The sequence below is a fragment of the Enterococcus sp. GC34 genome, assembly GCF_040886645.1.
Classification (GTDB): domain Bacteria; phylum Bacillota; class Bacilli; order Lactobacillales; family Enterococcaceae; genus Enterococcus; species Enterococcus faecalis.
The window spans coordinates 57,672-115,342 of sequence record NZ_JBFOEF010000008.1 but is presented as its reverse complement, the minus strand read 5'-3'; the positions used below and the strand labels follow the sequence as shown (position 1 = coordinate 115,342).

Genomic DNA, 57,671 nt, shown 5'->3' with positions numbered 1-57,671 from the left:
TGATAGTCAATAATTTGTTTGACAATACTTAACCCCAAGCCGCTTCCTTTGACCGTTGGGGTTCGAGATTTGTCCACACGATAGAAGCGTTCGAATAAATAAGGTAATTCTTTTTCATCGATACCAATACCATTATCTGTAATGGTTAAAATTAAGTCTGTTTGATTATGCGTTAAAGAAATCGTAAAGGCTAGTTGTTCTTTAGTGGGATCCGCAAATTTAATACTATTTTGAATTAGATTGGTAATTACGCGATTCATCTGCGTTGGATCCATTTGAACATATAAAGCTTCGGTGGGAAGGACAGAAGTGATCACGAGTTCTTGTTCCAAACGGTATTCTTCAAGAATATGTGCAATAAAACGAGTGAAATTGGTCTTTTCCATTGTAAAGACAGCACGGTCTAGGTCTAATTTAGAATACAAAAATAATTCTTCAATTAAATCATTGAGGCCTAAACTTTTTTCATGAATGACCGTTAAATAGCGCTGTTTTTTTTCTTCAGTATTGGCAACGCCATCCATCAAGCCTTCAACGTAACCAATGATAGAAGTAATTGGTGTTTTTAAGTCATGAGAAATATTGGCAATTAATTCTTTCCGATTATCTTCATATTTTTCGCGTTCCGCATTGGCTTCTTCTAAATCTTGCCACATTTGTTCAAAACTAAGTTGAAGCTGTTTGACTTCCGTTGAGACGGTTTGGTGGCTAGTTGGTGTAAATGGATTTTCTTTTTGGGCCTCCTTACCCAATGTTTTAGTCGCTTTTTCTAATGCTTCTAATGGCTCGATAGTGGTTTTGGTTAAGCGCTTATTAATGAGCCAAGCTGCCGCAATTGCTACAAGGACAATTAACAAAATCATCCAGATAATCCAGCGTGTGAAGAATTCAAAAAGGCTGCTTTCGCGTTTCAAGATAATAAAGCTCCCATTAGAACCATCTAAATAATGAAAATCGGATTTGACATAATGATACAGACGCCCTGCGTTATCCAGTGTGCCAGTGGGCGTAATATTATTCATTTCGTAGTTTGGAATATGTACAGACAAAGATTTTTCTACTAAATTATCCGAATAATAAGGAAACCGTGCATTCTTTCGAATAATCACACTTAATCCTTTTGCTTCAATTGTTTGAATCGTTTCCTTTAATTCTTTACTCAAAGGCGTATCTAGTAATTTCGGTGATTTTTTAGCAGTTGATCTAAGGCCAAATAACTTTCTTCTTCGTTAGCGGTCAATGGTCGTTGCTTATTCATCATTCGGTAAGCTTGGGGCAAACTGGGGACAGTTCCTAATGTGATGTAAGAAGCTAAGGATAAAACAGCTAAAACAGAGGCTAAAGTAATAATGATGGCACTAATATAAGAAATAAAAAAGCGGCGTTTAATGGTCAAAAGCGTCCCTCCTAGTGGTTTTAATCTATTTCTTACTTATAGTGTATTACAAGTGAACAAAAAAAAGCTAGTATTGTTATTAACTTTTTTTCATTTGTTTATAATTTGTTCATTTTTCGGCAAGTAGGAGTTTATAAGGCTTTGCTATTCTAGATATATCAAAAAGAAAAAGGGGATTACCAACCATGAAAAAGAAAAAAGTTTTTAGTGCGCTTACCTTATTAACCTTTAGTACGTTGTTGATTGCAGGCTGTGCTGGCGGAGCCAACTCTGCAACAGATAAATCAAGTGCAGCTAGCTCAAGCACTGCAGTCTCTAGTTCAGCAGAAGCAGCTAAAGAGCAATCAAAAGGACAAGAATTAACAGAAATTTTATCCAGTACTGATTGGCAAGGTACAAAAGTTTATGACAAAAACAATAATGATTTAACAGCAGAAAATGCTAATTTTATTGGTTTAGCAAAATATGATGGTGAAACAGGTTTTTATGAATTTTTCGACAAAGAAACAGGTGAAACCCGTGGCGATGAAGGCACATTCTTCGTGACAGACGATGGCGAAAAGCGTATCTTAATTTCGGATACACAAAACTATCAAGCAGTGGTTGATTTAACGGAAGTGACGAAAGATAAATTTACCTATAAGCGAATGGGGAAAGATAAAGATGGGAAAGATGTAGAAGTCTTTGTAGAACATGTCCCTTATTCTGACAAAAAGTTAACCTTTACGAACGGACGTAAAGATTTAGAAACAGAAACTGGCAAGATTGTTACCAATGAACCTGGCGATGACATTTTAGGGGCCACATTATGGAATGGCACGAAAGTTTTAGATGAAGACGGTAACGATGTTACTGAAGCAAATAAAATGTTTATTAGTTTAGCAAAATTTGATAATAAAACAAGTAAATATGAATTCTTTGATTTAGAAACGGGTAAAACCCGTGGAGATTTTGGTTACTTCCAAGTAATTGATAATAACAAAATCCGTGCTCACGTTTCAATTGGTGACAATAAATATGGAGCTGCATTAGAATTAACAGAATTAAATCATAAACGTTTTACGTATACACGAATGGGTAAAGACAACAATGGCAAAGAAATTAAAGTTTTTGTGGAACATGAACCGTATGAAGGCGACTTTACGCCAGACTTCACGTTCTAATTAGTCAATCACGAGTGGATGAAGCGGTCAAAAGGAAGTAAAGGATTCTTTTGACCACTTTATTTTTAATAAAAAAATAGTTTATAGTTGTTTTTAATCGTTTATAAATTGTTCATTTTTCTGACAGTGGTAGTTTAGAATCGTTTGTTAAGATAGGTTTATCAAAGAAAAGGAGCGATGCTTTATGAAAAAGAAAGTATTAAGTTCGATTACTTTAGTAACATTAAGTACGTTACTGATAGCAGGTTATGCAAGTCCAGCATTTGCAGATCATGCAGCCAATCCAAACAGTGCTACAGCAAATTTAGGTAAACATCAAAACAATGGCCAAACAAAAGGCGACAAGGCGACTAAGATTTTATCTGGTACGGACTGGCAAGGAACCCGAGTTTATGATGCTGCAGGTAATGATTTAACGGCAGAAAATGCTAATTTTATTGGGTTAGCAAAATATGATGGTGAAACCGGTTTTTACGAGTTTTTCGACAAAAATACTGGGGAAACCCGTGGTGACGAAGGAACATTTTTTGTAACAGGTGATGGCACAAAACGAATTTTAATTTCGCGGACACAAAATTATCAAGCCGTAGTGGATTTAACCGAAGTGAGTAAAGACAAATTTACTTACAAGCGTTTAGGGAAAGATAAACTGGGGAATGATGTTGAAGTTTACGTGGAACACATCCCTTATCATGGGAAAAAATTAGCTTTTACAAATGGACGTGAAGCATTAACCAATCAAACTGGCAAAATTGTGACAAATAAATCAGGGGATAAAATTTTAGGAACAACCTTGTGGAATGGCACAAAAGTCGTAGATAAAAACGGTAATGATGTGACAGCGGCCAATCAAAATTTCATTAGTTTAGCGAAATTTGATCCAAACACAAGTAAATATGAATTTTTCAATTTACAAACGGGTGAAACCCGCGGCGACTTTGGGTACTTCCAAGTGGTGGACAATAACAAGATTCGGGCCCATGTATCTATTGGTACGAATCGTTACGGTGCGGCGCTAGAATTAACGGAACTAAACAATGATCGATTTACGTATACTCGAATGGGTAAAGATAACGCTGGTAATGATATTCAAGTGTTCGTGGAACATGAACCTTACCAAGGCACATATCAGCCAGCCTTTACTTTCTAGTCTCCTCTTGTCTTCTCTCTCATTTAACAAAAGAACGTCCCCCAACGTTCTTTTGTTTTCTCTTCTTTTATAAATAAATTGTTATTAGTTACATTTAAATATTGTTATTAATATAATTATAATGATTATTATTTAATAATTTGTTCATGTTGTGGACAGGTGGAGTTAATAACTACATGTTATCCTTAAATTATCAAAAGGGAAAGGGAGTAGTAGCTTATGAAGAAAAAAATGGTGGGGACAATTACATTATTGGCCCTAAGTGCAATGTTAGTTGGTGGAGTAGGGAGTTCTGTCACAGCGCAGGCATATGCGCCTGTAGCAATGACTAATCCCAATAATTTAGGGGATTTACCTGAGTATTTACGCTCGGTTGGTATTCGGCAAGATGAAATGTTATCGGAAAAAGATTGGGCAGGTCAACGTGTCTATGATAAAAATGGGACCGACTTAACCGCTGAAAATCAGGATTTATTACATGCAATCAAGTTTGATGCAACCACTAGTTTCTATGAGTTCTTTGACAAAGAAACCGGGGAATCCACAGGAGATGAAGGGACCTTCTTTATGACTGCTGGTATTACGGATGTTTCTCGTCTAGTACTTATCTCAGAAACAAAAAATTATCAAGGTGTTTATCGTCTGAAAACCTTGTACCAAGACACCTTTACGTATAGCCAAACAGGGAAAGATAAAGCAGGAAATGACGTGGAAGTTTTTGTAGAAAATAAAGCAACCTCAGGACCAGTCTATGGCCGTCCACAACCTTTCCCAAATAATCGTCCGAGAACATTGGAATTTACGAATGGTCGCCGTGCCATGACAGAACAAACAGGTCAGATTGATGTAAATCGACAAGGGGATGAAATTATTGGTAAAACTTCCTTTGATGGAACACCTCAACTTCTTTGGAATGGCACAAAAGTAGTGGATAAAGATGGCAATGACGTAACTTCGGCCAACCAAAACTTTATCAGCTTAGCGAAATTTGACCAAGACAGTAGCAAGTATGAATTTTTCAATTTACAAACGGGTGAAACTCGTGGCGACTATGGCTACTTTAAAGTAGGTAACCAAAATAAATTCCGTGCCCATGTTTCGATTGGAACCAATCGCTATGGCGCTGTCTTAGAATTAACAGAATTGAATGATAATCGTTTTACGTATACACGAATGGGTAAAGATAACGAAGGAAATGACATCCAAGTTTATGTGGAACATGAACCATACCAAGGAACTTTTAATCCTGAATTTACCTTTTAAGAACAAAACATACGAATGGAAACCAAAAAAAGTTTCGACTTCTTTTGGTTTCTCTCTTTTTAAAATAGAAAAACAGAGAAAGCGTTTTAATCGACAAATAAAAAAAGATTCGTTAGATTAGAACCACTGGAGAAAAATCTCATATTTCTCTCGAGGAAAGGAAGTTGAGCACAATGAACAAAAAAATTTTAATGGGGCTATTAAGTGTCGTGACCATTCCATTACTTGCTGCGTGTCAAGGAGGAGAAACACCTTCCGCAGCGTCAAAAAATAGTCAAACGGTGACTACTCAAAGTAGTGCAAAAACTGAAAGCACCAGTACAACCCGTTCGGTGGCTCAAACAACATCAAAAGAGGAAGTGAAAGAACCGATGAAGACCTATGAAGTGGGTGCGCTTTTAGAAGCAGCCAATCAACGAGATACGAAGAAGGTCAAGGAAATTTTACAAGATACTACTTATCAAGTGGATGAAGTCGACACAGAAGGCAACACACCGCTCAATATCGCTGTTCACAATAATGACATTGAGATTGCAAAAGCGTTGATTGATCGGGGTGCCGATATTAATCTGCAAAATAGCATTAGTGATAGTCCCTATCTTTATGCGGGAGCACAAGGACGTACGGAGATTTTAGCGTATATGTTAAAAAATGCGACACCAGATTTAACTAAGCATAACCGTTACGGTGGCAATGCGTTAATTCCGGCAGCTGAAAAAGGACATATTGACAATGTGAAGCTCTTGTTAGAAGATGGACGAGAAGACATAGATTTCCAAAATGACTTTGGCTATACAGCGTTGATTGAGGCAGTGGGGTTACGTGAAGGGAACCAACTTTACCAAGATATTGTAAAATTGTTAATGGAAAATGGTGCGGATCAATCCATTAAAGACAATTCTGGTCGAACAGCAATGGACTATGCCAATCAAAAAGGTTATACGGAAATTAGTAAAATTTTAGCACAGTACAACTAAGTATTGTGTCCTTTCGGGAAGGAATAAATACAGGTAGGAGTGAAGGAAAGCATGAATTATTGGTTAAAAAATGTTCGAATTGAAACAGGGTATCAAAAAGAAGGTGACTGGTTATCTGGGACAGTAACCAAAGAAGTGGCAATTGAAGTAACAGATGGAGTATTTACAAAAATCATCCCCAATGAAGAATTGGTAGAAGAACCTGGGTTGACAATTATTGATGGTCACCATCAATTGATTTTACCAGGTTTGATTGAAAAACATTGTCACTTTGATAAAAGTAAACTAGGTGTTCCGTGGTATCCGGTGACGCCAGCGAAGTCAATTGTGGAACGTGTCGAAGCAGAAATCCCTTATTTAGATAGTTTAGAACTTTCTTTAACTGAACGCGCCAATCATTTAATTGACTTAGAATTACCACATGGCGCGACAGCCTTCAGAACACATGTTGACGTGGAACCGATGACAGACTTACGTTATTTTGATGAAGTCCAAGCATTGGCCCAAGCGAAACCATTTGCGGTAGAAATTGTCGTCTTTCCACAGCACGGCTTACTACGTTCAGATTCCGTTGAATTAGTTGATCAAGCATTGGCAAAAGGTGCCGATTTTATTGGTGGCGTGGATCCTTATTCATTGGATGGTGATTACAAAAAATCATTGGCTGAAACATTCCGCTTAGCAGATAAACATGGTGTCGGTGTGGATATTCATTTACATGACCGTCATGAAGCTGGGACAACAACGATTAAAGAAATTATTCGTTTAACGAAAGAATATGGTCTACAAGACAAAGTATTTATCAGTCATGCCTTCGGGTTAAATGATTTCATTGGTGAAGAACGTGACGAAGTTTATGACGCTTTAGCAGCAGAAAAAATTCATATTAATTCCAGCGTGCCAATCACACCTAACACGATTCCGCCAATTATGGAATTGTTACGTCATGGAGTCAATGTCCATCTTGGTTGTGACAATATCTACGATTGCTGGTCTCCTTATGGTGATGGCTCATTACAAGAAAAATTGGCTCGTTTAGGTGAACTTTTTAATGTGAAAGATCAAGATGCTTTAACACAATTATTAGGCTTAGTGACAGATGGTATCACGACTTTAGATGAACAAGGGCAAGCAAATTGGCCGCAAGTTGGTGCTGAAGCAACTTACTTACTCACTGAAGCAGAATGTGCGGCGGCTTTTGTCGCTCGTCAGACACCGGTGGAAATCAGTGTGGTAAAAGGAACCACACTTTATCAAAAATAACAAAAAGAAGCGAGATTTCTCGCTTCTTTTTTTGTTATGCTTATCGTTCCTTCAACCAGCTATCCAATTGCTCAAATAAAGCGATGACCGAAGGATCTTTGGTTTGTTTTAAAAAATCATGTTCTAAATAGTAACCCGCTTTAAAGGTACTCTCAGGAATGGTCCGTCCGATTTTTTTGCTATAGCGGAACGGCACTTCTTCGTCTGAGCTACTAGCTGTACTGAAACAAGGTGGAAACGTTTTTAATGTTTCGTCTGACAGTGCGTAAGCAGACCAGTCCTCATTTTCTGGTAATCCGTAAAAGTGCGGCAATAGCCCTTGCTGAATACTGTAATGATACAGCAGATAGCGAGAAAGAAAAGGATCATCCCAAACAGGCTTTGTTTGGTCAATGGTAGCTATTTCTTTAGCGGAAATGGCTTGCTTTAATAATTTTCGTGGCTCTTTAATAAATTCTAAATCTGTATAGCCGTAAAAATTGACTAAAAATTGTGGCGTCAAATTTAGTGTTTGTAATTGTTTGGTTAACTGTAACATTAAATAACCGCCAGCGGAACGTCCGCACAAACCAAATGGCTGATTTTGAATAATCTCTTCGTTTAGCAATTGGAAGGTTTCTGTTAGCGTCCCTAAGATGTGATCGATTTTTGTATTTGGAGCCAACAAATAGTCCAGCGCTAAAACGGTATAGCCATTGCTTGTAAACAGCTCCTTCAGTTCTTCTGGTAAATCACTTTTGGTTCCATAAATCATCCCGCCACCATGTAAATAGACGACATAGTTCGTTGATTCAGTCGTAGTGGGGTAGATAGTAACTGTTGCGCCATTAGCGAGTGTTTGATTGTTTTTCAAGTGCACGTCTCCTCATCTTTATAATGTATGTGGCAATTTCATAATTTAACAATTGCAAGGGATTGGCTAAGTCAATATCAAGAAGTTGTTCCACTTTGTTTAAACGATAACGAATCGTTTTTGAATGAAGGAACATCGCTTCAGAGGTCTGTTTATAGTTGCGATTATTTTTGAAAAAACTGTACAAGGTTTCAAACAAATCGTAGTTATTTTCGGCTAATTGATAAAGTGCGCGAGGAATTAATTCGTCTAAATTTTCCAATTGGTCTTCGCGGATAAAATTTTTAAATACCCCGATATCGGCTAAGGTGACAATTGGTCCGTTATAAAAAGTTTCATTAAAGCGCAGAATGTCCAGACATTCAATCAGTAGCTCTTTAATCCCTTCTCGTGATTTTAAACTGCTGACGGCAACGGTAAGCGTGTCGTTTTCTTCTAAAAGTTCAGCTAATAAACGACTTAATTGCAGCTTTGTAATTTTTCCATCACTTTCATTGAAGTTAAAAAGGACCGCCGAATAATTTAGCTGATCGAAGAAGATGGATTTCACACGCAGGGTACGAAGTAAGGCAATAATTCGTTCTTTCATGAGTTGTGTATTGGTGTCTTTGGTAGAAAAAGCAATCGCTTGGTAAGAATCTAGCTCTTGCATTTGCACTTCACGAAGCAAACTGTTTAGCTCGTCAGGATTTTGTGGTGTATTTTGTAAAATAGCATCCGCTAAGTTGTTCAAACGAGTATACCGTTCTTTTTTTAACAAATTTTCGGTATTGAATTTTTCTTGTAAGACATCAATCGCATTTTCGATAATCACTAAATCCGTTTCTTTAACCTTTTCATCTTGTAAATAAACCAGAAGTAAACAATTAGTGGAATAACTATTGAAAATAGAAACTTCTAGTGCCAACTGTTTTTTGGGGTTGGCATGAGAATAAAGTGTTAAAAGAGAGTAATCATTTTTAGTGAATTCACTGTTTTTTAGTTTTTCTCTTGAGAGCACAATCGCATCATGGGGTAAGTCACCATCGCTAATTTCCAGATGTTTATCCAACATTTTTAAAGCGAAGGGTAATTTAATGATGTCATAAAATTCTTGCATAATCGTCTCAACCGTTGGGTAGTGGCGCTCTAATTTGGTGAAACGTTGGCGCACATCGTAATACGTACGTAAGACATGCGACTGATAATTCAACAAAGGCTCGTAAATCGTAAATAGAATTTTTTCATAGCTAATGTCTTGTGTGATTTTAATTAAAGGAATTTCATAATTGAAACATAATTCGATAAACCACTCTGGAATCATTTTAATGAATCGATCTGTTTTCAAAATTAAGCCGCTGATGCCAATTCGGCGCATCTTTACGAAAAAATTTTCCAACTCTTTTTCGGGTAGATCATGCAATGCGTAGAAAGAAGTCAAAATTAACTGATTCTTTCTACTCCAGTTCTCGATATCAATCGCTTCTAAGACCATTGCCGAATCAACTTCATTGTCTAAACCAATCTCTTTCGTCAAAATTTTACCTTTTTTTAAGTCACCTATCGATAATAACTCTCTTAATTTCATCGTTTTCTCCTTTTTTCCTCTTATGGATAAAAATTATACCATTTTTTTAGAATTATGTCCGATGAAAACACTTTCTCGTTTCGATACAATAGCATTGTAAGGAATAGATAGGAGGATGAACAATGTTACACACAGTAATTTTGAAAAACAATTACCAAGACTCCATCAACTTAATGTTATTGACCAATAAAATCAATGCATTAGATGGTGTAACCATGAGTCAAATCATGATGGGAACAGATGCCAACAAAGACATCCTTAACAACACGAACTTGTTAACGGATGAGGCCAATAGTGCATCTGCAAACGACATGATGATTGTGGTTGACAGTGAAAAAGAAAACATCATGGAAGAAGTTATGCCAGCGATTGATGAATTCTTAGATGATTTATCAGCAAAGGGAACTAGTGAAGAAGCACAAGCAGCAACTTCTTGGTCAGAAGCGTTTGATCTTTTACCAGAGGCGAATGTAGCGCTATTCAGTATTCCTGGTGAATATGGTGCGCCAGAAATGGAACGTGCCTTAAAAAATGATTTACACGTGTTCTCTTTCACGGATAACGTGTCAATTGAAGATGAAGTACGTTTGAAAAAATTAGCGCATGAAAAAGGCTTACTAATGATGGGCCCTGACTGTGGAACTGGTATTATCTCAAGTATTCCAATCGCCTTTACAAATGTTATTTCTCCAGGAAACATTGGCGTTGTTGGTGCTTCAGGAACAGGGATTCAAGAAGTTACAACGATTATTGACCGCTTAGGTGGCGGAGTTGTTCACGCCATTGGTACTGGTGGTCGTGACTTAAGCGACAAAGTAGGCGCTATCACTGTGAAAGATGCTATTGTGGCCTTAGAAAATCACGAACCAACCGATGTGATTACAGTCATCTCTAAACCACCTGCAAAAGAAGTTCGTGATGAAGTGGTTGAATTATTACAAAGTATTTCAAAACCAGTCGTTGCGATTTTCTTAGGAGAAAAACCAACAAGTCACGAAGGCAAAGTTTATCTAGCTCATACATTAGAAGAAACAGCTAAAATTGCTGTTGATTTAGCAAATGATGTGGCCGTGAAGAAAAATTACTTTGAAGCATTAGCAAAACCAGCTGTACCAACATTACCAGAAGATAAAGTTGTAAAAGGCTTATATTCAGGTGGTACATTAGCTTCTGAAGCAGGTATGTTAATTTCTGAAGCTTTAGACCTTGGCGGTTTAGTGAAAGCAGAAGGTTATGTCTTGAAATCTCACGGTTATGAAGTCATTGACTTAGGCGATGATATGTATACACAAGGTCGTCCCCACCCAATGATTGACCCAGATGTTCGTATCGAAAAAATTCGTGAATACGCACAAGATGAAAAAACTGGGATTATCTTATTCGATGTGGTGTTAGGCTACGGTGCTCATGAAGACATGGTTGGTGCATTGTTACCAGCAATTGAAGAAGCGCGTGCCACAGCCAAAGAAGCCGGACGTGATCTTTACTTTGTTGCAACTGTTTGTGGGACGACGAAAGATCCGCAAAATTACCAATCGTCGGTTGATCGTTTGAAAGAAGGCGGCGTTTTAGTTGCAGAAAGCAATGCTAAAGCTGTTCAATTAGCTTTATTGTTAAAAGGAATCGAAATTTCAGAAGACGATAAAGAAGTGGTTGCTTACAACGGACCAACTGTCGATGTACCAAAACCAGGCGAAAAAGTAATGGAACTATTAACAACCAAACCAAGAATCATTAACGTTGGGTTACAAAGCTTTACAGAATCAATCGTTGATTACGGTGGCGAAACTGTTCAATTTAACTGGCGTCCGCGTGCCAACGGCAATAAAAAAATGATTAAAATTTTGGATGCTTTGGAAGATTACAGTGAACAAATCGAAGCTGAAAATCACAAAGTAACAGACAAAATTAAAAATGCACAACCATTCTTAGTAGATGTGGTACCTGCAAAATCAGTGATTCCAGAATTAAATGATGACGCACAAAAAACATTACTTCATGCTGGACCACCAATCCAATGGTCTGAAATGACTGGACCAATGAAAGGTGCTTGTATCGGTGCAGCATTATTCGAACGTTGGGCAGACAACGAAGAAGATGCTTTGAAGATTTTTGAAGCTGGCGAAGTACGTTTCATTCCTTGTCACCATGTAAAAGCAGTTGGACCAATGGGCGGTATTACTTCTGGTAATATGCCAGTCTTTGTTGTAGAAAATCGCTTAGAAGGTAACGAAGCATACTGTATCTTGAATGAAGGTATCGGTAAAGTATTGCGTTTTGGTGCTTATTCACAAGAAGTGGTTGATCGTTTAGATTGGATTAAAGATGTTTTAGGACCAACTATTGCGAAAGCTTTGAAACTTTCTGAAGAAGGCTTGAACTTAAACGTATTGATTGCGCGCTCTATTACAATGGGTGACGAGTTCCACCAAAGAAATATTGCCGCATCTTTGAACTTCTTAAAAGAATTGTCTCCATTAATTATCAAAACAGATATTCCAGAAGATCAAAAATACGAAGTAATCAAATTCTTAGCTGACACAGATCAATTCTTCTTAAATGTCATGATGGCAACTGGAAAAGCAATTGTTGATGGTGCCCGTAAAGATACCAACGGAACGATTGTCACAACGATGACTCGTAACGGCGTGAACTTTGGGGTCCGGATTGCAGAAACAGGCGATCAATGGCATACCGCACCAGTAAATACACCAAAAGGTCTTTACTTCACTGGTTTCAGCGAAGAAGACGGAAATCCTGATGTCGGGGATAGTGCAATTACTGAAACAGTAGGCGTTGGAGCAATGGCTATGGTAGCTGCACCTGGCGTAACACGGTTTGTTGGTGCAGGTGGCTTTGAAGATGCGTTAGCAACCTCAAATGAAATGGCAAAAATCTGTGAAGGACACAACCCAACATTTTCAATTCCAACTTGGGATTTCCAAGGAACTTGTTTAGGAATTGATATCCGTAAAGTGGTGGAATTAGGAATTACACCAATCATCAATACAGGGATTGCACATAAAAATGCCGGTGTTGGTCAAATTGGTGCAGGGACAGTTAGAGCACCTCTAGGCTGTTTTGAAAAAGCCCTAGAAGCGTATGCTGAGAAACTAGGCATTACGGTTGAATAACCAACTAGTCATTAGTGACTACATTTTTCCTATCCACCAATATGGCAAGATGGGAACCATTCACAGTGTTTTTGAACGTTCATTTAATCTGAAAGTCCAGGATCAATTAATCAATGTTGCGAACTTCCATAATTATTTATCAAGCTTTGGTATGTTTTTGCCAGATCAATTGTTTCAAGAAATCTTTCCGTATGTACAACAAGGTAATAAAGTCAAAATCACAGAAAATCAGTTGACCTTTTACAGTACAGTCGGCGTGAAAACGATCCAACTCACACCTGCTGAGGTCGTTTCTTTAAACATTACTCATTTCAAGTTAGAAAAAGACCAATTACGCTTGTTGCGAGACCGCTTATTAGCGAGAAACTTAGAACGTAGAATTGGCCTGCCTTTAGACGAACGAGCAAAGCATATTTTCAAAAAAATGAGCCAAAAACAAAAAGTTTGGACACTATCGGAATGGCAAGAAGTAACGAATTATCTGATTGGTCGGGGCAAAGGGTTAACCCCGAGTGGTGATGACATTTTAGTGGCGTATCAAACAATTCTGTTCATACTTGCTGATGAAAGAGCTGCGGCGTTAGCCGCTACTCTTTCGGCAGCAAATTTATCCACAACAGATGTTAGTAAAGGCTATATTGCAAGCTCGGCTAAAGGATATGTAAATTCATTGTTGTATCAGTTACTCTTGGATTTGGAGAACCATCGGGATAATAGAGTTGACGAAAATATTGACAGAATTATACAAATCGGACATTCCTCTGGTAAAGATATGTCATTTGGAATGTTACTAGCTTTACAATCTGTAGAGTTAGATGAGAAGTGAGGAGAAGACATGGAGAATAGTAAAAAAAATCAAGCAGTGCAAGTGAGCAATAGTTACTGGATTAAAGTCGTAGCCATTTTCTTCGTAGGCTGGATTTTAATGTACGCAACACGAACTATTTTTAATCCAGTGATGGGGGTCATTGGAGAACAATTTGGTCTAAGTAACACACAACTTGGTTTAGCCAATAGTATCTTCTTTCTAACCTATGCTGTTGCACAGATTCCTTTTGGGATGATTGGCGATAAAATTGGGCGGAAATTAGTCATTGCTGTTGGGTTTATCGTTCTTGCTATTTCTACTTATTTTAGTGGATTAGCGACAACCTTTGTTATGTTTTTAGTCATTCGTGCAATTGCTGGTATTGGTCAAGGCGCTTACTATGGCCCGCAATATGCGCTATCGACAGAAGCGATTCCAGCAAGTAAACGGACCATCGGTAATGCCATCATCAATAGTGGGATGGCCTTCGGTACATCAGGTGGGTACTTACTTTCAAGTAAGTTGGTTTTAGAAAATGGTGAACATTGGAGCAAACCATTCTTTATCATGGCGATTCCAACGTTTATCGTAGGAATTCTTTTCTATACAATTTTGAAAGAAAAAGTGATTCGTCCTGGTGAAGAAGCTGCACGAGCAGCTGCTGAAGAAGGACCACAAGAAAAGATCTCATTAAAAGAAATTTTTTCAAATCGTAATTTATTAGCCGCATTTATTTTATGTTTCACAAGTATTTATGCAAACTTTGTCATTATTACTTGGTTGCCACAATTTTTAATTGCTGAACGTGGCTTTACAGGAGCGAGCGTTGGTTTCATTTCATCACTTGTACCATGGGCCTCTATTCCAGGCGCCTTAATCTTCGCTCGTTTGAATGATAAAACAGGTGCGACGAAAAAATTAGTCTTTACATTAGTACCTTTAGCAATCCTATCTGTCTTTGCGATTGCTTTTGTAACAAATCGGACATTGTTAATTTCTGTTTTAATTCTTTATGGGTTAACAGGGAAATTAGCGTTAGATCCAATTATGGTGACTTTTGTTACCAAACATGCACCAAAAGCGGCCTTAGGAACAACGTTAAGTGCCTATAATTTTATCGGGATGTCAGGGTCAATCCTAGCACCGTATGTCACAGGATATTTAGCAGATACAGCAGGCTCAATGCAAGTTGGCTTCTATCTTTCTTGTGTACTATTAGTTATTGGTTTACTAGCTTTTGCTTTCTTAGCTAAAGATGAAAGTAAACCGAAATTAGGTTAATTATCCCTTCGATAATGACTGAAACAATCAAAATGAGCAAGACAAAATCTTTCATTTCGTAAACAAATTATTTCTTATCCGTCGATACTGAAAAGATTTTGTCTTTGCTTTACTAAAAAGGAGCGAATCAATCAATGAGTTTAAACGTAATTGCCCTAGGTGGGAATGCTATTTTAGATACGGATCCAACAGATGAAGGCCAAAAAGCCGTCGTTAATCACGCGGCCAAATATATTGCAGAATTTGTTGCCAAAGGGGAACAAGTCATTGTCTGTCACGGAAACGGACCACAAGTAGGGAATTTGCTTTTACAACAAAAAGCAGGCGAAAGTGAAAAAAATCCAGCGTTGAAATTGGATACTTGTGTTGCGATGACACAAGGAAGCATCGGTTACTGGTTACAAAATGCTTTAACTAATGAGTTTGAAAAACGTAACATTGCTAAACCAGTTATCTCTGTAGTTACGCAAGTGCGTGTGGACAAAGAAGATCCTTCGTTTAAAAAACCATCAAAACCAATTGGTCCATTCTATACAAAAGAAGAAGCTGACGCGGAAGCAGCCAAAGATGGCTCTACGTATGTGGAAGATGCTGGCCGTGGCTACCGAAAAGTTGTTCCATCACCAATGCCTAAAGAAATTGTTGAAAAAGAGGCGGTTCGTGCTTTAGTAGAGGCGGACGTTTTAACTATCTGTTCTGGTGGCGGGGGCATTCCTGTCGTAGCAGAAGACGGACAATACGTAGGTGTGGAAGCGGTTAACGACAAAGATTTCTCTGCACGTGTTTTAGCTGAAAACGTTGATGCAGACCGTTTGATTATTTTGACAGGCGTTGATAACATCTACATTAATTACAATCAACCAGATCAAAAAGCATTAGAACAAATCAGTGTAGCCGAAGCAGAAGAATACATTAAAGAAGGTCACTTTGCTGCTGGTAGTATGCTACCAAAAATCGAAGCTGCCTTAGACTTCGTAAAAGGTGATGACAAACGGAAAGCAATCATTACTTCTATCGAAAACTTAGAAAACATCGATAAAGAAGCAGGAACTGTGATCAGTCAAAAGGGGTAGTTTACCATGAAAAAACCGTCCATGATCACCCAAATTGCAATTGCTGTTGTCGTAGGAATCCTCGTAGGACTCTTGATTCCTGCTAGCGGCAATTACTTGAAAATAGTTGGAGATGTCTTTTTGCGACTGATGCAAATGGCTATTCCTATCTTGATCTTAGGGCAAATTGTCCAAGCAGTTGGCAGTATTAATCCAAAAGAACTAACGAGCCTTGGGGGTAGAACAATCGCTGTTTTCGGGATTTCCTCCTTAGCTGCCGCTTTATGGGGCGTCCTAATGGCAGTCATTTTTAATCCAGGATACGGTGTTAAAATGACTGGCTTCCAAGATGCTTCTATTAAAGCGCAAGAAATCTCAATCACTGATACGATTTTAAATTTCGTTCCGAAAAATATTTTTGATTCACTGACTCAAGGATCGATTATTCAAATTATTGTCTTTGCATTATTTTTTGGTTTAGCACTGAATAAATACTTACAAAGCCATCCAGAGACACAACTCTTCCAAATAATTGTGGACTTTAATGAAGTTATCATTACAGTCATTCGATACGTCATGTATCTAGCACCTCTGGGGATTTTTGCTTTAATTGCTTCAACAATTAGTCACTTAGGCCTTCAAATTATTTTACCGTTAGTGAAGTATCTATTGGTCTATGGATTAGGAACTATTTTATTTTTGGGCATCTGGATTTTGGTTATCACATTGTACTGTAAAGTAAGTCCACTACGTTTAATTACAAACATGAAAAATATGTCTGTGATGGCCTTGGCGACAACTTCTTCAGCAATTACTTTACCAGTAGCTTTGGAAGAAACAGAAACAAAATTAGGTTTAAGTAAGCGAATTACTAACTTAGTGTTGCCGTTAGGTATGTCGTTAAACAGTAACGGTTCAGCGATGCATATGGCTTTTACTGTAATGACTATCGCTCAGATGTATCAGCTAGAGTTTGATATTACGAAAATGATTTACTTAGCAATTACAGCAACGTTTGTCTCACTAGCAAACGCAGTTGTTCCCGGTGCGGGTTTAGTCTCACTGGCAGTGATTGTTCCGCAAATGGGTTTACCCATTGAGAGTATTGCAATTTTTGCAGGCGTCGAATGGTTTGTTGGCATGTTACGAACAATTTTAAATGTCAATTCAGATGTTTACTCTGCTATTCTAGTTGCAAAATCAGTGGATGAAATTGACTATACTGTCTTTAACAGTAGCAATAAGTAGTGAAAAAAGGGAAGGAAATGCAAGGACGAAGAAGAAAATCACTTGTTTTCTTTCCCTTTTTTAAGATTAATGATAAAGGAGCAAGCGCAATGGAAGAAATGGTTGTCGTTACACCGGAAAAATTAGAAAAGCTGATGAAACAAAAATTAGAAGCTGCTGGTTTACATTCTGAACATGCCGAAGAAGTTGCTCGACATTTAACTTTTGCAGATGCTAGCGGTATTCATTCACACGGGGCGGTTCGTATGGATTATTATGCGGAACGGATTGCAAAAGGCGGGATCACGATTGACCCCGAATTATCATTTGAAAAAACTGGACCGTCCACTGCCATTTTTCATGGCGATAATGGCGTGGGTCAATTTGTTTGTAACGAAGCATTAGCTGCTGCAGTTGACCTAGCCAAAGAATCAGGGTTAGCATATGTTGGTGTTTCTCAAACGAGTCATAGCGGGACGTTATCGTATTATGTTAAAAAAGCAGCGGAACAAGGCATGGTTGCTCTTTCAATGTGTCAATCTGATCCAATGGTGGTACCGTTTGGTGGTACAAGCAATTATTTTGGGACAAATCCAATCGCTTTTGCAGCACCTAGAGCAGGTCATGAACCAGTCGTGTTTGATATGGCTACGACAGTACAGGCTTGGGGGAAAATTTTAGATGCACGTTCAAGAGATGTTGAAATTCCCGACACGTGGGCAGTAGACGAAAAAGGCCAGCCAACGACTGATCCTTATGAAGTACGAGGTTTATTGCCGATTTCAGGACCAAAAGGATATGGACTAATGATGATGGTCGATGTCTTAGCTGGTTCGTTGTTAGGCTTACCTTTTGGCAAACATGTCAGCTCCATGTATGCGGATTTAACGGAGAAACGGAATCTGGGACAGATGTTTTTAGTCATTGATCCAAGCCGCTTTACAGATTCTGAACGATTTAAAGAAAATATTAATCAAATGGTGGAAGAACTTCATAGTGTGCCTACAGCAGAAGGGTTTCAACAAGTTTACTATCCAGGAGAAATTGGTCAGCTAAACTATCAAAAAGCCATGTCAGAAGGCATTGAAATTCCACAAAGTATTTATGATTATTTAGTTAGTGAGATTGTACATTACGATAAATATGGCGGGCAAGGTGCCTTTGCCAAATAATGAGGAGCGCAGAGAGTATTCGCTGCTGCGTTGCTCTCGCCTTCTTTCTATTGGAGGAAAGTAAAATGAAAAAATCGTCAAAAGTAGCACTTATTTTTGCATTTTTAGTTAGTATTTTTGTGCCAGTTGCGGCCTTTGCTGATGAGATTGGGGATGTAGTTGCCCCGACAGGAATCATGGCATTAGTTGTGATTATTCCATTGATTGTTGTTTTGGTTCTATTGTTTATGAAAGTCGATATGATTATCGCTGGTTTAATTGGTGGCGTCTTAGCGATGCTGATTGGTGGCATTGGACTAGAAGAAGCGAATAAACAGATGTTGGAAGCTATCCCAATGATGTTAGGAATTACCGTTCCCATCATTAATTCAGCTGTTGCGATGGCGGTCTTTAAAGCAGGTAGTTATTCAGCTGCATTAACTTTAGCCAAACGAGGCACAAAAGGAAAAGTCGAGTATGTTTCAGCTTTTATTGTTATCTTATTAGCCGCAGCCACATATATGTCAGGAATTGGTGGCGGAAGTGCGATGGTTATTGCGCCATTGGCCTTTGCTGCAGTTGGCGTTGTTCCTGAATTAATTGCAGCAATGTCTTTAGCTGCTGCGGTATCATTTACAACATCACCCGCTTCATTAGAATCAAGTATTGTTTCAAAATTAGGTGATATCAGTGTCGGTTCATATGTTTCAACCATGCGACCTTACTGGTTATTCTTCGTAGCATTAGCGATTGTTTTAGCCTTTTGGGGCACGAAACATAGAAATGTTGGCTTTAAAGAGTCGGCAGATGATGAATTTGATAAAAAGAGCAATGGTGAATTATTTAAAATTACCTTGCCAGCCATTTTCTTATTGTTTGCTGTAATTTTTGGACCAATTGTGAATGATTTAATTGGTTTTGCCTTCTTTACGCCACTTGTATACATGATTTTAACATTAGTTTTAATTTTCTTATGTACAGATTTCTCAATGAACAAATCTGTCGAAGCGATGGTAGATGGGTCTACATATATTTTGACTCGTTTATTCCAAGTAGGGATTTTCTTAGCCTTTATTAATGTTATTGCGGAAACAGGAACGTTTGCTGTCATCGCAGGTGTTGCTGAAAATGCACCAGCCTTTATTGTCGTGCCAGTTGCCATTTTAACAGGGATTTTAATTGGGATTCCAGCTGGGGCCTACGTAGGTTCTGTTTTAACTTTAGTGCTACCAGTTGCTGTATCGTTGAACTTCCCGCCGTTAGCATTAGGTTTTGTAGCAATGGGTGTTGGTTTAGGTAGTCAAATGAGTTTCGTTAATATTACTATGCAAGCTTTATCTTCAGGCTTCCAAATTCCAATTTTGGATGTAGTTAAAGGAAACGTGAAATGGTTAAGTATTGCCTCTGTACTATTATTAGTTATCGGTTTAATCTTTGGATAAAAAACAATTTAGGGAGTGGAAAACATGGATTTATTAATTAAACAAGTTCGTCTTCAAGACGGTGAAGCATTACAAGATGTAGCTATTAAAGAAGGAAAAATCATTGAAATCGCCCCAGTTATTACTGGCGATGCCAAAGAAGTCATCGAAGCAGATGGTCGTGTTTTAATCCCAGGTTTTGTAGAAAGCCATTTACATTTGGACAAGGCATTAATCGCTGATCGTAAACCAAATAAATCAGGTACGTTGAAAGAAGCAATTGAAGTAACCGCAGAATTAAAACCAACATTTACCGAAGAAGACATTTACGACCGTGCTAAACGTGCCTTAGAAATGTTAATCGTTCATGGAACCACGGCGTTAAGAACGCATGCAGAATTTGACCCAGCGCAAGGTTTTACTGGCTTCAAAACAATTATGCGTTTGAAAGAAGAATACAAAGAGTTAATTGACATGCAAGTAGTTGCGTTTCCGCAAGAAGGAATTTTTAAAGCCCCTGGAACAGAACAAATGATGTATGAAGCAATGGATATGGGCGCAGACGTTGTCGGTGGTATTCCTTATAATGATGCACCAGCGAAAGAACATATTGATTTAGTGTTTGAAATTGCTAAAAAATATGATAAAGATGTAGATTTACATCAAGATTTTGCCGATGAAGCTGATGATATGAGTATTGAATATTTATGTGAAAAAACTATCGCTGAAGGCTACCAAGGCCGTGTTTCAGTAGGTCACTTAACGGCATTGCACGCCTTACCTGAAGCAGAATTGGCGCCTATTATTGCAAAAATGGCGGAAGCAAATATTAGCGTGATGGCTTTACCAGCAACGGATTTACATTTAGGGGCTCGCGGTGATCAGTACAATGTTCGACGTGCGGTTACGCCAATCCGTAAATTACGCGATGGTGGCGTGAATGTCTGTATTGCTACAAATAATATTCGCAATGCTTTTACACCATATGGCACAGGGGATATTGTTCAAACAGCGATGCTAGCCATTCCTGTTGGGCACCTAGGTGGAGCGGATGACTTAAAAACAGTGCTACCAATGGTAACAACAAGTCCTGCACGTGCGATGGGACTAGAAGGATACGGTGTCGCAGTTGGGAATAAAGCAGATTTAGTCTTATTAGACACAAAAGTGGTTGAACATGCGATTATTGATATTCCAGAACGGTTATATGTTATTAAAAACGGCCGTGTTACAGTCAAGACAGACAAAAAAGTCGAAATCATTCGTTAAGAAAAAAATCAAAAAGCTCAAAAGGTTAGTTTGCGTAACTAACTTTTTGAGCTTTTTTTTGATAAAGGTAAAGCTAGAAAAGTGAAAATATGCTTTATTTATCTTGTTTTAGCTACATTTATCTATTAAAAAGTTTATTTTCAGGTTATTTTCGGTCGATTTTCCTTGATATATATAGAATCTTCAGGAAATGCTCCTGTCTGTTTAAAATTCGGAATTTCAGAAATTATTCTTTTTTGCTAAACTAGTTATAACTGGTTAGTAAAAAGAAGTATTGGACGAATAGCGCTGAAACAAGTGAATGATCCAAAATATAAAGAAAAATGAAACCGATATCACAAGACAAGACTGTTGCTGAAAATGGTAAGTGATCATTCTGCTAAGTTTAGTGTCTTACTATTTAGTTAACTAGGAATTATTGGATTGTTCTTTAGAAAGAAGGGACAATATGAAGCGAAGTAAATGGAAAGAATTGATAGTAATTGGCATTTGCCATGTATTAGTATCTTTGATACTAATACAGACAACTGTTATTGCAGAAACGTTGCAAAGTACAACGATAGGTGAACAAGTAAGAAAGGAAACCAATCATTCATTAAAAGCAGAAAAAGCTGAAAGCGAACAAGCACAGATAAAGGATAAACTGTACGATGAAGAACCACTAGTATTGCCAAAAAGTGAGCTAGACGACAATGAGGTTAACATTACAAGTCAAGCGGTTAGAGAAAGGATTGAGACACCTAACTTAACTTATCGTTATGGGTTTGTTAATGAAGAGGGGCAGCTAGCTAACGCCAATGAGGTTCTTCTGCAGTATCGTAGTTGGGAAGGCAACCCCCAAAAAGGCACAAATGTGTGGGAAGGAAAAAGTCAACTAGTGACAGCATCCACAGTGGCTAACCTAAAAGAAGTGGTAATTCCAAGTGAGAAAGTGGCTGTCTATTCAGACAAATCAACGGTACTTGCAGCGAGTAACCAAACATTTTTTTTGCCAAGATATTATGCCTCTTTAAGCTTGCGCAACAAGGACGGGGAAATTGATCCAAATTATCCGCTACCGACGATTTTCGACGCAGCAGGAAAACAGTATCCAACAGCAATTTCACAATTTGAATTGGAAAAATTGTCTGCGCAACAATATAGTTGGAAAACAGGAGTAACATTTAACATTAGCGAGAGTCAAAAAATAATCGTTCCTTTGCACAACCAAGTGAAGATTGATTCATCGAATCAATCTGGGCTATTGAATTACTTTGAATTTTCAGGGCCTGTTTACTATCATGTTATCAATCGAAAAGTGACAGAACATTTTGTGAATAATCATGGGAAAATAATTCCGCCGCCACCGGGGTTTAGACAAGGAAAGCAAACGCTTATTGAACGTGACCCTTACACCTTTAAACAGAACGGCCTTTTGCCAAGTAGCTATGAAATTGACTCAAAAACATATCAATTTCAAGGATGGTATAAAGGTAAAACGAGACCTGAAAATTTAGAAAAAAGCGTAACGCCCAGTTATGATATTACCTATGATGACAATGATGATTTAACTGTTGTCTATAAGGAGCTACCTCAAAAAAATTATACATTTGAGGATGTCAATGGTGTTGAAATTGCACCACCATCTGATTTTATTCAGGATCACCAACAACCAATGACTACGGATGGCTTTCGCTATTTAGCTGGAAAAAAACTGCCACAACAATACAGCGTTAACGGTAAAACTTATTTATATCAAGGTTGGTATCAAAATAAAACAAAACAAGAGAGCTTAGAAAAAACAAAACGACCAATAAACTCCCCTGTTTTTAATGAAATGAACGATATTACAGCAGTATATAAGGAAATAACTGCAAAAGCTGAAATGCAAATAGAAGGACTAGTCAAAGTCATGCCAAGTGGTTATATACAAATTTGGCAGATTATGCTTACAAATGTGGGAGAAGTACCGTTAAAAAAAATAAATTTAAAGCCAGCAAGTGGCTGGTCACCAGGTCTAGCTCGGCCAACCCAAGTCACGATTCGTGTTGGATCTGAACCAAACAAAATTGTTCCTATTACTGATGAAAATTGGCGAGTTGGCATTGCTTTAAATACGGAAGTGCCTATTGGTCAGACAGCAACTATTATGATGACAACAATTGCTATAGGTGAACCAGATCAAGTTTTACAAGCGGCTATTGAAATGAATGGAAATTTTTCTGCTGTTCACGCAGCTGATACTGTCAGAATCCAACCTAAAAATCAAGAAATTGTGGCACCAGATGAGGAAGGTTTTATCAGCACACCAACTTTTGAGTTTGGTAAAGTCGCCATTTCTAGCAACACGCAGCAACATGGTTTAAAGCAGGCAACAGATTATTATGAAAATGGTCAGGAAAATCCATATTTACGTTTGAAAAAATCACAACCCAATTGGGCACTAACTGCAGAACTATCCCCCTTTGAAGGAAGAGTGGATCAACTATCATCAATGACAAAGTTATTGTTAGGAATAACCAATGTTTCAGGTTTTATTCAGTACAATCAACTAACGGAAACTAAAGTTGCTCTTGGCAAAACAACCGCTATTCAATTAGTTGCCAACGGTGTAGCTAGCCATATTGTTGCCAATGGTCAGTTTGACGAAAGTGATGTTTATCAATTTGATTTTTCTTTTGATCAAATCAAATTAGAAATTCCAGCAAATCAGGGTAGAAGTGACCAGCATTATCAAGCAATCGTGACTTGGAATTTAGTGACAGGTCCATAAGTCCATAAAAAATAAATTGAATAGTTTGATCAAAAACATTGCATAGAAATAATAAAAGGCGGCTCAACGAAGCGGCCTTTTTCTTGGTTCATTACCAAAATATAACGAATTTTGTAACAAAAACGTTTGATAAAAAGAAGGAAAAATGATTAATTTTACGAAAAAAAGCATATATCGACAAAAAAGAAGCAAAATTTGAATAAAAAAAGAAAAAATATGAAAAAAAATCGAAGAATTGTTTAACAATTGAAAATGTGTGAAAACCAGTCATGACAAGGTATGAAAGCCTTACAAAAGGTAAGTTTACCTATTATGGAGAAAGAACGAGTGATCTGAAATGTTTTTGTAACATTTCTATTGCTTAATTGAAATATGGGTGTGGTAGAATGTTTTTGTCGTAAGAAAAGATTAAGATATTTTAAATAAACTTTAGAAATTAATTCGGAGGAATGACAAGTGAAGAAACGTCTATTTGCATCAGTATTACTATGTTCATTAACGCTATCAGCAATTGCTACTCCAAGCATCGCTTTGGCGGACAATGTTGATAAAAAAATTGAAGAAAAAAATCAAGAAATTTCATCATTAAAAGCAAAACAAGGGGATTTAGCTTCACAAGTATCTTCTTTAGAAGCAGAAGTATCTTCAGTATTTGATGAAAGCATGGCTTTACGTGAACAAAAGCAAACACTAAAAGCAAAATCAGAACAATTACAACAAGAAATTACAAACTTGAATCAACGTATTGAAAAACGTAACGAAGCAATCAAAAATCAAGCACGTGATGTTCAAGTTAATGGACAAAGCACAACAATGCTAGATGCAGTTTTAGATGCGGACTCAGTTGCAGACGCAATCAGCCGTGTTCAAGCTGTTTCAACAATCGTAAGTGCCAACAACGACTTAATGCAACAACAAAAAGAAGACAAACAAGCGGTTGTTGATAAAAAAGCTGAAAACGAGAAAAAAGTGAAACAACTTGAAGCAACAGAAGCTGAATTAGAAACAAAACGTCAAGATTTACTTTCTAAACAATCTGAATTAAACGTAATGAAAGCTTCATTAGCATTAGAACAATCATCTGCTGAAAGTTCTAAAGCTGGCTTAGAAAAACAAAAAGCAGCTGCTGAAGCAGAGCAAGCACGTTTAGCTGCTGAACAAAAAGCTGCAGCTGAAAAAGCCAAACAAGCTGCTGCAAAACCAGCTAAAGCTGAAGTGAAAGCAGAAGCACCAGTTGCCTCTTCATCAACAACAGAAGCACAAGCACCAGCAAGCTCAAGCTCAGCAACTGAATCAAGCACGCAACAAACAACTGAAACAACTACACCAAGTACAGATAATAGTGCAACAGAAAATACTGGCTCTTCTTCATCAGAACAATCTACAACACCAAGTGGTAGTGAAAGTAATGGCGAGGGAACAGTTACACCACCAACACCAGAACCAGATAAAAAAGATCCAATTCCAACACCACCACCAGCTACAGGTGATGTGACGCTTGACGCACTGAACGCTTTGCGTCAAAGAAATGGTTTACGTCCGGTTGTTTGGGATGCAGGGTTAGCTGCTTCTGCAACTGCTCGTGCAGCACAAGTTGAAGCAGGTGGCATTCCAAATGATCACTGGTCTCGTGGAGATGAAGTCATCGCAATTATGTGGGCGCCAGGCGAATCAGTAATCAATGCTTGGTTCTATGAAACAGGTATGTCTACTTCGACAGGGACGGGACATCGTGATTGGGAAATGAATCCAAGTATCACTCGTGTTGGCTTTGGTTATGTTGGTCAAACAATCGTAGGACACTCAGCCTAATCAGCAATGATAAAAATAGACGTAAGCAGCTTCTGAAAAGAAGCTGCTTTTTTCATTACTATTTCAACCATCTCCGTTGACAAATTTGCTAAACGTGGTATTCTAATTATAATCTAATAATTTCCGTTGAATAGGAAAGTAAGTACAAGACAGCTGGTAGAGAGACTTTGGTTGGTGAAAAAAGTTAGATGTCTGTATCGAAAAATGGCCTAGGAGGAATTTTTGTCGAAACGTAGGCAAAAACGTAATGTCTTTCGTTAACAAGACCGCTGATTATGATTGTCAGTTGAAGGGAAAGAGTCATCTTTCCGAAAAAAGGTGGTACCGCGATAATAATCGCCCTTTTACTAGTTACGGCTAGTAAAAGGGCGTTTTTTTATAAATAAAAATAGGAAAGAGTGAGGCAAATGAGTAGTCAGATTCCTTTTACAGTTGATCATGTGGGAAGTTTTTTACGTCCAGAAACAATTAAGAAAGCACGGAAAAAGGTCCAAGCAGGTGCTTTATCTCAAGCAGAGCTACGTCTTATTGAAGATGAAGAAATCAAAGCATTAGTAGCAAAACAAAAAGCTGGCGGCTTACGGGGAATCACAGATGGTGAATTTCGTCGCGGTTTTTGGCATATTGATTTCTTAGAAGGATTAAATGGCGTGACAGGCTATATTCCAGAAACGGGGTATAACCAAACCTTTCATGGAAAAGCAGCTCCGGCCTATAATATCCGCGTAGTGGATAAAATATCTTTTCCTGCGCAACATCCATTTTTAGATGACTTTTCATTTTTAAAAGAGGTGGTGGAAGTTGGTGATGGCACGGTAGCCAAAGCAACGATCCCTAGTCCGACCATGATTTTACGTCAAGAAATTTTATCCAACGACGGCACCTCGCGCATTCAAACAGTTTATCCAGAGATTGGTGCTTTTTATAAGGATTTAGCACAAACATATAAAGACGCAATTGCAGCCTTTTATGAGAGAGGTTGCCGCTATTTGCAATTTGATGATACAAATTGGGCGTTTCTAGCTGATCAGACAAAACAAGAAGAATTACGAGCAAAAGGAATACAGCCAGAAGAAATTGCACAAGTGTGTACCACGATTATTAATGAAGCCTTAGCTGGCAAGCCAGAAGATTTAACTGTAACCACACACATTTGCCGTGGGAACCATGCTTCGTCTTGGTTATTTTCAGGTGGTTATGAACCGATAGCAAAAGAATTATTTGCTACGAATTATGATGGTTTCTTCTTGGAATATGACTCAGATCGTGCAGGGGACTTTTCACCATTAAGACATTGGCAAAATAATGGCAGCAAAGTCGTTTTAGGTTTAGTTACTTCTAAGTTTCCTGAATTAGAGGACACTGAACAAGTGAAAGCGCGAATTCAAGAAGCCCAACAGTTTGTTCCTTTAGAAAACTTAAGTATTAGTCCGCAATGTGGTTTTGCTTCGACGGAAGAAGGAAATCGTTTGACGGAGGAAGAACAATGGCGCAAAGTTCAATTACTTCAAGAAATTGCTAGAGAAGTATGGTAAAAAACTGGGACATAAGTCTAAACGGCTTATGTCCCAGTTTTTTCATTGTATTATTTTAAATATTGATCTTTAGTAAAATTCGTGTGTTCATACTCGCCGTTGTCACCATAAAAGCGGTTATAGCGTTGTTTGAATTTTCGGAATAAATAAATGACTGTCACTTTAACTAGGCAATACATTGGAATCCCAAAAATAACGCCCATTAAACCAAACAGTTCACCCATAACTAACAAGACAAGTAAAATAGTAATCGGATGGACTTTTAATTTATCGCCCATCACACGAGGAATAACAAAATCTCCATGAATCAATTGGATGGCAAACCAGACGATAACAAATTTTACTACCATAAATGTGGAATCCTGAAAGGCAATAATCAATCCAGGAATAAAGGCAATAAATGGTCCAATATAAGGAATAATACATAAAATACCAGCAGCTAAAGCTAAAATGCTACCAAATTGTAAACCAATTAATAGAAAAGCTGGCCAATACATAATCCCTAAAACCAAGGAAGCAATGACTTGACCTTTTAGATAATCGCCAATTTGAATGTTGGCAATTTGGCTATATTCATCAAAATCAGGACGAAAAGCTGGGGGAATGATGCCTTTTACAAAGCGATAAAACTTTTCTTTGTCTTTTAAAAGGAAAAAGGCGATGATAGGTCCTGTAAACAAGGTTAGGAAAGTAGAAGAGACTGCAGAAAAGACGCTTCCCAGACCTTGTGCGCCTGTTTGTAGGTAATCCCCTGCAAAGTCTTTAAAGGAGTTTGCAAGTTTGCCCCAGAGCTGATTAATCGACTCATTAGCGGATTCTAAATCTTTTGCAAAAGGTGTTTTAGCCATAAATTCTTGTACTGTTTGGAGCGTGCTTTTCCAAAAACTTGGGAATTGTTTGATTAATTCTTCCGTTTGGTCTTGGATAATTGGGAAAAGTTGCAGTCCAGCTAACACTAGTAATGCAATAATTAAGACATAGAGAATCGCAATCGCCCAAACACGGGGAATTTTTTTCTCAAGGCGTTTCACCATTGGATTAAGCAAATAAAATAGAATAATACCAAAAAGTACCGGGCCTAAGACGGCACTAAAAATAACAAAAATTGGTTTAAAGATAAATGAAACAGTGTTGAATAAAAAGATAGTTACAGCAATTAGACAAAGGATAGTTAATGTGTAAAGTAAATTTTTCCCACCTAAAAAGCGGATCCACTTGGTACTTTCTTTATCCATAAGTTGCTCCTTTCGTTAAGCTTTATTTCTAAAATGACCAATAATTTCAATGACACCCATGAAAATCAGGATAAATCCAAAGACTTGCATCAAAACTAAGAGACTTTTGAAGGGGTTGAAAACTAAAACAGCTCCAGCGATTAAAACCAGAATACTGTAGATAAGCGCGCCTGTTTGACGAGTATTTAAAGCAAAAGTCAATTGAACGAGGCCGTTTATAACAATGCTAATCCCTAATAAAAACGGCAGAATCGAAACAATCACCGGTGCAAAAAATAAAAAGGCTACTGCTAAGACGACAAAGATTAAACCTGTTACGAAACCAAGCCCCCAGCTACCCGTTTGTTTTTTTATTTTGTAGTCATCATAAATATTAATTAACCCTAAAAGCATCAAATAACCAGCAATTAAATAACCGACGAACTGGAAGAAAGCACCGGGATTAAAGACAATGGCACTTCCGATAACGATAAAGACGGCGTCGCGCAATAGGGTATGGCGCCGAAAATTTTCTCTAAAAGTTTGGAACATAAAAATCCTCCTCAATGTTATTGTTTCTTTTATTCTAGCGGAAAAAAGAAAAAAGTGCGAGTGGTAGCTCTAAAAAGTGTTGAAAACTGTGTCTTTAGAAAAAATAACATTAAAAATTAAAAAAGTCTTACAAATGAGCGAAAATTGGCATATAATGGAAAGTGAAATTTTATTTTAAGAAGGAGAGATTTGATGGATTTATTACCTTTATTAGGCGTATTGATCGTCATTGTCGGCTTCGCATTGAAATTTGATGCTATCTTGATTGTGATGGTTGCTTTAATAGTGACGGCTTTTACTGGCGGGCTTGGTTTGACATCGATGCTAGAAACACTAGGAACAACCTTTGTGAATAATCGAGGCATGGCTATCTTTATTATTATTATGTTAGCAACAGGAACGTTAGAAAGAAATGGCTTGAAAGAGTCAGCGGCTACGTTGATTAAACGATTCAAAAAGGTATCTGCTGGTGTGATTATTGACATTTATGGTGTCTTTCGGATTATCTTCGCCGCTTTTAACGTAAGTTTTGGTGGGGTAGCAGGTTTTGTGCGTCCGATTATTTTGCCAATGGCGTTAGGAACAATTGAATCAAAAAATTTACCAATGGTGCCAGAGTATGAAGAAGAACTAAAAGGGATGGCTTCAGCCATGGAAAATATCTGTTGGTTCTTTGGTCAAGTTCTGTTTGTTGGTGGGGCTGGGGCATTGCTTGTTCAATCAACATTGAAAGATTTAGGCTATGAAGTGACATTAGGTAAATTGGCTTTAGTGGAAGTACCAGTCGCCTTAGTTGCCTTAATTTCGGCAAGTATTTACTTTACTTTAAAAGAAAAAAGATTACGTAAAAAATATTATGGACAGGAGGGACTGAAATGAGTTTTTTCACAGATCCAAGTATTGATTTGAGTGCAAAGTTATTGGAAGTCCTTTATATTTTTATGGGTATTATCTTGTTATATACAAGTTTTCGTAGTTTTCGTGATAAAACCAATCAACATGCGTATGGGACTAGTTTATTCTGGGGGATTTTAGGGATCTTAATCGGTTTTGGTCGGTTTATTCCACCAGTTGCCTGTGGCGTACTTATTTTTGTGATGACAATTCCGGCAATTCTTCAAAAAGTGACAAAAGGAGAAAGTCGCTTACCTTCGAAAGAATACATGGAAAAAATGTCTCAAAAATTAGGAATGAAGATTTTTATTCCCGCACTAAGTATCGGGGTTTTTGCAATTCTTTTTGCCACATTGACTACTTTAGGAGCTTTAGTCGGTGTCGGTGTTGGTGTCTTTGTAGCGATTTTCATCATGATGTTCTTTTCTAAAAATAATACGCCGAAAGTATTTTTTGATGATGCGGCGGAAATGTTAGAAACAGTCGGTCCGCTTAGTACGTTGCCAATGCTGTTAGCTTGTTTAGGTGCTGTTTTTACTAGCGCTGGTGTTGGTGAGATTATTTCGAAAGGAGTTAGTGCCGTAGTACCAGCAGGAAATGTCAATGTAGGGATTATTATTTATGCTGTGGGAATGGTTATTTTTACGGCTATCATGGGCAATGCCTTTGCAGCAATAACCGTGATGACAGTCGGAATTGGTGTGCCGTTTGTCTTTTCTTTAGGTGCAGATCCCGCATTAGTTGGGATGGTTGCCTTAACATGTGGTTTTTGTGGTACACTGTTAACACCGATGGCTGCGAACTTTAATATCGTACCTGTAGCCATGTTGGAAATGAAAGATAAGTACGGCGTCATTAAAAATCAATTGCCGATTGCACTTTTCATGTTAATTTTCCAAATTGTTTATATGATTCTATTCAAATAAGAAAGGATGATCGAAATGAAAGTTGTCGTTACTGGCTTTGATCCATTTGGAGGAGAAGCAATCAATCCTGCCTTTGAAGCAGTCAAAAAATTACCTGCTGAAATTGCAGGAGCTGAAATTATTAAAGTTGAGGTGCCAACTGTTTTTGGCACTAGTGGTGAAAAAGTGGCTGAAGCAATTGAAACCCATCAACCAGATATGGTGATTTGTGTTGGACAAGCAGGCGGCCGTCAAACAGTCACTGTTGAAAAAGTGGCGATTAATTTAGCGGAAGCGCGTATCCCGGATAATGCAGGACAACAACCAAGCAATGTGCCGTTGGTTGAAGATGGAGCAACAGCCTATTTTACAAATTTACCGATTAAAGCGATGGTAAAAAATTGTCATGACCATCAATTACCTGCAGCGATTTCTTATACAGCAGGAACCTTTGTATGTAATGATATTATGTATCACTTACTACACTTAATTAACACTAAATATCCAACTATTCGTGGCGGATTTATTCATGTTCCGTTCCTACCAGAACAAACAATTGATAAACCAACGTTTGCTTCTATGTCATTAGAAGCAATCACAGATTCTTTGTTCTATATGATTGAAGCAGCGGTAAAAACGCAAGAAGATATTCAACTACAAGGTGGCACAACCCACTAATTAACAGGCGCTTTCGTGAGAACGGAGGCGCTTTTCTATTTTTACAAAAAGAAAAAGTAATTTTTGTTGGCGTGTGAAAAAATTTTTTTATACTATTTTCGTTGACAAGTCGGTTTCTTCTTGGTATATTGAGATTCATAAATTATTAGCCCAGTAGGAAATAGATGTTTTGTTCAGAAAGTCGATGGTTGCTGCGAATCGATCAAGTCTATTTGTGAATTACACTAATAAGTAGTGACAATTACATAATACATAAGCGAGAAGCAAGTAAGCTTCTAATTAAGGTGGTACCGCGGAGAGATTCGTCCTTATTCTTTAAGGATGAATCTCTCTTTTTATGTAGCTTTAGGAGGCGTTTTCAATGAGTTGTGGAGGGGTTATTCGTTATCATAAGATCCTTTAATGTCAGAGTATTCAGAAAAAAGATTAGAGGAGAGTAACGAAATGAAAGAAAAACAGAAAAAGAAGACCGTGAGTGTTCGAGAAGCAAGTATCGTGTTATTAATTATTGTGGCAGCTATTGCAACAGGAGTAATTGGCTTAAAGATATCGCCAAATATTACTATTTTGTTTGTGATTGCATTGATTTTAGGCTACGCAATGTTTCGTAAAGTACCATTTGATCAAATGCATAAAGGGATTGTTGATGGCTTGAAGCCAGGGATTATTCCAATTTTTATTTTCATTTTAGTGGGTGCATTGATTGCCGTTTGGATTCAAGCAGGAATTATTCCAACGATTATGGTTTTTGGTTTTAAAATGATTAGTGTTAAATGGTTTGTGCCGTCAGTTTTTATTGTCTGTGCGATTGTCGGCAGTGCAGTAGGTAGTGCTTTTACAGTGATGTCAACAATTGGAATTGCCTTTTTCGGTATTGGCAGTACCTTAGGGTTAAATCCAGCTTTAGTTGTGGGGGCGATTGTTTCTGGTTCAGTTTTTGGTGATAAAATGTCGCCTTTATCAGAATCAACAAACTTAGCCGCAGCGATTGTTGAAGCGGATTTATTTAAACATATAAAAAACTTGATGTGGTCGACTGTACCAGCATTTATCGTCTCTTTAATCTTGTTTATGATTTTAGGGCAAACGTACGCGAATACAAGTCTGACAGAAGTAGTTCAAGTTATTCAAGTATTGGAAGACCACTTTACCATTTCCATTTGGTCATTGTTACCATTAGCCTTAATGTTAATCTGTGCTTGGCGCAAAATTCCAGCGATTATCACGATTTTGTTAAACATTATTGTGGCAGTAATTATGATTATTATTCAAAATCCGAAAGTATCGTTGCAGGCATTAGGAAACACGTTGGAAAATGGGTTTGTTTCTCAAACGGGGAACGCACAAATTGATCAATTATTAAGTCGTGGCGGAATTATGAGCATGATGCCGACTGTGGCACTTATTATTCTAACGTTGTCTCTAGGTGGCTTATTAATGGAATTAGGATTGATTTCTGCGGTCATGGAAGTTGTTTCGCAGAAAATGAGCAGTACACCGAAATTGATTTTATCAACGTTATTAACAGGAATTGGCGTAAATATTTTTATTGGTGAACAATTCCTATCGGTTATTTTACCAGGGAATGCCTTTAAAGAAGTTTACAAAAAAGAAGGTTTGGATCCGACTGTTTTAGGCAGAACCTTGGAGGATGGTGGGACGGTTATTAACTACCTCATTCCTTGGGGGATTGCAGGTAGCTTCGTAGCGGGGACCTTTGGCGTACCAACGTTGACTTACTTACCATTTGTTTTCTTTAGCTTATTATCGCCTGTCTTCTCAATGGTCAGTGCGTTTACTGGTTTAGGGATTAAGCGGTTATCAGCAGAACCTGTTACCGAAAAATAGGTTGATTAAAATAGAACAGTTGATGGGGAATACTGTAGTTTCTCTCTGTCAGTTGTTCTATTTTTCTTGTAAAAAAGGTTGCATTTTTAGAAAGAAACAGTTATAGTTGACTAGTCAATTGTTGACGAGTCATCTTTTTAAGGAGGAAACTATGTCGTTATCATTACGGGAAGTCAGCCAATTATTATGTCAGTTAAAGGTATTAGATCAAAAAATTACCAAAGTTTTTGAAGAGCAAGTTGGCTTGAGTTTGACTCGTTATGAGTTGCTGATGATTTTAAAAGAACGTCAGCCGTGTCTTCAAACAGAGATTCAAGAACACTTAAAAATCGATAGTGGTGCGGTCACTCGCCATTTGAAAATTTTAGAAGAGAAACAGTATGTGACACGACAGCGAAATCCAGAAAATAATCGGGAAGTGCTAGTGCATTTAACAGAAAAAGCACAACAAGAACTGCAGCAATGTACAGCCAAGCAACAAACGGTAACAGAAATTATTCCCAGTACATTTACAAAGGACGACTGTCGCCAGTTAAAAGAACTTTTGACAAAACTAGATCAAAGCATTACAACGAAAGAGGTATGATAGAATGACAACATATACAACGAATGATTTTTCAGAGATTGTTTTTGGCCGCAAATCGGTTCGGGTGTACGATGAAACCCATAAAATTTCTCATGAAGAAATGTTAACAATGATTCAAGAAGCGACCACCGCCCCTTCTTCTGTTAACATGCAGCCATGGCGTTTTGTCGTAGTGGAAAGTGAAGCAGGCAAAGAAAAATTAAAACCCTTAATTCGCTTTAATACGCGTCAAAATGAAACATCTTCTGCAATGCTCTTAATTTTTGGTGATCTAAACTGCCATGAGCGAGGAGAGGAAATTTACAATCAAGCTTATGCTAGTGGTAAAATGCCTAAGGAAGTGCGGGACCAACAATTAGCAGCCATTATTCCCCATTATGAAAGTTTAAGCAGAGAACAAATGAATGACATCGTAAAAATTGATGCGAGTTTAGCAGCTATGCAATTTATGTTAGTAGCCCGAGCTCACGGATATGAAACAAATCCAATCGGTGGTTTTGAAGCGGAAAAATTAGCCGAAACATTTGGTTTAGATCAAGAGCGCTATGTCCCAGTAATGATTTTATCTGTGGGTAAGGGCATGGAAACTGGTTATGAATCTGTTCGTTTAGCACCAGAAAAAATCACGACATTTGAATAGGCAATAAAAAATGACGGCGTACGCTTACATCAACCAACATTCTTAAAGAAAGTTGGCTAATGCAACAGCGATGCCGTCATTGTCGTTGGATAAAGTGACTTCCGTTGCGATGCTTTTAAGCTCGTCAACGGCGTTTTCCATAGCAATCCCCGTGCCGGCCCATTCCAACATTGTATAATCGTTGTGACCATCACCAAAAGCAATTACTTCTTCAGCAGCTATACCTAACTGTAGGGTTAGTTTTTCTAAAGAACGCGCTTTATCAATATTTTTTGCGGTAAATTCAAAATAGAAAGGAGCGGAAAAAGCAGCGGTGACGGTTTCTTTGAAAGGCGCGTAGATGGCCTCATGATATTTTTGTAAATAGGCGGGTTCACCAGCAATTAAAATTTTGTTCAAGGGAAAGTTTAGTCTGGCGGCTAAATCATGCCACTCACATAATTGAAAGTTGCCGCCCCGTGATTCATATTCAATAATATTAAAATCACCAGTCTCTAAATGTAAGGTGTGATGAAAAACATCATTGACATACATAAATGTTTCATCATTAATCATTGGAATTACGTCAAATTGTTTCAAATGCTCTAAAATTTGTTGACTCAATGACTTTGAAATTGTCTGGTTAAATAGTTGTTGCTGACTGCCATGATGGGTGACACAAGCGCCGTTATAGGAAAGTAAGTGTCCATTATAATGAGCCATCTCCAATTCATCTGCTAAGGGTCGCATACCGTTAGTCGGGCGGCCAGAAGCCAAAATCAGTGATAGGCCTTGTTTTTGTGCAGCTACTAGTGCTTGTCGCGTTTTTGGTGAAATCTTTTTTTCTGAAGTTAACAAGGTGCCATCAATATCCATTACAATTGCTTTGATTGCCATAATTGGCCTCCAATCCGAAGAGTTTCTTTCTTTTAGTATAAAAGTTTTTTCTATTAATGTAAACGGATTCTCTTGTGAGGTGTATAAAAGAATTATTTTACAAAAATCTATACTATTTTTTTGTGAAATTTCATATAATAGAAGTATTCTAATTATCTACATAGAGAGCGAGGGACAAGGAATATGAAGGAAAAAGAAATGCATTCGCTCTTTTTTAAACATAAGTTTGTGAAAGTAACTCCCTATTTACGTCGTTTTGGTCATCGTTTGAGTGGGATGATTATGCCAAATTTGAGTATTTTTATTGCGTGGAGCTTATTGTCTTTGGTGGCTGGCTATACGACCGGGAATCTACGGCTAGCTCTTTCTGAAGTCGAAACGATAATGATTCGAGTTGTTTTACCGATTTTAATTGGTTTTACAGGCGGAAAAATGTTCGAGGAACAACGTGGCGGCGTCGTTGCTGCTATTGCGACAGTGGGCGTGATTGTTTCCACAGATGTTCCACAGTTGTTTGGTGCTATGTTTATTGGGCCTTTAGCAGGATATACTTTCGCCAAAATTGAACAAATTCTCTTACCGAAAGTTAAAGAAGGCTATGAGATGCTGACTAAAAACTTTTTGGCAGGAATTGTGGGAGGACTGCTTTGCTGTTTTGGTATTCTGGTTGTAGCTCCTGCTGTTGAAAGCGCTAGTTTTTGGCTGTATCAATTTTCTTCTTGGTTAATTGAAGCCAATCTTTTACCATTGGTTCACGTTTTCTTAGAACCCTTAAAAGTGTTATTTTTTAATAATGCGATTAATCATGGCTTATTAACGCCTCTAGGTTTAGAAGGTGCTAGTCAAACAGGTCAGTCCATTTTATTTTTATTGGAAACAAACCCTGGACCAGGCGTGGGCGTTTTGGTTGCTTTTCTGCTGTTTGGTCCTGTAGGACAACGAAAAACAGCAGGAGGCGCCACCATGATTCAATTGATTGGGGGTATTCATGAAATTTATTTTCCGTTTGTTTTGATGGATCCGCGCTTATTTTTAGCAGTAATTGCTGGAGGAATGAGTGGTACGCTTGTTTTTCAAATATTTAATGTGGGGTTAAGCGCTCCTGCTTCGCCAGGTTCATTGGTTGCGATTTTAGCCAATGCCCCGACTGAGGCAAGGCTGGCGGTTTTTAGTGGAATTTTTGTTAGCTTTCTGTGCTCTTTTGCAATAGCAAGCTTGTTATTAAAACGTCAACGAGGAACTGAACCAGTTTCAATGATAAAGATGAAGGAGAAGGAGGAAGACCAAGTGAAAACAGCCACACCTAATTATCAGCAAATTTTATTTGTTTGTGATGCAGGAATGGGCTCAAGTGCCATGGGGGCTAGTTTGCTAAGCCGACAATTAAAAGCTGTGGACTTGGAGATACCTGTGACTTACCAGTCCGTTCATCAGATGAAGTGGCAGCCTAAGACATTAGTGGTCATTCAAGCAGAATTGAAACAGTTAGCACAAAAGTACGTCCCAGAAAAGGATATGGTGAGTGTTCAAAATTTTTTAGAAATTAAATCCTATTACCCGCAAGTTTTAGCCAAACTGACTGCTTCTTCTCAAGAGCAATCTTCACTTGGTTCAGAGTCTACTGAAACGAACCCGACAAAACAAATACAGAAGCTTGTTTTTTTATATGCCGAGAATGTTCGAGGATCGCAAACAATGGGAATGGAATTATTGCGGCAACAAGCGGCGAAACAAGGAGTCGCGATTGAAGTATCTAAAGAGCCACTGGAAACAGTCTTTTTTACCAAGGAGACAACCTACGTAGTGACTCGTGAACTGGCGCAAGCCTATCATTTAGATCTAACGCAACAAAATTTATACGTAGTTACTAGTTTTTTGAATAAGAAAGAGTATCAAGAATGGCTGGAAGGAGGAGCTGATAGATGTTTTTAACGACAAGAGAAACTGTTCTATTAACGGAATTAGTGAATAGTCCCACCCCCGTTTCAGTAAACCGTATGATGAATTTGTTAAAGGTTAGCCGCCGGACGGTATATCGTGAATTAGAAAATTTAGAAACCTCGCTAGCATCGATGGGCGCGACGTTGGAAAAAGTAGCTCGTGGGCGCTTTACGATTCAAGCAGATGAAGCAGCGATGACGGAAATTCAGGCTGCTATTTTAGGAGAAGAGACACAGGAACTTTCTACTTTGGCGCGGCAACATGCGATTTTATTGACATTACTTCAAACAAAAGAGCCAGTCTCTATGCATTATTTTCTGGAAACGTATTGTATTAGTAATACGACTTTTTATGCCGATATTAAACAATTAGAAACACGGATTGCTCGGATTCCGTTGACGATTTCTCGGAATCAAGGTTATGAAGTGACTGGTTCTGAAAAATATCGCCGTCTTCTAATGGCGAATATTCTAAGTATGGAAATTAATGAGTATCAATTTTTTCATTTTACCGAATTAACAACAAACGACCATTTTTTCTTTCAGTTTATTCATGCAGAACATTTAGCATTTGCACAAACAATTGTTCAGCCAGAAGTAGAAACTTTATTTCCAGCATTAAGTGATCGCAAATTACAACATTTGATTTTAATGTTAACAATTGCGATGGATCGAGTCACTGCAGGTTTTTATTTAGCTGATGAGACCTATACTGGGCAGATGAATAAGGCCTTTCTAAATTGTTCTAAACGACTTTTTTCAAAAGTCGCTGCTGAAACGAAACAACTATACGCTGTCAGTGAGATTGTTTTTTTTGCTAGCTTATTAAGTGATTTTTCTAATTCTTTTGATGAAGATTTTTTTGATGAACATTTTGACACTCAGCTGGCTTATGCAGTGAAACAACTGATTGAAGCAGTAAGTCAAGAAACGGAAGTTAATTTTTTCGAAGATACCAATTTGTATAAAATGTTGTTGACGCATTTATCAGGTGTTTTTTCGCGGGCGGTTTTACAAGAAGAAGATTTAACGAATCCCATTTTAGAACGGATCATGAATCAATATCAAGAAATAGCTGCGGCTTTACGCCAAGCGTTGCCGCAAATTTTTCCGCAAAAGAATCTATCGGAAGAGGAAATTGCCTACATGGTACTTCATTTTGCTAATTCTTTAGAACGGAGTCCCAAAATTATGGAAGTTGATATTGCTGGTTTTTCTCCTAGCGGTTTGGCTTCGACAAGTATGCTGGAAATGCGATTACGGCGCTACTTTCCTTTTATCAACCAGATTCATTTTTTTCGGATTGCGGATTTAGGTAAGGTGAATGTTGAGGAAAACTATGACTTAGTGATTTCCACTTCGTTATTACCAGGATACAATGGTAAATATAAATTGATCTCACCGTTACTTTTAGACGATGAAATCCACCAATTGAAAGAAGAGTTTAAGCGGATTAGTCACGAAAAACGCTCGCTTAGGAAAGCACCTGTGAAAAAAACAGGTGGCGAAGAAAGCTACGAAACAGTGGTCGCTTTCATGGAAGAAATTAGTAAACTATTAGAAACATTTTTCATAGCAGATTTAAATAATCAAGCGGATTTAGCAGAAACCGTTCAACAAGCTCTCGCGCAACTTTCCACAGATTTAATCACCGATAGTGCAATCGTCTGTCAGCAATTGATGAAACGTTACGAGCAAGCGCCTATTGGGATTCCTCAGACGGAAATGGCCTTATTCCATACCTCAAGTACAGCAGTGACACAGCCTGTTTTTTGTATTTTTAATTTGGCCCAGCCACTTATGATTGAAGGTATGGATAAAAAGCCGATGCAGTTGCAACGTATGTTACTCATGCTAGCGCCGATGCCGATTGATGAAACAATCGGGAAAATTTTAGGAAAAATCAGTGGTGCGATTATTATGAATGATTTAAATACAGAAATTTTTCATTCAGGAAATGAAGCCATTGTTTATCAGTTGCTTTCGTCATTATTAATTGAAGAAATGAAAGGCTAGGTGTTGAGAGATGTTTGAAATTACAGCGGAGCAAATAATGTTGAATCAATCGTATGCTAGTTGGGAGGAAGCACTTGCAGCTTCTGGTGAGTTACTGCTAAAAAATCAGTTGGTCACGCCTGACTATGTCAAAGCAATGTATCAACGCCAACAAAAAGTCAGCGTGTATATCGGTAACTTCGTGGCATTGCCTCATGCGGAAGGACAAGATGAACAAGTTTTAAAAGAAGGGATTTGCTTTATTCAAGTGCCTGATGGGGTCAACTTTGGTACGGAAGCAGATCGAAAAATAGCTACTTTGTTATTTGTTGTTGCTTTAAAAAGTCAACGGCAATTAAGCATGCTTCAAGAATTAGCTTTTTTCTGTTCAGATCTCGAAAACATTCAGCGGCTCAGTGATTGTCGAACAATAGATGACGCGCAAAAAATTCTGGCTCAAGCCTAAAGTTACGTCTGAAAAAAATCAATTCATTCTGAAATGTTCAATAATTATTGAAATAATTTTATATTAAAAAATAAAATATTTTAATTTAAGAGATTAAACAAAAAAGATAAGAAGATTCCTTGACAAAAAATAGGCCCTATGATAAATTTAAAGTAACTTGTGACAAAGTCGTGCATGGATGCACTAAAAAGACACCCTATCAGTAGTAGGGTGTCTTTTTTTGCTGTTTAGACAGCAGCGGCTGGAAGCAACTTGTTTATTCCTCGTTCTGTTTTTCCAACCAAATGGTTACAAGTTTCAGGACAATCCCGACAAAAATCGGCACAAGAATTTTTGTGACAATGTCGTACATGTGATGCACCTCCTTTCGAGGCAAGTCGCCAATTTGAGCATAGCATAAAAAGTTGTTCAATTATTATTAAAATTATTAGAAATGAAATAAACACGTGTTTTCTGGTTTTCGTAACTAGAGAACACGTGCTTTTTTCTTTCAACTTTTGGCACAATGGTTTGTGCCAAAGTACGACTTTTTCCAGATTAGGAAAGCGGATACAATTTAGTCAACAAGAAAAGTTACTTGAGAGAAGGGGAATAAAAATGGAACAAGTACCAGAAAAAAATAAAGTATCAATTAAAGCAAAAGTCCAAAGACTTGGCAGTACCTTATCTAGCATGGTGATGCCCAATATCGGGGCGTTGATTGCGTGGGGCGTTTTGACAGCGCTATTTATCCCAGATGGATATCTGCCAAATAAAGCCTTTGCCACGATGGTTGGTCCAATGTTGACCTATTTAATTCCATTATTAATTGGCTACACTGGTGGGAAAGTAATTGCAGGTGATCGCGGTGCCGTAGTTGGAGCAATTGCGACAATGGGCGTGATTGTGGGAACCGATATTCCGATGATGCTAGGTGCCATGATTATGGGTCCACTTGGTGGCTTTACAATTAAGAAATTTGATCAATATTTCCAACATCGGATTAAAGCTGGTTTTGAAATGTTAGTAAACAATTTTTCAGCTGGATTAATTGGTTTTGCGTTAGCTTTACTTGGGTTTTCAGCGATTGGACCAATTGTCGATGCGCTGACTGCTGCAATGGCACGTGGTGTGGAAATCATTTTAAATGCTCATTTGATTCCATTAACGAGTATTTTTATTGAACCGGCAAAAGTGCTCTTTTTAAACAATGCGATTAATCATGGCATTTTAACACCCTTAGGGACAGAACAAGTCTTATCGGCTGGCAAATCAATTCTTTTCCTATTAGAAGCAAACCCTGGTCCTGGGTTAGGTGTCTTATTAGCATTTATGTTTTTTGGAAAAGGTGCGGCAAAATCTTCTGCGCCGGGAGCAATAATTATTCATTTCCTTGGTGGTATCCACGAAATTTACTTCCCATATGTAATGATGAAACCGTTATTATTCTTATCGGTTATTGCAGGTGGTGCGACAGGTAGTTTGGTTTTCCAAACGTTAGATGCTGGTTTACGTGCGCCCGCTTCACCAGGCTCCATTATAGCTATTTTAGCGATGACACCAATGGGTTCTTACTTACCAGTTATTTTAGGTGTTTTGGCAGCAACTGCTGTTTCCTTTGCAGTATCCGCAGTCATTTTAAAAGCAGATGCGAAAGAAGAAAGTGATGAATTTGCCCAAAAAGTAAAAGAAACCCAAGCTGCTAAAGCAGCATCAAAAGGATTAACTGTCACAAATGGTAGTGCTTCATTGTCAGGAATTCAACAAATTATTTTTGCTTGTGATGCTGGGATGGGCTCTAGTGCAATGGGGGCGTCTATCTTACGGAAAAAGGTCCAAGAGGCTGGTTTAGTACAAACTGTGACGAATCGGGCCATTAATAATTTGACCGATGAGGGAAATACATTGATTGTCACACAAGCGGAATTGCAAGAACGGGCTAAACAGAAAGCACCTAATGCAACCTTTGTAGCAGTTGAAAACTTCTTGAACTCACCACGTTATGATGAAATTGTGGCTGAACTATCAGGTACCAAAGAAAAAAACGACGCACAACCAACAGCCTCCAAAGCAACACCTGCTTCTGAAATTGAGGGAGATTTAGCAAATGTCAATGAGATTCTTTTGGTTCACGATGATCGTGTCGGGTCAGCAACGATGGGAATGAAAGTCTTAGAAGAAATTTTAGATAAAGAGAAAATTTCAATGCCGATTCGAAAAATTAATATTAATGAATTAACTCAACAAACACAGGCTTTAATTGTCACAAAAGCTGAACTAACGGAACAAGCCCGTAAAAAAGCACCGAAAGCGACACACTTATCAGTAAAAAGTATGGTTAATCCCCAAAAATATGAAACAGTGGTTTCGCTCTTAAAAGAAAGTGCCTAGAGAGGAAGAAAACAATGGAAAATCTTACGAATATTTCAATTGAATTAAATCAACAGTTTAATACAAAAGAAGAAGCTATTCGCTTTTGCGGCGAAAAACTAGTCGAGGCAGGCTGTGTTGAGCCCGCTTATATCGAAGCAATGATTGAAAGAGACCAATTGCTATCTGTTTATATGGGGAATTTTATTGCCATTCCTCATGGAACAGAAGAAGCCAAAAAATTAGTGAAAAAATCAGGAATCTGTGTAGTGCAAGTCCCAGAGGGCGTTAATTTTGGTACCGAAGAAGATGAAAAAATTGCTACCGTATTATTTGGGATTGCCGGAGTCGGTGAAGAACATTTGCAATTAGTCCAACAAATTGCACTTTATTGTAGTGATATGGATAACGTGGTGCAACTTGCCGATGCATTAAGTAAAGAAGAAATAACAGAAAATTTAGCCATTGCTTAAAGGAGAGAATAAGAATGAATGCAGTACATTTTGGAGCAGGAAATATTGGACGCGGCTTTATCGGCGAAATTTTAGCTAAAAACGGGTTTCATATTACGTTTGTGGATGTTAATGAAACCATCATTCAAGCGTTAAAAGAACGTAAAAGTTATACAATTGAATTGGCCGATGCCTCACATCAACAAATTAACGTTGAAAATGTGACTGGGTTAAATAACATGACAGAACCAGAAAAAGTAGTAGAAGCAATTGCGGAAGCCGATTTAGTCACGACGGCGATTGGTCCTAATATTTTACCAAGAATTGCTGAATTAATTGCCCAAGGAATTGATGCACGTGCCGAAGCAAATTGCCAAAAGCCGCTGGATATTATCGCTTGTGAAAATATGATTGGTGGTTCAACCTTTTTAGCAGAAGAAGTGGCCAAATATTTGAAAAATCCAGCTTATGCTGAACAATGGATTGGTTTTCCTGATGCGGCGGTTGATCGGATTGTTCCATTACAAAAACATGAAGACCCACTTTTTGTTCAAGTTGAGCCTTTTTGTGAATGGGTCATTGATGATACCAACCGAAAAGCCAAAGAGATTCAGTTAGAAGGCGTTCATTACGTTGCTGATTTAGAGCCGTATATTGAACGAAAATTATTTAGTGTAAACACTGGCCATGCTACAGTTGCCTATACAGGGGCGTTGTTAGGCTATCAAACCATTGACGAAGCGATGCAGGACGCCTTAGTGGTAGCACAACTCAAATCAGTTTTGCAGGAAACCGGTAAACTTTTAGTGGCCAAATGGAATTTTGATGAACAAGAACATGCAGCCTATATTGAAAAAATTATTCAACGTTTCCAAAATAAATATATTTCAGATGCTATTACACGTGTAGCACGGACACCAATCAGAAAATTAGGTGCGCAAGAACGGTTTATTCGACCAATCCGTGAATTACAGGAACGCAATCTAGTGTCGCCGCATTTATTAGCAATGATTGGTATTGTCTTTAATTATCATGATCCAGAAGATGAACAAAGCCGTCAATTACAGGAAATGCTTGACCAAGAAAGTGTTGATACAGTGATCGCTGAAGTAACGGGCATTGAAGATCCAGAAACGGTTAAAAATATTAAACAAAACGTAGAACGCTATGCGCGACCACAAGTAGCATAATAACAAAATCCTTCTACCAAGATACTTCACATTTCTTAATTAAAGGGAAAAAAACAACCGCTCACTGATTAAAGTGAGGGGTTGTTTTTTACATATTGACTAAGTGGTTTTTGATAAAGCTCTCCTTTGAAGGCACCTGTATTGAAGTATTCAGCTAATTGGTAACCAATGAATGGGCCAGTAGTGAGTCCTGATGAACCAAGTCCGCTAGCAACCACAAGGTGGGGCATTTCTGGCAAAGGGCCAAAAAACGGAGCGAAATCGGATGTATAAGCACGTGTACCGACGCGGTAATGCATAGGTTGCTTAAAAAGCTGCTCTGCTTCTTTTAGAAATGGCGCAGTCCCAGAAGTTAGTTGTTGAAAAGCGCTAACAGTCTCTTCTAAATCCCAGGCTTGATCATTTTCGTGGGTGGCACCTAATAAAATTTTTCCTTGATTAAAAGGAATTAAATCGGCTTCGCCATCTAACATAGCAACAGGCCATTGCTGACTGTTTGTAAAAGGGGTCTCGAAAACTAATAATTGTCCTTTTTGGGGACGAATGTCCACAGATAAATTTAAAGTAGCGAGTAATTCCTTTAAATGAGGACCAGGTGTTAAAGCGAGAAAATCAACGCTCTTTTTTTCTGAATTTGTGACAATTTCCCACCCTTGATTCAGTTGTCGAAAGTGCGCCCGTTGTGAGCAAAAAGTGACCCCTTTGGCTTCGGCGCGTTTCTGAAGATGGTTTAGATAAGCTGGTCCATCTAGGCGACCGCCGCCAGAAATAAAAAGTGAGGGAGTTTCCTTAAGTAGCGGTAAGAACTTCGCTGTTTGAACTGCTGACAACATCGTGATTTCTCCAATTTCAGGTGCAGTTTGCTTACGCTCTTCTGCCAAATGGGCTAAGTCTGCCAAAGCAGCTGCCGGGCGCAAAATGACTGTCCCTGATTGACGATAAATATCCTCCGTCAGCTGAAAATCTTTGACTAGCTTTGGAAATAGGGCAGCGCCCTCTCGCGCTAATTGGTACCATTTCTTATTCCGACGTTTGGATAGCCAAGGGGAAATAATCCCAGCGCTCGCTTTAGTCGCTTGGCCGAGCCCTTCATCATAAACGGTAATGTCAAATTTTTGTGGATCTAAATAATTAACTAACGTCATTCCGATAATGCCGCCGCCAATAATGGCAATTTTTTTCATGCTTCTTCTCTCCTTCGAACAGTTGTATTGTAACACAAAAAAACCGCCTCTAGACAGAGACGATTGGGAGATAACTTGTTAACGGGTCCTTCTGTGTGTGTAAATAGAATTGCCGCCTTCTAAAACGTGAACAATTTCTTGTGCCATTTCTGCCACAGGCACAGGATCATAGCCAATAAATAAGTTCTTTAAAAAGGGGATTTTCTTAAAAAAATAAATACATTTACTAAAAAGTATGGTGCCGGTACGTTCTTGACCTACAAGTAAACTAGGATAAAAAATCACTGCTTCGGCGACTTCTTGGTGGATTAGTTCCTCCGCTGCCAATTTGGCATCCATATATTTTCTCAAAGGGAAAGGAACAGTATTGGCTGAAATAAATAAAAACTTAGCTGGCTTTTTTTGTTGTGCTAAAAAAGAGCTGATTTTTTTCACGGGCGTCAGAATTAGCCGTTGATAGGTTTTCTTTTTTCGTGGATTTTCAAATAAAATACCTACTGTATCAATGACCCAGTCAGCACGCTGGACTTGTTCTTGCCAATTCGTGTCACGAGTAACATCGGAGCATACCCACTGCACTTGGTGGCTCCAAGATGCGGAGAGCGTGGCAGGCTTTCCATGACGTGAAACACTGATAACTTGATGTTGGCGTTGGACTAAAATTTTCGCGATTTGTTGACCTAAAAAACCGCTACCGCCAAAAATAATGACTTTCATGGCAAGCCCTCACTTTCAATTGTTTCTTCTAGTGTACCTTAAATAAAAAAAGAAGCAAAAAATCTCGATTGCGCATAGTTTAGTTATAAATAACATAAAAATAACCTTTTTAGATTGTTGAAACACAAAGACCCAACAATGGTTATTTATTGTCGTGAAATAAATAAAAAAATGAACAAAAATGAAATAAATCAGACTAAAGGCCTAGAGAAATGCCCTTGTTTCTTGAATTCAAGCATGGTTAAATAGTTATAAGTGAACGACCGAGCAATTTAGTTTGTTGGGGAAAATAGACAGAATGAGGAGATGAAACGAAGAAAATGAAGAAGAAAACGATAATTATATTGGGGGCAGTTGCGGTAATTGCGGTTGGGGGCATCGTAACTGTGAATGCGTTAAATAAAAATGCACAACAAGTAGCTGTCAAGCAAGCGCCTAAAGATGACTGGGGAATTGACTATTTTGACGTTCCCGACTTGCAACAAATTTATATTAACGGTGTCATCCAACCGGAACAAATGGAAGCCTTTGCGCGCGATCAAAAAATAACAAAGGATCCAGAGATTAAGGTGAAAAACGGCGATGTCGTAGATGCAGGCACAGAATTATTTACTTATGAAGATGAGGCGGTCACAAAAGAAATTGAGGCACAACAAAATAGCTTAGCCAAATTAGAAACGAAGCGGGCGAATATCTATAATAAGTGGAATCGGGCCATTGATAAATTTAATAAAACTAAAGAAGAAGACCGCACGATGTCTGGGGATGATTTAAATGAACAATATCAAACAGAAGTCGATGCGGTAGATGAAGAGATTACCTTCACCAATGAAACCTTAGCGGATTTAGGAGCGAAGCAATATATTTCCACAAAGGCTAATTTCAAAGGTCGCGTATCAATTCCAGAAGTAAAAGATGCCAATTCACCGATTTTACGGTTAACTTCAGAAGATCTTTATTTAGCTGGGAAAGTGAATGAAAAGGATTTGACTAAAATTAGTGTTGGGCAAAAAGCTAAACTAACTTCTGTTTCCAACAATGTGGTTGTGGATGGCTCAATTTCTTACATCGATGATAATCCTCCTGAAGGCAACAGCGATGCCGCGAGTGGCAATACAGAGGGCGGTACGGCGATGTCTAGTTATAGCGTCAAAATTGCGTTGGCCAATTTAGACAAAGTCAAAAATGGCTACCATATGCAAGCAACCATTGATTTAGGCGATTTAGGGGCGATTGAGTTACCAAAAAAAGCGATTCAAAAAGAGGGTGAACAGGCCTACGTTTTAGTGAATGATTTTGGAACCATCATTCGTCGTGATGTCCAAGTCGGGCAAGAAAATGGCGACAAAATGGCGATTGAATCTGGCTTAGAATCAGCCGACCGAGTGGTTATTTCTTCAAAAAAACCAGTAAAAGTCGGTGATATTGTTGAATCAGATGCAGCGATTGCTTCTGATGAATCAGCCACCAACGAATCAATGACAGATGCGTCGAAATAGGAGGGCCTGATGGTGGAAGCAAACAATACAAATCAACCCCTCATTGAATTGCGGGACATTAACAAGTTCTATCCGGTAGGTAAGGAAAAACTACATGTTTTAAAAGAATTGAACTTGACCATCCATCAAGGAGAGTTCATTTTAATCATGGGGAAGTCCGGCAGCGGTAAGACAACGCTGATGAACATTATTGGTTTCTTGGATCGCTTAACAGACGGAAGTTATCATTTCTCAGGAACAGATGTTTCAAAATTGTCTGAAAATAAAAAATCAGCCTTTCGCAATGAATATCTAGGGTTTATTTTTCAACAATTTTTCTTAATTAATTCCTTAAATGTTAGTCAAAATGTTCAATTGCCCTGTGTTTATGAAGGGAGAAAAAGCCGCGCTGAGAAAAAAGCGATTGCTGAAAAATACCTAAAAATTGTCGGGTTGGAAACAAAAGCCAAATCAAAAGTTACTGAACTTTCTGGAGGACAGCAACAAAGAGTAGCCATTGCTCGTTCCTTGGTGAATGATCCATTATTGATTATGGCTGATGAACCGACTGGGGCATTGGATAGTGAAACGGGCACAGAAATTATGGAATTATTGAAAGAATTGAATGAACAGGGCAAAACGATTGTCATGGTGACACATGATGAAGATATGAAAAAATATGCCTCACGAGTGATTCATATGAAAGATGGTCGCTTTTTGGAAGAAGAGGTGATTAGATGATTGCTAATTTATTTGTTAGTACTTTTTTAAGCTTAAAGGCACATAAGTTGCGGGTATTTTTAACGATGGTCGGGATTATTATTGGGATTACATCAGTCGTAACGATTTCTGCGCTAGGTGAAGGGATGAAGCGTCAAGTTGTGAAGGCATCCAGTGCAGTGAACGCGGATGTTTTGAAGATTCATTATACAATGTCGGATGGTAGCAGTGACAATTTTATGTCCTATGAAGAGCCAGATTATACGTTTAGCCGAGTGGACTTGAAAAAATTACAAGACATTCAAGGAATTGAAAGTATTTATCCTCAATATGGTGAATCAATGATGGGGGGCGGAGACAATTTGTTTGTACCAATGGATTATTTTGGGGCGCAGGCGAATTTATCCATTACGTCGACTAAAGGGCAGAATGATATTTTATATGGTCGTGATTTTCAACCGAGCGATGCAAATACAGATGCGATTGTCTTAAATCATGATATCTTTGAAGCGCAAATTCGGCTTGATGATCCTAGCCAACTCATTGGAAAAGCTGTTTCAATTGGTGGTTATATGTACAAGGTGATTGGTATTTTAGCACCAAAAGATTTAGATAGTTTGGGTATGAACGATGATTGGGCAACTGCTATGAGTAGTTTTGTTTCTCGAGAATCATACAATAAATTAGCGAAAACAAAAGCAATTAGTGGCATCAATATTAAGGTTCGTGAGGGAGCGGACCGTGAAGCAATTTTAGGACAGGCAATCACCATTTTAAGTGAAAATCATCCTGAAGTGAAAGGAACGTTTAAAGAAAACGACCAAGACCAACAACTCCAACAACAAATGGAAGAAATGGTCACGGGTATGACGATGTTTCTGATGGCAATTACTGCAATCTCCCTATTAGTCGGGGGAATTGGCGTCATGAACATCATGTATGTGTCTGTCACGGAACGGAAACGAGAAATCGGGATTCGTCGGGCTATTGGTGCTAAACCACGAGTCATTTTATTCCAATTTTTAATGGAAGCAGCGTTTATCACATTGATTGGTGGTTTGATCGGTGTCGGCTGCGGCTACTTATTGGCAACTGTGGTCGGTGGGTATATTTCGATTACGCCAATTATTACGCCGTCCATCTTTGCCATTTCAACATTGGTTTCGGTCTTCACAGGTATCTTTTTCGGAATTATTCCAGCAATTGGTGCTTCGAGGATGGATCCGATTAAAGCGATTTATAATTAAAAAGAAGAGCTTGGTAGTCACATCTTTTTTGATGATCCTATCAAGCTCGCTTTTTTATTTCATATCACTAAGAATTTTCTGAATCAATTCTTGTTGAAACTCTTTGGTATATTGTTCGGTGAGTTTCGCTTGTTCTTCTTGGGACATTGATGGATTCGCCATCATAGCAGCCATCATTTTTTTGCCAACTGTTTCAGTCCCTTCTTTTTTGATATCAGCGGCATGTTGTTCCATATATTCGCCTAATTTTTTGGCTTGATCAGCACTTAAAACTAGCCAGTCACTAGCAACGTTGAAGGTGTTTTCTTGTTTTGCAAATTGGTTATCGTTGTCAGCAAGGCCAAATAGTGTTTTGGCCCAGGCCTCTTGATAGGACCATTTCGTCGTTTTTTGGACTAATGTGGCTTTTTGAGCATCTTTTTGAACTGTGTTTGTGACGTTTTCCGTTCCTGTTTTTTGTAGTTTCTTTTTATCTGGTGTGTTATATAAATAAACTTTTTCGGAACCATCGCCCAACGGCTGGTACAATAACATGTTGGGGCCATCTTTGCTTGCGCTACTGCTTTTTAGTTCAAACGTTTTGTCCTGAGTAACTTCGGTCATACCAAAATGATCTTTATCGTTTAAAACGATAAGACTTAACGAAGCTAAGAAGCCTAAACCAAAAATAACCATACAGAATTTATGCCAGACTTTTCGGCCAAATACATTTGTGTAGGCAAAGCCTAACACGCAAAGGATTAAAAGAAAAATAATCATTATTTCATTGCACCTACTTCCTTAACCGGCATCGCTTCTTTTTTATTTAAGAAGAAAGTAATCGCCAAGCCGAGAACGCCAAAGATTGTTGCCACGAAGAAGGCTGCGTGATAGCCGTTTAATGTTGCGTTTGTTGCTTGATCGCGATAAGCGAGTGGGGCTGTTTTTAATAAGTCTGATGCAGGTAAGCCGTCTTTGGTAACATTTGTTAAAACACTAATCAAAACAGCTGTTCCAATTGAGCTGGCTACTTGTCGGAAGGTGTTGTTTACAGCAGTTCCGTGACTTAATAAATTCATTGGTAAAGCATTCATGCCAGAAGTTGTCACAGGCATCATGACCATCGAAATACCAAACATCCGAATCGCATATAGGACAATGATATAAATAATAGGTGTTGCTTTTGTTAAGAAAGCAAACGGTAACGTTGCAGCTGTTAAAATAAACATCCCGGTAATCGCAAGACGACGGGCACCAATTTTATCAAAAATGCGACCAGTTACTGGCATCATAAGTCCCATGACTAACGCTCCTGGTAAAAGCATTAACCCTGAATGGAAGGCAGATTCGCCACGAATATTTTGGATATACAAAGGTAAAACCATTTCGGCGCCAATCATTGCCATGTTGGTTACGCCAGATAAAATGGCTGCAACAGTAAAGACTTTTGATTTAAAAACGCGTAGTTCTAAGAAAGGTTGTTCTAAATGCAATTGTCGATATGTAAAAAGACATAAAACAATCGCACCAACAATTAAGAATCCATAGACTTGCGGGCTACCCCAACCTTTATCACCAACGCTTGAGAAGCCGTAAAGTAAGCTACCAAAGCCGAGAGTAGAAAGAATGACCGATAAGACATCGATACTTGGATTAGATAATTGGATGACATTTTTCATTAAAAATGAAGCTAAAATTAGGACTAAAACGACAATTGGAATGACCATCCCAAAAAGGTCACGCCATGTATAAGAATCAATAATCCAACCAGATAATGTTGGACCTAAAGCGGGTGCTAATCCGATAACAATTCCCGTTGTGCCCATGGCAGCGCCACGTTTTTCAGGCGGGAAAATTGAAAGCATAATTGTTTGTAAAAGAGGCATAGATACACCGACCCCTGCGGCTTGAACAAGACGTCCAGTCAATAACATGCCGAAGTCTTGCGCTACAAAACAGATGATGGTTCCGATTAAGAACGTTGACATCGCTGTTATGTATAATTTTTTTGAACTAAATTTGTTAATCAACCAAGCACTGATGGGAATCATAATGCCGTTCACAAGTAGGAATCCAGTGGTTAGCCACTGTACACTTGAAGCTGAGATATCAAATTCTTTCATTAATGTAGGTAAGGCCGTCGTTAAAAGTGTTTGGTTTAAAATCGTACAAAATGTTCCGATTAGTAAAACGCCGACTAGTAACGACCGGTTATAAGGTTTTCCGTGAATATCCACAGGTTGTTGTGAAGTCACATATATCGCTCCTTTTTCTGTAAGTTTCAAATTAAATTGCATTAACTACTTTACAACTAATTAGAATCTTTGTCAACTTACTTGACAAAGGTGTAAAAAAAACTACAATTAAGGAAAGGATAAGGGAAAGGAAGTTAAACTAATGTGGTCAAAAATGATTCAGCGTTTGTTAAATGAAGAAAATTTGTTGATAGGAATTAGTGAACTAAGTGAAATTGCTGAAGTTTCGCCACGTCAACTTCGTTATTGGGAAGAAAAAGGGTATATTTCTTCCATTGCGAAAGACGCAAACGGTCCACGGAAATATCGGTTACATACAGTCGTCAAAGTGCATTGGATCAAGCGTTTTTTAGATGAAGGATATACGTTACAAAGTGCGGTGGAAAAAGCAGAAGAGCAGCATCGTAATGTGGGGATGACGAAAAAAATCTTTAGTCAAATGTTTCATGGTATCTCAGAAGTTTGTCCCAATTACGTAGCGATTGATTTGGGCGATTTCGATGAAGAACAAAAATTATATGTCGTATTTAATGAAACCACAGAAGTCAGTGAGTATCTTTTAATTCCTAAGGATGCAGATGTTTCTGATGAGTTAAAGAAAAGAAAATAAGAATGAAATAGGACTGGGAGAAAGACCTGAAGTGAAAGTAAAACGTTACTGAATGAATCTTCGAGTTCTTTTTTTCTTGCAATTTCTTTATTTTTCTATATAATTTCTTATATGGAAAAGGAGGGTTTCGATGAAAGAAACAAAACCTTACGGAACAGTCTTGTTAAAAGCGGCTAAAATCATGGACTGTCTAAGTTTACAACCCGATCAAACCTTACAGGAAATTGCAAAGAATACCGAAATGACGGCATCAACGGCAATCAAAATTTTAGAAACCTTAACATTAATTGGCTATGTTCAAAAAGACACGAACAAAACGTACCGCTTAGGAACAAAATTGATTCGCTATGCGAATCAAAGTGTGGAGCAAATCGATTTAGCTGAAATTGCGGTACCTTATTTAGAAAACCTTCAAAATACGGTCGATGAAACCATTCATTTAGGGATTTTAAATAATAATGAAATTCTGTATATCAATAAATTAGAACCGAAAAATCAAACCATTCGCATGTCCTCGAAAGTGGGAATTACTCGACCTTTGTATAATTCGGCCATGGGTAAAGCCGTTTTAGCAGAATTTTCGGAAGAACAAGTGCAACAATATTTAGACACGCAGACATTAATTCCCTATACCGAAAATACGATTACCAATCCCTTGCGTTTGAAAAAAGAATTAAAACAAGTGCAACAAACGGGGGTTGCTTACGATGATGAAGAAATTGAACAAGATATTTTCTGTAGCGGAGTATCTTTAATGAAAGATGGCGAAATTGCGGGTGCTTTTAGTGTAAGCATGCCGAAATATCGTTTGACAGAGGAAAATAAAACGACGATTAATCAAGCCCTTTTAGCGACAAAAGCAGCGATTGAAGCGAAATTATAGTAGAAAAAGAAAGACAAACAAAAGTCAATTGGGATTTTTGTTTGTCTTTCTTTTTTTATTTTTGTAAAAACGTTTGCATTTTCTTTTTTTATCTGTATAATGAAGTTGTAAATTTCTTTATAATAAATATATATTTCTAAATAAGAAATGAGGGAGTCTGTTGAAGCGAGTATCAATTTTACAAAAATTAGAAAATGCTGGCGTGATTGCTGTGGTTCGCGGAAAGACAAAAGAGGAAGCGCTAAAAGCTAGTCAAGCTATTGTAGCAGGCGGTATGCGGGGGATTGAGTTAACCTTTACTGTTCCTCAAGCAACAGAAGTGATTCAGGAATTAGTTGCGTTATACAAAGAAAATCCTAACGTAGTCATTGGTGCAGGGACAGTTTTGGATGCTACGACTGCTCGTTTAGCTATTGTAGCAGGGGCTGAATATATTGTGAGTCCAAGCTTCGATGAAGAAACCGCTAAAATTTGCAATTTATATCAAGTTCCCTACTTGCCAGGCTGTATGACCATCACAGAAATGAAAGAAGCACTGAAAAGCGGAGCAGATATTATTAAACTATTTCCGGGAAGTGTTTATGGACCGAGTGTTATTTCGGCATTTAAAGCGCCATTGCCTCAGTTAAATATTATGCCAACGGGTGGTGTCAGTTTGGAAAATATGGCCGAGTGGTTTGACGCAGGTGTGACGGCCGTCGGTGTTGGTGGCAATCTGTTAGCACCAGCAGCAACTGGGGATTTTGAAAAAGTTCGTGAGGTTGCCCATGCCTATATGGAAAAATTCCAAGCAATCAAAGGGGGGTAGCCACATGGGGAAAGTCGTAACATTGGGAGAAATCATGTTGCGTTTGTCCACGCCTGTCGGAATACGCGTAGCACAAACAGAAAATTTCGCTGTACATTACGGCGGTGGGGAAGCGAATGTAGCGATTTCGTTAGCGAACTATGGCCACCAAGTGACTTTTGCTAGTAAAGTGCCCGATAATTCATTAGGAGAAGCCGCCAAAAAGCATTTAAGTCGTTATGGGGTTTCAACGGAATTTGTACGAACTGGCGGAACACGCCTAGGAACGTATTACTTGGAAACTGGTACAGGAGAACGAGCAGCCAGTGTTGTCTATGATCGCGCCTATTCAAGCTTTGCTCAAATCGAAGAAATGGAATGGGACTTACATGAGCTGTTTTCAGGAGTAGAGATCTTTCATATTTCAGGAATTACAGCGGCGTTATCAAAAAATTGGCAAAGTATGACGGTTGCGCTAGTTAAAGCAGCGAAGCAAGCAGGGTGCCAAGTAAGTTTTGACATTAATTATCGAGGGAAACTTTGGTCCCAGAAAGAAGCGGGCGTGGCATTGAAGGCCATTCTTCCATTTGTTGATATTTGTTCAGCTGGGGTATTAGATGCTCGTTATTTACTGGAGATTCCAGAACCAGAGGAAGAACTTGAAGACGCATTAACGTGGTACTACCGAAAAATGCAAGAACGTTATCCCAACATTCAAGTATTTTATTCAACCAAACGTCAAGTACACTCAGCGACAGATAATGAATTAATCGGAACGCTATGGTACAAAGGTGCGTATTATACGTCCAAATGTCATCGATTACAACCGATTGTTGACCGTGTCGGTGCCGGTGATGCGTTTGCTGGTGGGGTTTTACATGGCATATTAGCTGCCTATGATCCACAAACCTGCATTGATTTTGCGACAGCGGCTAGTGCGTTAAAACATACTGTCCATGGTGATTGTAATCAATTTAGTCAAAAAGAAGTCCTTGCTTTTTTGGCAACGGGCTCAGGAAAAATAAATAGATAGGAGATTTTAGTTATGCAAAATATGGAAACACGTTATACACATAGTCCGGCGGATATCCGTCACTATTCAACAGAACAATTGAGAGATGAATTTTTAGTAGAGAAAGTTTTTATTCCAGGTGCAATCAGCTTAACCTACACACATAATGATCGGATGATTTTTGGTGGTGTGACACCGACCACAGAAGAATTAGAAATTATTTTGGACAAGGAATTAGGAGTTGATTATTTCTTAGAACGTCGTGAACTAGGAGTTATTAATATTGGGGGACCCGGCTTTATTGAAATTGATGGCGCCAAAGAAACAATGAAAAAACAAGATGGCTATTATATTGGGAAAGAAACAAAACATGTTCGTTTTTCTTCAGAAAACCCTGATAATCCAGCAAAATTTTACATTAGTTGTGTCCCAGCACATCATAAATATCCCAACGTAAAAATTAGTATTGATGAAATTACCCCAATGGAAACGGGTGATCCATTAACATTGAACCAACGTAAAATTTACCAATACATTCATCCGAACGTTTGTGAAAGTTGCCAGTTACAAATGGGCTATACCATTTTAGAACCAGGCAGCGCTTGGAATACAATGCCTTGTCATACACATGAACGTCGTATGGAAGCGTATGTTTATTTTGATATGGAAGAAGATACGCGGATTTTCCACATGATGGGTAAACCAGATGAAACGAAACATTTAGTAATGAGTAATGAACAAGCAGCCATTTCACCAAGCTGGTCAATTCATTCTGGGGTTGGTACAAGTAATTATTCCTTTATTTGGGCCATGTGCGGAGAAAATATTACGTACACAGACATGGATATGGTTGCAATGGATCAATTAAAATAAACTCAAGAAAGAGGAGAAAACATGGAATTTAAAATGAATGATTTTCAATTAGATGGAAAAGTAGCGTTAATTACAGGTGCTGTTTATGGGATTGGCTTTGAGATTGCGAAATCCCTAGCGGAAGCAGGAGCAACAATTGTTTTTAATAACTTATCTCCTGAATCAGTTGAACAAGGCATGGAAAATTATCGGGCTGCAGGGATTGAAGCACGTGGTTATGTGTGTGATGTCACTGATGAAGAGCAAGTTCAAGCGATGGTTGCTCAGATTAAAGAAGAAGTCGGCTCTATTGATATTTTAGTCAATAATGCGGGAATTATTAAACGAATTCCAATGGTGGATATGTCAGCAGAAGAGTTCCGTCAAGTGATTGATGTTGACTTGAATGCGCCATTTATTATGGCAAAAGCGGTTATTCCAGATATGATTGAAAAGGGTCATGGCAAAATTATCAATATCTGTTCAATGATGAGTGAACTAGGTCGTGAAACAGTTAGTGCGTACGCGGCAGCAAAAGGCGGACTAAAAATGTTAACGAAAAATATTGCTTCTGAATATGGACAATATAATATTCAATGTAATGGGATTGGACCTGGCTACATTGAAACGCCACAGACGGCGCCATTAAGAGAACCAGGGCATCCATTTAACGAATTCATCTTGGGACGAACACCTGCTAATCGTTGGGGCACACCAGCAGACTTAGCTGGCCCAGCAGTTTTCTTAGCATCTAACGCTTCTGACTTTGTTAACGGACATATCTTATATGTTGATGGTGGAATTTTAGCTTATATTGGGAAACAACCATAAATAAGTAACAAAAAGCGGACATACCTAAAAAGGATGTCCGTTTTTTGTTATTTACTCATTGATTGAATTGGTAAAAACCGTATCTAATTTTTAAAAAAAGTCAATTTTTGACAGTAATTCGTCAAGATTAACTATATAATTTGCTAACATTCCTTGCTAAACTAAAATTACAAAAAAAATGAAAGCGTTTCATTTGCGCTGGTGGGATGGAAAAGGAGTTTTGATTGCCGATGATTATTAAACAGGAACAATTCATACCAAAAGATACAGTAGAAACAACGATTGACTTATTAATTAGAAATTTAACAACGATTAAAGATAACACAGGTGAATTTCTGTTAGATTTTGATGGTTTAAAAGTTGATGACAAAAGTTGGACGATTTGGAACTGGCCGCAAGGCGTTGGGTTGTATGGTATATATAAGAATTATCGAAATACTAAAAGTGAAAAAGCTTTACAAGTAGTTAACGACTGGTTTGAAGGTCGGATGCAAGAAGGTGCGCCGCCTAAGAATGTGAATACGATGGCTCCGCTTTTAACAATGGCTTATCTATATGAAGACACTAAAGACTCTAAATATATACCTTACTTAGAGCAATGGGCGGAATGGGTGATGGAAGAAATGCCCCGAACGAATGAAGGTGGCTTGCAACATGCGACATATGGACCAGAAAATAAAAATCAATTATGGGATGATACGTTAATGATGACTGTCTTACCTTTGGCAAAAATTGGTAAGTTATTGAATCGGCTCGATTATTTGGAAGAAGCAAAGCATCAATTTTTAATCCATATTAAATATTTACAAGATAAAAAAAGTGGTCTATGGTATCACGGTTGGACTTTTGAAGGAAATCATAACTATGCGGAAGCACTGTGGGCAAGAGGGAACTGCTGGATTACGATTGCTATTCCAGAAATTATTGAAATCTTAGAGTTGCCAAAAGGTGATAGTTTACGGGAATTTTTATTAAGTACCCTCAATGCGCAAGTGGCAGCTTTAGCAAAATACCAAGATGAATCTGGTTTATGGCATACATTAATTAATGATTCAAATTCGTATTTAGAATCTTCTGCTACAGCGGGATTCGCTTATGGGATTTTAAAAGCGGTTCATAAAAAATATATTTCTTCTGAATATGAAGAAGTGGCAAACAAAGCAATTGCTGGCTTACTAAATGAGATTGATGAAACGGGAGAAGTACAACATGTGTCAGTTGGTACAGGAATGGGTGATAATTTAGATTTTTATCGCACAATTGGAATGACAGCGATGCCGTATGGTCAATCATTAACAATCCTATGTTTGACTGAATTGCTTGTTTCTTATTGCTAGAAAAGTAAGGAGAAAAGTTCATGAAAAAAAGAAAGGTTTTATTTACAGCAGTTATGGTATTGGCAGGATTACAGTTGCTAAGTGGTTGTGGCAAAACAGAAGCTTCGGCAAATGATACGG

50 protein-coding genes, 1 pseudogene and 1 other annotated feature (2 of these 52 cut by a window edge) are annotated in these 57,671 nt (G+C 38.2%); of the genes and pseudogenes, 39 read left to right on the top strand and 12 right to left on the bottom strand.

The genetic code is table 11. The features are described 5' to 3' along the window. Window positions 1-1,258 (bottom strand): annotated as a pseudogene (locus tag AB3I72_RS09750) (sensor histidine kinase); it reaches 85 nt to the left of the window's first position. 323 nt (window positions 1,259-1,581) lie between these two features. Here AB3I72_RS09750 and AB3I72_RS09745 point away from each other — a divergent pair. The 5 genes from AB3I72_RS09745 (at window position 1,582) to AB3I72_RS09725 (ending at window position 7,212) form a co-directional block, all read left to right on the top strand. Beyond that, window positions 1,582-2,559 (top strand): DUF4822 domain-containing protein, encoded by a 978-nt coding sequence (locus AB3I72_RS09745; RefSeq protein WP_368023883.1) that lies wholly within the window; start codon window positions 1,582-1,584, stop codon window positions 2,557-2,559. A 184-nt stretch (window positions 2,560-2,743) separates the two neighbouring features. Beyond that, window positions 2,744-3,709, top strand: coding sequence for a DUF4822 domain-containing protein (locus AB3I72_RS09740; protein ID WP_010827113.1), 966 nt, complete (start codon window positions 2,744-2,746; stop codon window positions 3,707-3,709). A 219-nt stretch (window positions 3,710-3,928) separates the two neighbouring features. Beyond that, window positions 3,929-4,972 (top strand): DUF4822 domain-containing protein, encoded by a 1,044-nt coding sequence (locus AB3I72_RS09735; RefSeq protein ID WP_368023882.1) that lies wholly within the window; start codon window positions 3,929-3,931, stop codon window positions 4,970-4,972. 173 nt (window positions 4,973-5,145) lie between these two features. Next, the gene (locus tag AB3I72_RS09730) at window positions 5,146-5,949 is read left to right on the top strand and encodes an ankyrin repeat domain-containing protein (protein ID WP_002383656.1); all 804 of its coding nucleotides are present in this window, start codon (window positions 5,146-5,148) and stop codon (window positions 5,947-5,949) included. Window positions 5,950-6,000: 51 nt separating this feature from the next. After that, window positions 6,001-7,212: an amidohydrolase family protein gene (locus tag AB3I72_RS09725; RefSeq protein WP_113792776.1), complete on the top strand. Its 1,212-nt coding sequence runs from the start codon at window positions 6,001-6,003 to the stop codon at window positions 7,210-7,212. Window positions 7,213-7,252: 40 nt separating this feature from the next. On the opposite strand, the gene AB3I72_RS09720 is transcribed toward AB3I72_RS09725, so the two are convergent. After that, window positions 7,253-8,065, bottom strand: coding sequence for an alpha/beta hydrolase (locus AB3I72_RS09720; protein ID WP_368023881.1), 813 nt, complete (start codon window positions 8,063-8,065; stop codon window positions 7,253-7,255). Further along, window positions 8,040-9,632: a PucR family transcriptional regulator gene (locus AB3I72_RS09715; protein ID WP_002383661.1), complete on the bottom strand. Its 1,593-nt coding sequence runs from the start codon at window positions 9,630-9,632 to the stop codon at window positions 8,040-8,042. Before AB3I72_RS09715 ends, AB3I72_RS09720 begins: the two co-directional genes overlap by 26 nt. Window positions 9,633-9,754: 122 nt before the next feature. Here AB3I72_RS09715 and fdrA point away from each other — a divergent pair, with 122 nt between their 5' ends. From fdrA to AB3I72_RS09670, 9 genes are all read left to right on the top strand, one after another. Beyond that, window positions 9,755-12,766, top strand: coding sequence for an acyl-CoA synthetase FdrA (fdrA, locus tag AB3I72_RS09710; RefSeq protein WP_368023880.1), 3,012 nt, complete (start codon window positions 9,755-9,757; stop codon window positions 12,764-12,766). After that, window positions 12,759-13,592 (top strand): DUF2877 domain-containing protein, encoded by an 834-nt coding sequence (locus AB3I72_RS09705; protein WP_002355250.1) that lies wholly within the window; start codon window positions 12,759-12,761, stop codon window positions 13,590-13,592. Before fdrA ends, AB3I72_RS09705 begins: the two co-directional genes overlap by 8 nt. Before the next feature lie 9 nt (window positions 13,593-13,601). Continuing rightward, window positions 13,602-14,855, top strand: a complete 1,254-nt coding sequence (locus AB3I72_RS09700) for an MFS transporter (RefSeq protein ID WP_002355251.1) — start codon at window positions 13,602-13,604, stop codon at window positions 14,853-14,855. Window positions 14,856-14,989: 134 nt separating this feature from the next. Continuing rightward, window positions 14,990-15,928 (top strand): carbamate kinase, encoded by a 939-nt coding sequence (gene arcC, locus AB3I72_RS09695; RefSeq protein ID WP_002355252.1) that lies wholly within the window; start codon window positions 14,990-14,992, stop codon window positions 15,926-15,928. 6 nt (window positions 15,929-15,934) lie between these two features. Continuing rightward, window positions 15,935-17,155, top strand: coding sequence for a dicarboxylate/amino acid:cation symporter (locus AB3I72_RS09690; RefSeq protein ID WP_002361159.1), 1,221 nt, complete (start codon window positions 15,935-15,937; stop codon window positions 17,153-17,155). A gap of 89 nt (window positions 17,156-17,244) precedes the next feature. After that, window positions 17,245-18,306, top strand: a complete 1,062-nt coding sequence (gene allD / locus AB3I72_RS09685; protein WP_002413499.1) for an ureidoglycolate dehydrogenase — start codon at window positions 17,245-17,247, stop codon at window positions 18,304-18,306. A gap of 65 nt (window positions 18,307-18,371) precedes the next feature. Next, window positions 18,372-19,727, top strand: a complete 1,356-nt coding sequence (locus AB3I72_RS09680) for a hypothetical protein (RefSeq protein ID WP_010707871.1) — start codon at window positions 18,372-18,374, stop codon at window positions 19,725-19,727. Between the two features lie 24 nt (window positions 19,728-19,751). Beyond that, window positions 19,752-20,975, top strand: coding sequence for an amidohydrolase family protein (locus tag AB3I72_RS09675; RefSeq protein ID WP_002389547.1), 1,224 nt, complete (start codon window positions 19,752-19,754; stop codon window positions 20,973-20,975). 448 nt (window positions 20,976-21,423) lie between these two features. Beyond that, a complete protein-coding gene (locus AB3I72_RS09670) occupies window positions 21,424-23,727 on the top strand; it encodes a WxL domain-containing protein (protein WP_368023879.1) in 2,304 nt (767 codons plus the stop codon). Window positions 23,728-23,818: 91 nt separating this feature from the next. On the opposite strand, the gene AB3I72_RS09665 is transcribed toward AB3I72_RS09670, so the two are convergent. Then, the gene (locus tag AB3I72_RS09665) at window positions 23,819-23,998 is read right to left on the bottom strand and encodes a hypothetical protein (protein WP_086281391.1); all 180 of its coding nucleotides are present in this window, start codon (window positions 23,996-23,998) and stop codon (window positions 23,819-23,821) included. A 185-nt stretch (window positions 23,999-24,183) separates the two neighbouring features. On the opposite strand from AB3I72_RS09665, the gene AB3I72_RS09660 reads away from it, so the two are divergent. Continuing rightward, window positions 24,184-25,539, top strand: a complete 1,356-nt coding sequence (locus tag AB3I72_RS09660; RefSeq protein ID WP_368023878.1) for a CAP domain-containing protein — start codon at window positions 24,184-24,186, stop codon at window positions 25,537-25,539. A gap of 117 nt (window positions 25,540-25,656) precedes the next feature. Beyond that, window positions 25,657-25,886 (top strand) — a binding site (T-box leader). Between the two features lie 60 nt (window positions 25,887-25,946). Then, window positions 25,947-27,074: a 5-methyltetrahydropteroyltriglutamate--homocysteine S-methyltransferase gene (locus AB3I72_RS09655; RefSeq protein WP_368023877.1), complete on the top strand. Its 1,128-nt coding sequence runs from the start codon at window positions 25,947-25,949 to the stop codon at window positions 27,072-27,074. Window positions 27,075-27,124: 50 nt separating this feature from the next. Here AB3I72_RS09655 and AB3I72_RS09650 read toward each other — a convergent pair whose 3' ends face one another. Together AB3I72_RS09650 and AB3I72_RS09645 are read right to left on the bottom strand one after the other, a co-directional pair. Beyond that, the gene (locus tag AB3I72_RS09650; protein ID WP_002355262.1) at window positions 27,125-28,309 is read right to left on the bottom strand and encodes an AI-2E family transporter; all 1,185 of its coding nucleotides are present in this window, start codon (window positions 28,307-28,309) and stop codon (window positions 27,125-27,127) included. Window positions 28,310-28,324: 15 nt separating this feature from the next. Next, the gene (locus AB3I72_RS09645; RefSeq protein WP_002381189.1) at window positions 28,325-28,840 is read right to left on the bottom strand and encodes an HdeD family acid-resistance protein; all 516 of its coding nucleotides are present in this window, start codon (window positions 28,838-28,840) and stop codon (window positions 28,325-28,327) included. Between the two features lie 189 nt (window positions 28,841-29,029). Here AB3I72_RS09645 and AB3I72_RS09640 point away from each other — a divergent pair, with 189 nt between their 5' ends. The 6 genes from AB3I72_RS09640 (at window position 29,030) to AB3I72_RS09615 (ending at window position 34,391) form a co-directional block, all read left to right on the top strand. Beyond that, window positions 29,030-29,719, top strand: a complete 690-nt coding sequence (locus AB3I72_RS09640) for a DUF969 domain-containing protein (RefSeq protein ID WP_024797200.1) — start codon at window positions 29,030-29,032, stop codon at window positions 29,717-29,719. After that, the gene (locus AB3I72_RS09635; RefSeq protein WP_002355267.1) at window positions 29,716-30,660 is read left to right on the top strand and encodes a DUF979 domain-containing protein; all 945 of its coding nucleotides are present in this window, start codon (window positions 29,716-29,718) and stop codon (window positions 30,658-30,660) included. The genes AB3I72_RS09640 and AB3I72_RS09635 overlap by 4 nt, the downstream gene beginning before the upstream one ends. Window positions 30,661-30,675: 15 nt before the next feature. Then, entirely contained in the window at window positions 30,676-31,317 is a 642-nt protein-coding gene (pcp, locus tag AB3I72_RS09630) for a pyroglutamyl-peptidase I (protein ID WP_368023876.1), read from the top strand. Window positions 31,318-31,719: 402 nt separating this feature from the next. Further along, the gene (gene nhaC, locus AB3I72_RS09625) at window positions 31,720-33,165 is read left to right on the top strand and encodes a Na+/H+ antiporter NhaC (protein WP_002383673.1); all 1,446 of its coding nucleotides are present in this window, start codon (window positions 31,720-31,722) and stop codon (window positions 33,163-33,165) included. A 151-nt stretch (window positions 33,166-33,316) separates the two neighbouring features. Next, a complete protein-coding gene (locus tag AB3I72_RS09620) occupies window positions 33,317-33,751 on the top strand; it encodes a MarR family winged helix-turn-helix transcriptional regulator (RefSeq protein ID WP_002362972.1) in 435 nt (144 codons plus the stop codon). Between the two features lie 4 nt (window positions 33,752-33,755). After that, window positions 33,756-34,391: a nitroreductase family protein gene (locus AB3I72_RS09615; RefSeq protein WP_002358386.1), complete on the top strand. Its 636-nt coding sequence runs from the start codon at window positions 33,756-33,758 to the stop codon at window positions 34,389-34,391. A gap of 42 nt (window positions 34,392-34,433) precedes the next feature. On the opposite strand, the gene AB3I72_RS09610 is transcribed toward AB3I72_RS09615, so the two are convergent. After that, window positions 34,434-35,267, bottom strand: a complete 834-nt coding sequence (locus AB3I72_RS09610; RefSeq protein ID WP_368023875.1) for a Cof-type HAD-IIB family hydrolase — start codon at window positions 35,265-35,267, stop codon at window positions 34,434-34,436. Between the two features lie 183 nt (window positions 35,268-35,450). On the opposite strand from AB3I72_RS09610, the gene AB3I72_RS09605 reads away from it, so the two are divergent. From AB3I72_RS09605 to AB3I72_RS09595, 3 genes are read left to right on the top strand one after another with little or no spacing between them, the layout of a single operon-like run. Next, window positions 35,451-37,199 (top strand): PTS transporter subunit EIIC, encoded by a 1,749-nt coding sequence (locus AB3I72_RS09605; RefSeq protein WP_368023874.1) that lies wholly within the window; start codon window positions 35,451-35,453, stop codon window positions 37,197-37,199. Beyond that, entirely contained in the window at window positions 37,190-39,223 is a 2,034-nt protein-coding gene (locus AB3I72_RS09600) for a BglG family transcription antiterminator (protein WP_368023873.1), read from the top strand. Before AB3I72_RS09605 ends, AB3I72_RS09600 begins: the two co-directional genes overlap by 10 nt. Window positions 39,224-39,233: 10 nt before the next feature. After that, window positions 39,234-39,668 (top strand): PTS sugar transporter subunit IIA, encoded by a 435-nt coding sequence (locus AB3I72_RS09595; RefSeq protein WP_368023872.1) that lies wholly within the window; start codon window positions 39,234-39,236, stop codon window positions 39,666-39,668. Window positions 39,669-39,924: 256 nt separating this feature from the next. Here AB3I72_RS09595 and AB3I72_RS09590 read toward each other — a convergent pair whose 3' ends face one another. Continuing rightward, window positions 39,925-40,020, bottom strand: a complete 96-nt coding sequence (locus AB3I72_RS09590; protein WP_122975133.1) for a type I toxin-antitoxin system Fst family toxin — start codon at window positions 40,018-40,020, stop codon at window positions 39,925-39,927. A 245-nt stretch (window positions 40,021-40,265) separates the two neighbouring features. Here AB3I72_RS09590 and AB3I72_RS09585 point away from each other — a divergent pair, with 245 nt between their 5' ends. Genes AB3I72_RS09585 through AB3I72_RS09575 form a run of 3 tightly spaced genes read left to right on the top strand, consistent with a single transcriptional unit; the run spans window position 40,266 to window position 43,659 of the window. Next, complete coding sequence (locus tag AB3I72_RS09585; protein WP_002405272.1) at window positions 40,266-42,038, top strand: PTS mannitol-specific transporter subunit IIBC; 1,773 nt, start codon at window positions 40,266-40,268, stop codon at window positions 42,036-42,038. A gap of 14 nt (window positions 42,039-42,052) precedes the next feature. Then, window positions 42,053-42,490, top strand: coding sequence for a PTS sugar transporter subunit IIA (locus AB3I72_RS09580; protein WP_002355279.1), 438 nt, complete (start codon window positions 42,053-42,055; stop codon window positions 42,488-42,490). Between the two features lie 14 nt (window positions 42,491-42,504). Then, window positions 42,505-43,659 (top strand): mannitol-1-phosphate 5-dehydrogenase, encoded by a 1,155-nt coding sequence (locus tag AB3I72_RS09575; RefSeq protein WP_002355280.1) that lies wholly within the window; start codon window positions 42,505-42,507, stop codon window positions 43,657-43,659. A 68-nt stretch (window positions 43,660-43,727) separates the two neighbouring features. On the opposite strand, the gene AB3I72_RS09570 is transcribed toward AB3I72_RS09575, so the two are convergent. Continuing rightward, window positions 43,728-44,843 (bottom strand): NAD(P)/FAD-dependent oxidoreductase, encoded by a 1,116-nt coding sequence (locus tag AB3I72_RS09570; protein ID WP_368023871.1) that lies wholly within the window; start codon window positions 44,841-44,843, stop codon window positions 43,728-43,730. Between the two features lie 78 nt (window positions 44,844-44,921). Beyond that, on the bottom strand, window positions 44,922-45,560 hold the full coding sequence (locus tag AB3I72_RS09565; protein ID WP_002358396.1) for an NAD(P)H-binding protein: 639 nt from the start codon (window positions 45,558-45,560) through the stop codon (window positions 44,922-44,924). A gap of 320 nt (window positions 45,561-45,880) precedes the next feature. Here AB3I72_RS09565 and AB3I72_RS09560 point away from each other — a divergent pair, with 320 nt between their 5' ends. The 3 genes from AB3I72_RS09560 to AB3I72_RS09550 are packed head-to-tail and all read left to right on the top strand — an operon-like array spanning window position 45,881 to window position 49,005. Beyond that, entirely contained in the window at window positions 45,881-47,059 is a 1,179-nt protein-coding gene (locus AB3I72_RS09560) for an efflux RND transporter periplasmic adaptor subunit (protein ID WP_368023870.1), read from the top strand. A gap of 9 nt (window positions 47,060-47,068) precedes the next feature. After that, a complete protein-coding gene (locus AB3I72_RS09555) occupies window positions 47,069-47,779 on the top strand; it encodes an ABC transporter ATP-binding protein (RefSeq protein WP_368023869.1) in 711 nt (236 codons plus the stop codon). Next, complete coding sequence (locus AB3I72_RS09550) at window positions 47,776-49,005, top strand: ABC transporter permease (protein ID WP_002355288.1); 1,230 nt, start codon at window positions 47,776-47,778, stop codon at window positions 49,003-49,005. Before AB3I72_RS09555 ends, AB3I72_RS09550 begins: the two co-directional genes overlap by 4 nt. 54 nt (window positions 49,006-49,059) lie before the next feature. On the opposite strand, the gene AB3I72_RS09545 is transcribed toward AB3I72_RS09550, so the two are convergent. Further along, window positions 49,060-49,764 carry a DUF4811 domain-containing protein gene (locus AB3I72_RS09545; protein WP_368023868.1) on the bottom strand — a complete coding sequence of 235 codons (705 nt, stop codon included), beginning with the start codon at window positions 49,762-49,764 and terminating at the stop codon, window positions 49,060-49,062. Continuing rightward, window positions 49,764-51,281, bottom strand: a complete 1,518-nt coding sequence (locus tag AB3I72_RS09540) for an MDR family MFS transporter (protein ID WP_002389910.1) — start codon at window positions 51,279-51,281, stop codon at window positions 49,764-49,766. Before AB3I72_RS09540 ends, AB3I72_RS09545 begins: the two co-directional genes overlap by 1 nt. Before the next feature lie 100 nt (window positions 51,282-51,381). On the opposite strand from AB3I72_RS09540, the gene AB3I72_RS09535 reads away from it, so the two are divergent. From AB3I72_RS09535 to AB3I72_RS09500, 8 genes are all read left to right on the top strand, one after another. Then, window positions 51,382-51,849 carry a MerR family transcriptional regulator gene (locus AB3I72_RS09535; protein ID WP_002383688.1) on the top strand — a complete coding sequence of 156 codons (468 nt, stop codon included), beginning with the start codon at window positions 51,382-51,384 and terminating at the stop codon, window positions 51,847-51,849. A gap of 130 nt (window positions 51,850-51,979) precedes the next feature. Beyond that, window positions 51,980-52,732: an IclR family transcriptional regulator gene (locus AB3I72_RS09530; RefSeq protein ID WP_002355294.1), complete on the top strand. Its 753-nt coding sequence runs from the start codon at window positions 51,980-51,982 to the stop codon at window positions 52,730-52,732. Between the two features lie 160 nt (window positions 52,733-52,892). After that, complete coding sequence (locus AB3I72_RS09525; protein WP_368023867.1) at window positions 52,893-53,540, top strand: bifunctional 4-hydroxy-2-oxoglutarate aldolase/2-dehydro-3-deoxy-phosphogluconate aldolase; 648 nt, start codon at window positions 52,893-52,895, stop codon at window positions 53,538-53,540. Window positions 53,541-53,544: 4 nt separating this feature from the next. After that, the gene (locus AB3I72_RS09520; RefSeq protein ID WP_086281370.1) at window positions 53,545-54,552 is read left to right on the top strand and encodes a sugar kinase; all 1,008 of its coding nucleotides are present in this window, start codon (window positions 53,545-53,547) and stop codon (window positions 54,550-54,552) included. A 12-nt stretch (window positions 54,553-54,564) separates the two neighbouring features. Continuing rightward, window positions 54,565-55,404 carry a 5-dehydro-4-deoxy-D-glucuronate isomerase gene (gene kduI, locus AB3I72_RS09515; RefSeq protein ID WP_002355301.1) on the top strand — a complete coding sequence of 280 codons (840 nt, stop codon included), beginning with the start codon at window positions 54,565-54,567 and terminating at the stop codon, window positions 55,402-55,404. A 21-nt stretch (window positions 55,405-55,425) separates the two neighbouring features. Continuing rightward, window positions 55,426-56,214: a gluconate 5-dehydrogenase gene (locus AB3I72_RS09510; protein WP_104806448.1), complete on the top strand. Its 789-nt coding sequence runs from the start codon at window positions 55,426-55,428 to the stop codon at window positions 56,212-56,214. 230 nt (window positions 56,215-56,444) lie between these two features. Beyond that, window positions 56,445-57,551, top strand: coding sequence for a glycoside hydrolase family 105 protein (locus AB3I72_RS09505; RefSeq protein WP_002385348.1), 1,107 nt, complete (start codon window positions 56,445-56,447; stop codon window positions 57,549-57,551). Between the two features lie 20 nt (window positions 57,552-57,571). Then, window positions 57,572-57,671 carry the 5' end (the start) of a TRAP transporter substrate-binding protein gene (locus tag AB3I72_RS09500; protein ID WP_368023866.1) on the top strand. It continues 908 nt past the right edge of the window, so the window shows 100 of its 1,008 coding nt (coding positions 1-100); it begins with the start codon at window positions 57,572-57,574; its stop codon lies beyond the right edge, outside the window.

Bases quoted from the DNA above. Each gene is read 5' to 3' on its own strand.
- AB3I72_RS09615 (WP_002358386.1), top strand. From the start codon at position 33,756: ATGACAACATATACAACGAATGATTTTTCAGAGATTGTTTTTGGCCGC.
- arcC (WP_002355252.1), top strand. From the start codon at position 14,990: ATGAGTTTAAACGTAATTGCCCTAGGTGGGAATGCTATTTTAGATACG.
- fdrA (WP_368023880.1), top strand. From the start codon at position 9,755: ATGTTACACACAGTAATTTTGAAAAACAATTACCAAGACTCCATCAAC.
- AB3I72_RS09645 (WP_002381189.1), bottom strand. From the start codon at position 28,840: ATGTTCCAAACTTTTAGAGAAAATTTTCGGCGCCATACCCTATTGCGC.
- AB3I72_RS09735 (WP_368023882.1), top strand. From the start codon at position 3,929: ATGAAGAAAAAAATGGTGGGGACAATTACATTATTGGCCCTAAGTGCA.
- AB3I72_RS09535 (WP_002383688.1), top strand. From the start codon at position 51,382: ATGTGGTCAAAAATGATTCAGCGTTTGTTAAATGAAGAAAATTTGTTG.
- AB3I72_RS09520 (WP_086281370.1), top strand. From the start codon at position 53,545: ATGGGGAAAGTCGTAACATTGGGAGAAATCATGTTGCGTTTGTCCACG.
- AB3I72_RS09670 (WP_368023879.1), top strand. From the start codon at position 21,424: ATGAAGCGAAGTAAATGGAAAGAATTGATAGTAATTGGCATTTGCCAT.
- AB3I72_RS09560 (WP_368023870.1), top strand. From the start codon at position 45,881: ATGAAGAAGAAAACGATAATTATATTGGGGGCAGTTGCGGTAATTGCG.
- AB3I72_RS09715 (WP_002383661.1), bottom strand. From the start codon at position 9,632: ATGAAATTAAGAGAGTTATTATCGATAGGTGACTTAAAAAAAGGTAAA.
- AB3I72_RS09570 (WP_368023871.1), bottom strand. From the start codon at position 44,843: ATGAAAAAAATTGCCATTATTGGCGGCGGCATTATCGGAATGACGTTA.
- AB3I72_RS09580 (WP_002355279.1), top strand. From the start codon at position 42,053: ATGGAAAATCTTACGAATATTTCAATTGAATTAAATCAACAGTTTAAT.
- AB3I72_RS09690 (WP_002361159.1), top strand. From the start codon at position 15,935: ATGAAAAAACCGTCCATGATCACCCAAATTGCAATTGCTGTTGTCGTA.
- AB3I72_RS09635 (WP_002355267.1), top strand. From the start codon at position 29,716: ATGAGTTTTTTCACAGATCCAAGTATTGATTTGAGTGCAAAGTTATTG.
- pcp (WP_368023876.1), top strand. From the start codon at position 30,676: ATGAAAGTTGTCGTTACTGGCTTTGATCCATTTGGAGGAGAAGCAATC.
- AB3I72_RS09605 (WP_368023874.1), top strand. From the start codon at position 35,451: ATGAAGGAAAAAGAAATGCATTCGCTCTTTTTTAAACATAAGTTTGTG.
- AB3I72_RS09650 (WP_002355262.1), bottom strand. From the start codon at position 28,309: ATGGATAAAGAAAGTACCAAGTGGATCCGCTTTTTAGGTGGGAAAAAT.
- AB3I72_RS09700 (WP_002355251.1), top strand. From the start codon at position 13,602: ATGGAGAATAGTAAAAAAAATCAAGCAGTGCAAGTGAGCAATAGTTAC.
- AB3I72_RS09545 (WP_368023868.1), bottom strand. From the start codon at position 49,764: ATGATTATTTTTCTTTTAATCCTTTGCGTGTTAGGCTTTGCCTACACA.
- nhaC (WP_002383673.1), top strand. From the start codon at position 31,720: ATGTCAGAGTATTCAGAAAAAAGATTAGAGGAGAGTAACGAAATGAAA.
- AB3I72_RS09505 (WP_002385348.1), top strand. From the start codon at position 56,445: ATGATTATTAAACAGGAACAATTCATACCAAAAGATACAGTAGAAACA.
- AB3I72_RS09600 (WP_368023873.1), top strand. From the start codon at position 37,190: ATGTTTTTAACGACAAGAGAAACTGTTCTATTAACGGAATTAGTGAAT.
- AB3I72_RS09550 (WP_002355288.1), top strand. From the start codon at position 47,776: ATGATTGCTAATTTATTTGTTAGTACTTTTTTAAGCTTAAAGGCACAT.
- AB3I72_RS09740 (WP_010827113.1), top strand. From the start codon at position 2,744: ATGAAAAAGAAAGTATTAAGTTCGATTACTTTAGTAACATTAAGTACG.
- AB3I72_RS09675 (WP_002389547.1), top strand. From the start codon at position 19,752: ATGGATTTATTAATTAAACAAGTTCGTCTTCAAGACGGTGAAGCATTA.
- AB3I72_RS09530 (WP_002355294.1), top strand. From the start codon at position 51,980: ATGAAAGAAACAAAACCTTACGGAACAGTCTTGTTAAAAGCGGCTAAA.
- AB3I72_RS09730 (WP_002383656.1), top strand. From the start codon at position 5,146: ATGAACAAAAAAATTTTAATGGGGCTATTAAGTGTCGTGACCATTCCA.
- AB3I72_RS09655 (WP_368023877.1), top strand. From the start codon at position 25,947: ATGAGTAGTCAGATTCCTTTTACAGTTGATCATGTGGGAAGTTTTTTA.
- AB3I72_RS09680 (WP_010707871.1), top strand. From the start codon at position 18,372: ATGAAAAAATCGTCAAAAGTAGCACTTATTTTTGCATTTTTAGTTAGT.
- AB3I72_RS09620 (WP_002362972.1), top strand. From the start codon at position 33,317: ATGTCGTTATCATTACGGGAAGTCAGCCAATTATTATGTCAGTTAAAG.
- AB3I72_RS09745 (WP_368023883.1), top strand. From the start codon at position 1,582: ATGAAAAAGAAAAAAGTTTTTAGTGCGCTTACCTTATTAACCTTTAGT.
- kduI (WP_002355301.1), top strand. From the start codon at position 54,565: ATGCAAAATATGGAAACACGTTATACACATAGTCCGGCGGATATCCGT.
- AB3I72_RS09610 (WP_368023875.1), bottom strand. From the start codon at position 35,267: ATGGCAATCAAAGCAATTGTAATGGATATTGATGGCACCTTGTTAACT.
- AB3I72_RS09725 (WP_113792776.1), top strand. From the start codon at position 6,001: ATGAATTATTGGTTAAAAAATGTTCGAATTGAAACAGGGTATCAAAAA.
- AB3I72_RS09540 (WP_002389910.1), bottom strand. From the start codon at position 51,281: ATGCAATTTAATTTGAAACTTACAGAAAAAGGAGCGATATATGTGACT.
- AB3I72_RS09665 (WP_086281391.1), bottom strand. From the start codon at position 23,998: ATGACTGGTTTTCACACATTTTCAATTGTTAAACAATTCTTCGATTTT.
- AB3I72_RS09555 (WP_368023869.1), top strand. From the start codon at position 47,069: ATGGTGGAAGCAAACAATACAAATCAACCCCTCATTGAATTGCGGGAC.
- AB3I72_RS09575 (WP_002355280.1), top strand. From the start codon at position 42,505: ATGAATGCAGTACATTTTGGAGCAGGAAATATTGGACGCGGCTTTATC.
- allD (WP_002413499.1), top strand. From the start codon at position 17,245: ATGGAAGAAATGGTTGTCGTTACACCGGAAAAATTAGAAAAGCTGATG.
- AB3I72_RS09510 (WP_104806448.1), top strand. From the start codon at position 55,426: ATGGAATTTAAAATGAATGATTTTCAATTAGATGGAAAAGTAGCGTTA.
- AB3I72_RS09595 (WP_368023872.1), top strand. From the start codon at position 39,234: ATGTTTGAAATTACAGCGGAGCAAATAATGTTGAATCAATCGTATGCT.
- AB3I72_RS09585 (WP_002405272.1), top strand. From the start codon at position 40,266: ATGGAACAAGTACCAGAAAAAAATAAAGTATCAATTAAAGCAAAAGTC.
- AB3I72_RS09565 (WP_002358396.1), bottom strand. From the start codon at position 45,560: ATGAAAGTCATTATTTTTGGCGGTAGCGGTTTTTTAGGTCAACAAATC.
- AB3I72_RS09590 (WP_122975133.1), bottom strand. From the start codon at position 40,020: ATGTACGACATTGTCACAAAAATTCTTGTGCCGATTTTTGTCGGGATT.